Below are 53,892 nucleotides of genomic sequence, written 5' to 3' on the forward strand. Positions count from 1 at the left end.
AGACCGCATGGATCAACGACCCAGCCAAGCGCAGGGAACCCACACCACAAACCTCATAGCGTCACGACCGTCTCACTGGACTTGAAATCTTCCGACTACAAGGTCCCACTGCTTCTGCGGCCGGTAGTAGCCCGGCAGCTCCAGCCCCTGGGACTTGCTGACGCGGATGCTGCCGGGTGGGAAGCCTGCTTCGAGGAAGAACTTCGCCAGGAGAGTCGCGATCACGTCGAAGTGCTTGCCGCCGCGCACTGACCCGGCGGTGCCGGCGCCAACCGCAGCCTTGATCGCGGACTGCTCGTTTTGCAGCTGCTTGGCACCCCAGTACGCAGCTATGGCGTCCTCGAAGTCTTGGCGGGTGACCGTCAAGATCCGCTCCTCCTAGTCAGGCAGCTCGGCCAGTCCGTAGACGCGTAGGGCGGCCTCTGTGGCGGCCTTCACGTCGCGCTTGTCGAAAGCCTCCGCGAGGGCTGTGCGGTCGCTCGCGCTGATCGCTGCCGGGTCGGGCACGCGGATCTTGCGGAGGTACTGCGCCTGGAACCGGAGGGTTCCCCCGCGCATCTTGACCGCGTACGCCTCCACGAACGCTTCCGCGACCTTGGACAGCAGCAAACCACCGAGTACGCGCATGTCCCAGACATCCGAGACGATGAAGTAAAGGTTGTGGTGAGGGTACAACTGGCCTTCATCGAGGACCGGATGGATCGTCAGCTTCATGTCCGGAAACAGCAGCTTGGGCCGCCGGGTCAGGTGATGGTCCACCTTGTCGATCGTCTTGTACCAGCGCTGAGGCTGCTTGACCGCGACGTACCGCTTGCGGAGCGCGTCCCCGTGCTCCTCGAAATACGCGGCGAGCTGCGGGTACGCAGTGAGATCGACCAAGTCACCTTCGGCTGTCCACGGGTTGACCAGATGGGTGCCGTTCCAATTCAAGCTGCCGCTGGTTGTGTCACGGACCATGGCCATGGGCAGCAGGCGGTCTTTCTCGACCAAAGCGCCGTCGTCCGTGAGGAAGACCTTGTCGGCGCCGGTGGCGATGCCGATGCCGACGCGGGTCCCGGTCTGGGTGTCCTCCAGGAGCCGGAAGCGTTCGGTGAGTTCTTCGAGGAGAGCCAGCCTGGCCGGTGAGGCGGCTGGCCATGAATCCTCGTCGGGGAACCAGTGCGGCATGCGGGCAGCCTGGAAGGCTGCGGTGGTGATGGACTCCGCGTCCTTCGTGTACCAGGCGGCGAAGTCGTCGGCTTGGGCGCTGCCGAATGACCGAGTAGTGTCCGCGGCCACCGCTCCGCCCTGGGGCCGGTTCGAGATGAGAGTGATCGCTGGATAGGCCGAAACTTGATCCTCGAAGGCATCCACGTCGTGCATGACCAGGGCCAAGTCCATGCTGAAGTGGCCGGTCACCAGCTGTCGGAGGCGGCGGCCGTACTGGTTTCGCATCCAACGGTCGGCGCAGATGAAGCCGAGTCGCCCGCCAGGGTTGAGGCTTCGCAGCGCGACCTCGTAGAAGCCGATGTAGATGTCTGCCCTGCCCCCCATCGTGGAGCAGGCGCTGCGGTAGGCCGCCATCCGGTCGTCGGGGACGTCTTCAAGGCGGATGTATGGAGGATTGCCGACTACGAAGTCGGCTCGGTGGTCGGAATCCGGCTGTAGTAGGTAGTCACCTTGCTCGACCCAGGCGGCTGCCACCTGCCGGGCTTCCTCGGCTTGCCATCCTTCGCTCACCAGCTGCTTCTCGATGACCGTGCGGCTCTGCTGCACGTTGCGGTCCAGCAGGTCCAGAGCGCGCACAGCTGTACGCGCGTCCCCGAGGGGACGATTGCGCGTACGGCAGGAGGCGCTGATTCGTGACGCGACAGCGACTAGGAAGGCGCCTGAACCGCAGGCCGGCTCGACGAGCTTCACGTCGCAGAGGTCCTTGTCGGCCGTGTACCCGATGAGGTCGAGGATCAGGTCCACTACCCAGCGTCGCGTGAAGACCTCACCGTGCTCCACGGCCTCCGTGGGGAGGGCGGGAAGGTCGTGCCGGTCGATGTTGGAGAGCAGAGGAGTGGCCACGTCCATGACCCTACTAGGGACATTTCTGGCCACGGTCTCCTTCACCGAATGGGTGCCATTGGCGTCGAGCCACGATCCGGCTGCTTTGGCGCCGACCTTGAGTGGCTCGCCCGGCGAGCCAGTGAGCTCCGACCGGTCGCTACTGCGCGGCACGATGCCTGACGTGCGTGAGTCCGGCTCTCCAGCAGGGGACCCACACACGTCGGCGGGTGGATCAGCTGTACAGGCGTCGCAGGAACTCGTCTTCGTCGAGGACTTCGATGTCCTGTCCGGCTTCCAGCAGTGCTTGTGCCTTCTTGGCCTTGCCACTCAGGGTGTCGCCGGGCTTCAGTTGGGTCTGGGAGGCAGAGACGAGAACGGTGGTCTTCTTCGTGACGTTCTCCGCGGGCTGCGCGCCGACCTCGGCGAGCTTGTGAAATGCCTCGTCCCGGGTCATCGAAGTCAGCTTCCCGGTGAGGCACACCGTCATCCCGTAGAGCGCGCCGTCGGGATCGGCGTCGGGGTTGGCCCCGGGTAGGGGTGTACGAGGCCCGGTGCCGTGTCCGCGGTATTGGCTGCCCAGCCACTCACCGCTCGGTGCCATCCAGCCCCATCGGATCTGGTGACCGGCGAGTAGATCGTCGAGCGACGTGGTCTCTGCCGTCAGCATGGCCCCGAGCATGACCTCTGCAGCGGCGGTGGCATCCGCGCCTGCGTTGTGGTGGTCGTCGAAGACAATGCCGGCGGCGTCCGTGCAGTAGGGGAGCGAGTAGGTGAGGAGCTTCCAGGTGCGGCGGGCGACGACCTGGGAGCAGGTGTAGCGCAGTTCGGGCCACTTGATGCCCTCAGCGTCGCTGGCGGCCCGCATGACGCTCATGTCGAAGCCCGCGTTGTGTGCCACCAAGGGGAGCCCGTCAGCGAACGCCATGATGTCGTTGAGTACGGCCGCCCACCTGGGGGCCTGCGTCACGTCGGCTGCGGTGATGCCGTGGATGGCGACGTTGAACGGGTTGAAGTGGTGCAGCCCGGACGGAGGCTGGATCAGCGTGTCCCAGGTGTTGGCTATGCGGCCGTCGACAACCTTCGTCATACCGACCGCGCAGGGACTTCCCCTGTGCTCGTTGGCCGTCTCGAAGTCGATGGCCACCCATGAAGAAGACATGACGCCAGGCTTTCCGGCCGCTGTCCCTTGGGACAAGGGTCGAACGGCCCTTCGACCTGAACCACTTGTCGATCAGGCTCGAAACGGATGACAGCGGTGCCGCGAGCGCTGCTGGACCCTTCTGGCGACAACTGCAACCAAAACTGCAACCACGAACGTCGAAGGGCCCCACCGCGAACGGTGGGGCCCTTCGACATCGTGCCCGGTGAGGCACTGGCGGAGGATACGAGATTCGAACTCGTGAGGGGTTGCCCCCAACACGCTTTCCAAGCGTGCGCCCTAGGCCACTAGGCGAATCCTCCGCGGCAAACAATACAAGACGTTGAGGAGTGCTCGCGAACCCGTTCCCCTCAAGATCCGCTCGGGCCCGTCCGGGGTGGTTCGGGAAGGTGGGGCAGTGGACCGACAGGGGTGGGGATCGGCTAAGGTGGGCGTCAGCCCCTCACGTGGCGCTATCTGACTGAACTCCCCCAGGGCCGGAAGGCAGCAAGGGTAGGTTGGCTCTGGCGGGTGCGTGAGGGGCCCTTGTATTTCCGGGAGGGGTGCGGGGTGGGGCCTCGCCCTGTCCGGGGCCGCTTGTCAGTCCGCCCGGATAACCTCGTAGGTGTGTCGTCCCTTGCGCTGTACCGCCGCTATCGCCCCGAGTCGTTCGCCGAGGTCATTGGGCAGGAGCATGTCACTGACCCGCTGCAGCAGGCCCTGCGAAACAACCGGGTCAATCACGCGTACCTGTTCAGCGGTCCGCGCGGTTGCGGCAAGACGACCAGCGCGCGCATCCTCGCCCGTTGCCTGAACTGCGAGCAGGGCCCGACGCCGACACCGTGCGGGGAGTGCCAGTCCTGCCAGGACCTCGCGCGCAACGGGCCGGGATCGATCGATGTGATCGAGATCGACGCCGCATCGCACGGTGGCGTGGACGACGCCCGTGATCTGCGGGAGAAGGCGTTCTTCGGTCCCGCGTCGAGTCGTTACAAGATCTACATCATCGACGAGGCGCACATGGTCACGTCAGCGGGGTTCAACGCCCTGCTGAAGGTGGTCGAGGAGCCGCCCGAGCATCTCAAGTTCATCTTCGCGACCACCGAGCCCGAGAAGGTCATCGGCACCATCCGGTCGCGTACGCACCACTACCCGTTCCGTCTGGTCCCGCCGGGCACGCTGCGCGAGTACCTCGCGGAAGTCTGCGGCAAGGAGAACAGCCGGGTCGAGGACGGTGTGCTGCCGCTCGTCGTGCGGGCCGGGGCCGGTTCCGTGCGTGACTCGATGTCGGTGATGGACCAGCTGCTGGCCGGCGCGGGCGATGACGGTGTGACATATGCCATGGCGACCTCGCTGCTCGGTTATACGGACGGCTCGCTGCTGGACTCGATCGTGGACGCTTTCGCGGCGGGCGACGGGGCCGCGGCGTTCGAGGTCGTGGACCGGGTGATCGAGGGCGGAAACGACCCGCGCCGCTTTGTCGCCGACCTCCTGGAGCGCCTGCGTGACCTGGTGATCCTGGCCGCCGTGCCGGACGCCGGGGAGAAGGGGCTGATCGACGCACCCGCCGATGTCGTCGAGCGGATGCAGGCTCAGGCGTCCGTCTTCGGCGCCGCCGAGCTGAGCCGCGCCGCCGACCTGGTCAACGAGGGACTGACGGAGATGCGCGGGGCGACCTCGCCGCGCCTCCAGGTCGAGCTGATCTGTGCCCGGGTGCTGCTGCCCGCGGCCTTCGACGACGAGCGTTCGCTGCAGGCCCGGCTGGACCGGCTGGAGCGCGGCGCGTCCTTTGCGACCGCCGGTACGGGCCCCGCCATGGGGTATGTGCCGGGGCCGGAGTCACTGGCCCATGCCCCCGCCCCCGCGCATGCCCCCGCCCCCGCCCCTGTCGCACCGGCCGTGCAGCCCGGCGCCGGACCCGCTGCCGCGCGTGCGGCGGTACGGGGGGAGACACCCGCCCCCGTGGCGCCGCCCGCACCTGTCGCGGCGCCCACGGCGCCCGCGCAGCCCACGGCCCCCGCCGCTGCCGCCGCACCTCAGCCACCTGCCGGGGCCCCGGCCCCCGCGGGCGGCCAGCGTCCCGGTGCCTGGCCCACCGCCGCCGCGCCGGAGTCCGGCCGCCGTCCCGGTGGCTGGCCGACCGCTTCCGCCCCCGGCCGGTCGCCGGCCCCGCAGGCCGCACCCGCCCCCGCTCAGGCTCAGCAGCCGAGCGCCGCTCCGGCGCCCGCCGCCGAGCCGGGCCCGGGAATGACACAGGGCGCCGGCCAGGTACGGAACATGTGGCCGGACATCCTGGAGGCCGTGAAGAACCGCCGCCGGTTCACCTGGATCCTGCTCAGCCAGAACGCCCAGGTCACCGGCTTCGACGGCACCACCCTGCAGATCGGCTTCCTGAACGCGGGCGCCCGCGACAACTTCACGAGCAGCGGCAGCGAGGACGTGCTGAAGCAGGCCCTCGCCGAGCGGTTCAACGCACAGTGGAAGATCGAGGCGATCGTCGACCCGTCGGGCGGCGCCGGAGCACCCCCGCAGACCGGTGGCGGTCGTCCTGCCGCGGCGCCACCCGTCGCGCAGCGCCCGGCCCCCGCGCCTCAGCAGCAGTACGAACCGCGGCCCGCCCCCGCCCCGGCCCAGCAGTCGAGCTCCGCTCCCGCCGCGGAGCCCGCCCCGCCGTCGTACTCTGCGCCCGAGCCCCCGCGCCCGGTCGCCCCCGAGGACGACACCCCCGAGGCGGACGACCCCGACCTCGTCGACTCGGCACTCTCCGGGCACGACCTGATCGTCCGAGAGCTGGGCGCCACGGTCGTGGAGGAGTTCACCAACGAATAGCCGGGGCAACCGGACGCCGCCCCGGACGAGGTTCCCGGACGCCGCCCCGGACGAGGTTTCCGGACGCCGCCCCCGGACGAGGTTTCCGGACGCCCGGGGGGCGCAGACGCGCGATCGCGAGGCCGCGGTCGCGCACCTCGGGCGTCCACGGAGCGGCGTCCGTCAAGGCCGCCGGGCCTCGGCGGCTAGGCTGCACCTCGTGAAGGTCCTCGTCATCGGCGGCGGCGCCCGCGAACACGCCCTGTGCCGCTCTCTCTCCCTCGACCCCGACGTCACCGCTCTGTACTGCGCTCCCGGCAACGCCGGCATCGCGGAGGTGGCCGAACTGCACCCGGTCGACGCCCTCGACGGTGACGCCGTCGCGCGTCTCGCCGCCGACCTGGGCGCCGAGCTGGTGGTCGTCGGCCCGGAGGCGCCGCTCGTCGCCGGGGTCGCCGACGCCGTGCGCGCCGTGGGCATTCCCTGCTTCGGCCCCTCGGGCGAGGCGGCTCAGCTGGAGGGTTCCAAGGCGTTCGCCAAGGACGTGATGGCCGGGGCGGGCGTCCCGACCGCCCGCAGCTACGTCTGCACCACTCCCGCCGAGATCGACGCCGCCCTCGATGCCTTCGGCGCCCCGTACGTCGTCAAGGACGACGGGCTCGCCGCCGGAAAGGGCGTCGTCGTCACCGACGACGTCGAGGCGGCCCGCGCCCACGCCCTGGGCTGCGACCGTGTGGTCATCGAGGAGTTCCTCGACGGCCCCGAGGTCAGCCTCTTCGCGATCACGGACGGCACCACCGTGCTGCCGCTCCAGCCCGCGCAGGACTTCAAGCGCGCGCTGGACGACGACGAGGGACCGAACACCGGCGGCATGGGCGCGTACTCCCCGCTCCCGTGGGCCGACCCGAAGCTGGTCGACGAGGTCATGCAGTCGGTGCTCCAGCCGACCGTCGACGAGCTCCGCCGCCGTGGCACCCCGTTCTCCGGGCTGTTGTACGCGGGCCTCGCGATCACCTCGCGCGGCGTGCGGGTGATCGAGTTCAACGCCCGTTTCGGTGACCCCGAGACCCAGGTGGTCCTGGCCCGTCTGAAGACTCCACTGGCAGGTGTCCTGCTGGGCTCCGCCAACGGCACGCTCGACGAGCTGCCCCCGCTCAAGTGGCGTGACGAGGCCGCCGTCACCGTGGTCATCGCCTCGCACAACTACCCGGCCACGCCGCGGACGGGCGACCCGATCGAAGGGCTCGACGATGTGGCGGCGCAGGATGCCCCGGAGGCGTACGTCCTGCACGCCGGGACCGAGCGGGACGGCGACACGATCGTCAGCGCGGGCGGCCGCGTGCTGTCCGTGACCGCGACCGGAAAGGACCTCGCGGCCGCCCGTGAGCGCGCCTACACGGCGACGGCCCGGATCCGGCTCGACGGCTCGCAGTTCCGTACGGACATCGCCAAGAAGGCCGCGGAAGCCTGAGACCGGGCCGGGCCCGGCCCTGCCTTACCCGTCCGCCCCGGCCCTGCCTTCCCTGTCCGCCCCGGCCCGGCCTTGCCCGTCCGCCCCGGCCCGGCCTTGCCCGTGGGGCCGGGGCCGTACAGCCGGTTTCCGAGCCGCCCCCGTAGACCACCCCCGGACCTCGGCCGACACCCACCGACGCGCGCCGCTGCCCCAAGGACGGCGGCGCGTCAGCACCTTTGCCCAAAGCCATTCCATCGAGTGACGACTGAGCCATCCGGATGACGCCCGCCAAGGCCCCAACTAGGGTGCGGCGCAAGCATTCCGGCACATGGCTCACTGGCATTGCGATGTCAGTGACGGGTGCCACAGTGGGGGAGTGAACAACACCGCCGCGGGGGCAGAGGGGGTGACGTCCGGCCGTGTCCGGTACCGGTACAACTGAGGAGCTGGGTGCGCAGAGTGCGCGCGCCCGAGCTCTCGCCCTGCTGCGCATCCGCAGCAGGGCAACAGCCGCGGCCATCCTGCCGGCGGCGGTCGCCGTCGTGCTGCTCGTCGCGGGCGCCCAGGGGCATGCCGTCGGCACCGGCTGGGACGCGGCGCGCTGGGCCGTGACGGCCTGCGCGGTCGTCGTGCTCCTGCTCGCCACGGCGGTCGCTGTCGCGATCGTACGAGCGAGGCCGGCGGTCAGTCCGACCGTTCCGCTCGCGGAGGAAGCCGCCCCGGATCTCTACCGTCTGGTCAGGGACCTCGCCGAACGGCTCGGGGTGCCCGCGCCCTCGGCGATAGCGCTCACGCCCGACTGCGACAGCTGGCTGGAGGACCGCACCCATCCCACCGCGCAGCGGCTCATGACAGGCCCCGGAGCCGATCGGGCGGCGCGTTCCGCGGGCCGGGTCCACCGCCGGGTGAAGGCGGCTCCCGTGCTGGTCATCGGTTCGCCGTTCCTGTGGTGGATGCGGGTGGCGGAGCTACGCGCGGTGCTCGCCCCGGTCGTGGCGGGCACGGGGCCCTCCGCGCATCCCGACATAGCGGCGGCGCGTCGCTTCGTGCGGGGGCTGGACGGAGCGGTCGCCGACGCGGCCGTGCTCGTTCCGGGGCCGCTGTCCGGGGTGCGCAGAGTGCCGCGTCTCTTCGTCGGCTGGATCGCCCGGTTGCTGCTGCGCAGTTGTCGCAGCCATGCCGCTGAGATGGAGCGGGGTGTCGCCGCCGCCGCGTCGGTTCGCGCACAGGGTGTGGACCACGGTCTTCGGATCGTCGCCCAGGAACAGGTCGGCCTCGCCTACGCGGGCTGGGACCGGCTGCTCACCCGGGTCGCGCTGCCCGCCTGGCAGATGGGCCGCTGGCCGTCCCGGCTGGACGCGGGTGTCGTATCCGCGCTCACCGAGCTCTCCCGGCGCGACCGGCTCGCCGACGGCTTCACCTCCCGGCTCGGCGAGCGCCCCGCCTGTGACCTCCTGGAGGAGCCGGGCGCGGCCGACGAGGCGGCATCGCTGCTGGCGGCCCGGCTCTTCCACGGAGGTCCGGCGGAGTCCGGTCCCGACTGGTCGCCGGTCGACTGGCAGCAGTATCCGGATGAGGTGGTCGACCGGAAGTGGCGTACCGAGGCCGCCCGTCTGCATCGTGTCCTGGACTCGTTGGGGATGGCGCCCGCACCGGCCGCCGACGACTCCGGCCCGGGCCGTCCCGCATTTCCCCTCGATGCCGGGGTGCCCACGCTGGCCCGTGTCGTCGAGCATCTGGCCGGCGGGGGCGGAAGCGGCGAGGTGCTCGCGGCCGGAATCAGCGCCGCGCTGGCCCGCGAGGAGGCGGCGGCCCAGCGGCAGCCACCGGCCGGCGGCGCGTCGAGCCGGGCGGGTACCCCGAGCGCCGTCGGCGCGGGCGGGAACATCCTGGACATCTGGGGCCCGGACCCCCTCCCGCTCTTCCCGCTCCAGCCGCCCCGTACGGGTACGGAACTGCTCGCCGACCACGTCGCGGCGATGGTCTGCTGTGCCGCCGTCGACACGGCGGGCGCGGCCCCCGGCCTCGACTGGCTCGACGGCCCCGCGCTGCTGGTCGACGGCGAGCGCCGGGCGGATCTGGACAGTCCCGTCCTCAGTCTCGTCGAGGACGGGGACGCGGCTCCGCTGCGGTCGTGGCTCGCCTCGGTCGGCGTACGCACCGACAAACCCGTCCGTCTCGTCTGACCCACCGGCCTCCGGCGGCGGGCCCGCGCGAGGGCAGACCCGCTGGCCTCCGGCGGCGGGCCCGCGCGAGGGCAGACCCGCTGGCCTCCGGCGGCGGGCCCGCGCGACGGCAGACCCGCCGGCCCCCGGTGACGGGCCCGCACCACGACAGACCCACCTGTCTCAACCTCCTCACCGGAGACGCCGCCGGGGCTGTCGGCCCCCCCATACCCGGAAGAAAACGTTCCGTTCACGTCAATTAGCGACGAAGGGTGACGGGCCGCATGCGTTATGTGATGTGCTGGGGATCGACGCTGACAGTCGGAGCATCACTGTTGGCGCACCGATGACGCACGGCCGGATGCGGTCGGCGGCAACGGCCAACGGTCAAGACCGCCGTCGGCGATCGGCGTCCGTGAGCGGCGCCGGCGTCCGGCGTCGGCGTTCGGCACCCGCGTCCGGCGTCCGTGACCGGCGTCCGTGACGTCGATCAGCTGTTCCCGGGGGCCTGTGGGAGGGAAGCGGTATGGGGGCGGAGCAGATTCGTCGATGGGAGTCGGGTGCCCTCGCGCACGCCGTCTCCGACCCCTTCGGTCAGGGCCCCCTGCCCTGGCTGCGCGGCAGTGAGAACTACTTCGACGACACCGGACACGTCGTCCCCTGGTACGCCGACCCCACCCTGGCCCGGGGCGCCGACGGCGGCACCCGTACGGCCGACGACGTGCACCGCCAGATCAAGGGCTTCATCTCCACCGGCGCCGCCGCCCCGGGCGAGGCGATCGACTTCCACATCACCGTGGACCCGCCCCAGCAGTTCTCCGTGGACATCTACCGCATCGGTCACTACGGGGGCGACGGGGCCGCCCAGATCACCACGAGCCCCCGGCTCTCCGGCATCGTGCAGCCCGCCCCGCTCACCGCCGACCGCACGGTCTCCTGCCACCACTGGTGGCAGTCCTGGCGGCTGCAGATCCCCTCCTACTGGTCGATCGGCGCGTACGTCGCCGTGCTGACCACGGTCGACGGACACCGCTCCCACATCCCGTTCACGGTCCGCGACGATCACCCGGCCGATCTGCTGCTGGTGCTGCCGGACATCACCTGGCAGGCGTACAACCTCTACCCGGAGGACGGGCACACAGGTGCCAGCCTCTACCACGCCTGGGACGAGCGGGGCCGCCTCCTGGGCGAGGAGGACGCGGCGGTCACCGTCTCCTTCGACCGTCCGTACGCGGGTGCGGGGCTGCCGCTCCACGTCGGCCACGCCTACGACTTCATCCGCTGGGCCGAGCGGTACGGCTACGACATCGCGTACGCCGACACCCGTGATCTGCACGCGGGCCGGATCGACCCGGGCCGCTACCGGGGTCTGGTCTTCCCCGGCCACGACGAGTACTGGTCGGTGTCCATGCGCCGTACCGCCGAACGCGCCCGTGACGGCGGCACCTCGCTCGTCTTCCTCTCCGCCAACACCATGTACTGGCAGGTCAGCCTCTCCCCGTCGCCCTCCGGTGTCCCGGACCGCCTGCTCACCTGCCGCAAACGCCGCGGCCCGGGAAAGCCCGCGCTCTGGCGCGAGATCGACCGCCCGGAACAGCAGCTCCTCGGCATCCAGTACGCGGGCCGGGTCCCCGATCCGCACCCCCTGGTCGTGCGGAACGCCGAGCACTGGCTGTGGGACGCGACGGACGCCGGCGAGGGCGACGAGATCAACGGCCTGGTCGCGGGCGAGGCCGACCGCTACTTCCCGCGTACCGCGCTACCCGAGCACGAGAACCGCATCCTGCTCGCCCACTCCCCGTACCGGGACAACGACGGGGTCAAGCGCCATCAGGAGACCTCCCTGTACCGGGCCCCGTCCGGCGCGCTCGTCTTCGCCTCCGGCACCTTCGCCTGGTCTCCGGCCCTGGACCGCCCCGGCCATGTGGACCCGCGCATCCAGCGGGCCACCGCCAATCTCCTCGACCGCATCTGCAAACGCGACTGAGGAGACCGCGCCCGGCGCCACGGACGCCCCCGCTCCACCCCGCCGCACCCCGATACGGGAGAATCGGAACGACTCCTGGATCAACCTATGCGGAGGCAGCGTGTCCGGATTTGTAGAAAAGCCCGAGCCAGTGCAGGTCCCGGGGCTCACCCACCTTCACACCGGCAAGGTGCGCGACCTGTACCGGAACGAGGCGGGCGACCTCGTCATGGTCGCCAGCGACCGGATGTCCGCTTACGACTGGGTCCTGCCGACCGAGATCCCGGACAAGGGCCGGGTGCTCACCAGGCTCTCGCTGTGGTGGTTCGACCGGCTCAGCGATCTCGTGCCGAACCACGTGCTGTCCACGGAGCTCCCCGCCGGAGCCCCCGCCGACTGGGCCGGCCGCACGCTGATCTGCAGGTCGCTGCGGATGGTCCCGGTCGAGTGCGTCGCCCGCGGCTACCTCACCGGCTCCGGGCTCGTCGAGTACGACGCGTCCCGCACGGTCTGCGGCCTCGCGCTGCCCGAGGGCCTCGTCGACGGCTCCGAACTTCCGGCACCGATCTTCACCCCCGCCACCAAGGCGGCCGTCGGAGACCACGACGAGAACGTGAGCTACGAGGAAGTGGCCCGCCAGGTCGGCGCCGAGACCGCCGCCCAGCTGCGCCGCACCACGCTGGACGTGTACGGCAGGGCCCGTGACATCGCGCGCGAGCGCGGGATCATCCTCGCGGACACGAAGTTCGAGTTCGGTTTCGCTCCCACGGACGGTGGCGGCGAGGAACTGATCATCGCGGACGAGGTGCTGACCCCGGACTCCTCGCGCTTCTGGCCCGCCGCCGGCTGGGAGCCGGGCAGGGCCCAGCCCTCGTACGACAAGCAGTTCGTGCGCGACTGGCTGACCTCGCCGGCCTCCGGCTGGGACCGCGGGAGCGAGCAGCCGCCCCCGGCACTGCCTCAGGAGATCGTGGACGCGACCCGGGCGAAGTACCTGGAGGCGTACGAACTCCTCACCGGCACGCCCTGGCAGTAACGGCCTCGCCCGCGATTGTCAGCGGCGTCGCGGTATCCGGGACCTCCGCCTCCGGCGTTGTCGTCAGTCGCCGACGCTCCTTCCTCAAGCTCTCGGCTGCGTTCGAGCAGGGGAGGCCCCATCCGACTCCCTCCTCCGCCTTGGATTCGAAGGCCCCGGACACCGCTCCTTCTCCCACTGCCAATCGTGGGCGAGGCTAAGCGGTCCCCCGGACACGAAGCAGCAGGCAGTTCCCGGAACACGAAGAAGCCCCCGGCCGAAAGACCGGGGGCTTCTTGCTGAACCGAGCGGACGACCAGGTTCGAACTGGCGACCTCAACCTTGGCAAGGTTGCGCTCTACCAACTGAGCTACGTCCGCAAGCGCCGAAGCGCGAGGACCACTATACCCATCCGCGCTCCCGGGCGAGACGCACCGCCGCGTGGCGGTTCTCCGCCCCGAGCTTCGAGGCAGCCGCCGAGAGGTAGTTCCGTACGGTTCCCTGCGACAGCGACGCGCGCTCCGCGATCTCCGCGACCGGGGCCCCGTCCGCCGCCAGTTCCAGCACCTCGGCCTCGCGCGCGGTCAGCGGCGAGTCCCCGGCGGAGATTGCGTCGGCCGCCAACTCCGGGTCCACGTAACGGTTTCCGGCATGCACGGTACGGATGATCCCGGCCAGCTGCCGGGCGCTGACCGTCTTCGGCACGAAGGCCCGCACGCCCGCCGCCAGTGCCCGCTTCAGATGTCCCGGCCGGCCGTGACTCGTCACGATCATCGTCCGGCAGCCGGGCAGTTCGGCCCGCAGGGATGTGGCCACACTCACACCGTCGGCGCCCGGCATCTCCAGATCGAGGACGGCCACATCGGGACGGTGGGCCCGCGCCATGGCCAGTGCCTCCGGGCCGGTCGCCGCCTCCGCGACCACCACGAGATCGTCCTCCAGGGCGAGCAGCGCGGCCAGCGCGCCCCGGATCAGATGCTCGTCGTCGGCGAGCAGCACCCGTACAGCCGTCATCGTCGTTCCTCCACAAGTGCGGCAGCCGTGCGCGGCAGCGGGATCTCGGCCGTCAGCCTGAACCATCCGTTTCCGGCCGAGTCCGTCTCCAGCGAGCCGTCCAGTACGTCGAGCCGCTCCCGGAGGCCGGCCAGGCCCGAGCCGGGCGAGGCGCCGGGCGGCGCGGCGTCCGCCCGCGGCGCCCCGTCGTTCGCCACGTCCAGCACCACCGCGTCCGCCGAGGTACGGAGCCGGATCGTGCACTGCCGCGGATCGCCGTGGCGCAGCACATTGGTCGCCGCCTCCCGCACCACCCAGCCGAGCGCCGACTGGACGGGCGCGGGCAACGCGTCGCCGTCGTCGCCAGCCACCTCGCACTTGATTCCGGCCGCCCGCAACACGCTCTGCGCGCCCAGGAGTTCGGTACGCAGATCGGCCTCCCGGTATCCCCGTACGACATCGCGCACCTCCTGCTGGGAGGTGCGGGCGATGCGCATCACCTCGACCATCTGGTCCACGGCCGCCGGATTCCCCCGTTGGGCCAGCTCCACCGCCAGCTCGCCCTTCAGTGCGATCACGGCGAGATTCCGGCCCAAGACGTCGTGCATGTCCCGGCCGAACCGCAGCCGCTCCTCGGCGACGGCCAGCCGCGTCTCCATGTCCTTCGCCTCACGGAGCTTCCACATCACACTCAGCGTCCAGGCGGACGTGCGCGTGGCTACCGCCATCGCCCCGCCGCCGAACGCCGGCGCGAGAAAGGTGGCGGCCACCAGCGCACCGCCGCCGCCGAGCAGTCCCACCGCGGTGGACATCGCGGCCGAGACGGCGGCCTGCTGCAGCATCGACACCCAGCCCGGCACGATGAGCACGAACGCGCAGGAGAACGGCACCACACAGGCGCTGAACACATATCCCGGGTCGGGGAACTCACGCATGCCCGTGCAGTCGGCGAGGGCCAGCACCGCCGCCGTGTTCGCCACCAGCGACACGGCCGCGACGGCGACCAGCCGCCGGTCCGTGGTCCCCCGGCCCAGATACGTCGCCAGCCCCCTGGCGGTCAGAGCCGTCCCGCAGATCCCCTGGGCGACCGCGAGCAGGATCGACAGGGCGATCAACGCGGCGGGGGCCGCACCGCGCACAGGCCGGGTCACGGACATCAGGACCTGGATCAGCACCGCGATCCACACCAGGCTGTACAGCATGCCGCGCGTATACAGGTCGACCTTGTCGAACCCGGTGCGGCCGCGCCAGCCCCACGTTCGCCACCGCACCCACACGGCGCACTCCCCTCAGCGTCGAGGTTCCCAGCGGAACCACCGCTGTACAGCAAACACGGCGAGCACCGTCCAGGCCAGCGCGGTCAGTCCGGCCCCGAGCAGGTCGTGCCCGTCGGCCCCGCCGAGCCAGCCCGCCCGTACGAGCGTCATCACCCCGGTCACCGGCAGCAGCTCGCACGCGGATGCCACCCGGTCCGGCAGGACCTCCAGCGGCACGAAGAGCCCGGAGCCCATCATCGAGACGAGGAACAACGGCAGCGTGGTGATCTGCGCCGTCTGTACGGTCCTGGTCACCGCGGAGGTGACGGCGGCCAGCGCCGCCAGCAGCACCACACCCAACAGCAGTCCCGCGACAAGCAGTTCGGGCCGCTCCGGCGCGCCGAGGCCGAAGAAGGCCGTACCGGCCAGGACCACCAGCACCGTCTGCGCCAGCGCCAGCGCGACCGACGGCAGCGCGGTCCCGGCGAGGATCTCCCGGTCGGTGATCTCGCCGGTGCGCAGTCGCTTCAGGACCAGCTCCTCGCGCCGCGCCACATACGCGGCGACCAGGTTCATGTACACGACCTGCATCAGCACCATGCCGATGCCACCACTGAGCGCCGCCCCGGCCACGGTCAGCCCGGTTCCTTCCAGACCGATCTGATCCAGTGTCGACTTCATCGCCACGACCATCGCCACGGGCACCAGAAGTGCGACGAAGACGGCCGTCCTGTTGCGGGCGAGCAGGGTCAGCTCGGCGCGTCCCAGAGCGCTCAGCCGCCCGGACATCGTTGTACTGGTCATGCGGCGGCTGCCTTCCGTGTCTGAGCCTCCGACGCGCTCTGCGCGATATCGAGAAATGCCTCTTCGAGCGAGGCCGACCGGGCATCGAGCCCGAGCAGCCGTACGTCCGACTGCTCTGCCCAGAGCAGCAGTTCACCCAGCGACTCCTGCAGCCGGTGGGTACGGATCTCGACCCTGCGCCCCTCGGCCGCCGCCCTCAGCTGCAACGGAAGCCGTGCCGCCGGCACTCCTTCGGGCAGCTCGAACCGGATGCGGGCGGGGCGGGCCGCCGTCACCTCGGCGGGGGTGCCCGCCGTCACGATCCGCCCCCGGTGCATGATCGCCAGCCGGTCGGCGAGCACCTCGGCCTCCTCCAGGTAGTGCGTGGTGAGCAGGACGGTGGTGCCGCCGTCGCGCAGTATCCGGACCAACTCCCAGGTGTCGCGCCGTCCCTCGGCGTCGAGCCCGGTGGTCGGCTCGTCCAGGAACAGAACCTCGGGCCGGCCGAGCAGGGCCAGCGCCAGGTCGAGTCGGCGCCGCTCACCGCCGGAGAGCTGCTTGACGCGCACCCGCGAACGATGGGCGAGCCCGACCAGGTCCAGCACCTCCCCCGCCGGCCGGGCGCCGCTGGTGCAGCCCGCCCACATCCTCACGGTCTCGGTGACCGTCAGCTCGGACGGGAAGCCGCCCTCCTGGAGCATCACCCCGATCCGCGGCCGGACGGCGGCGCGTTCGCGGTACGGGTCGTGGCCGAGCACCCGCACGGATCCGCCGTCGGGCAGGGCCAGGCCCTCCAGCAGCTCGACGGTGGAGGTCTTTCCGGCGCCGTTCGTACCGAGCAGGGCGAAGAGCTCACCGCGCGCCACCGTGAAGGAGACGCCGGTCACTGCCTCGAAGCCGCCGTCATAGCGGCGCCGCACACCGCTCGCCTCGATCACCGGGTCGGCGACGGAGCCGGAAGCGGAGGCGGCTGTGGCGCATGCCACAGGTCTGTCCGCACGGTCCTTGGGAATGTCGTCGCTGGTCATGCCTACAGATTTCCGCCGGATCGGCGCCGCGAGCAGTGCGAGCTGTCACCACTGCTCATGACAAACGTCATGGAGCAATGGGCCCCTGGGCGGCGAGGGGCGGGAAGCGGCTGAGAAGTACGACGAAGACCCTGGTCGATATCGACCAGGGCCTTGCGTTCGATCAAGAGCGGACGACGAGATTCGAACTCGCGACCCTCACCTTGGCAAGGTGATGCTCTACCAACTGAGCCACGTCCGCATTGCTGCCGCTCATTGTACTCCTGATAGGGAGTTTCATCGGGCGGTGCGAGCACTACTCTACCCGATCCAACGGAGTGGACGGTAAGAGCGATGCAGAGCGGGTGACAGGAATTGCACACTGCGCCTTCCCCCTGGAAGGGGGATGTTCTACTACTGAACTACACCCGCACGCTGCGTGAGGTTCGGCTTTGCGGCCTTGCCCTTCGGCGTGCTCCAGACTTTAGCCGACCAGCGGGGGTGTAGCGCAAGTCGGTGGCCACGGGGTGTCGTCGGGGGGTGCGCCGGAGCGTTCGCGGCGCGTCCCGGCGAGGGCCCCGGCGGCCCTCCGGCGGGCCGGAATCTCAACTGGCTTCGCGGAACGCCTCGTAGACCTTCTTGGGGATCCGGCCGCGGGCCGGCACCTCCATCCGGTGGGAGCGGGCCCAGGCGCGCACGGCCGCCGGGTCGGGTGCCAGTGAGGTGTGCCGGTACGACACCGGGGTCTTGCCGCGCTTGCCGGTATTTGTCTGCTTTCGGCCGGCCGCCATGTACGGCGCCAGGGCCTTGCGCAGTTTCTTTGCATTGGACGGATTGAGGTCGATCTCGTACGACTTCCCGTCCAGGGCGAAGGTGACCGTTTCCGCCGCTGCTCCCCCGTCGATGTCGTCGAAGAGCGTGACCACTACGCGCTGAGCCACGGATATCGGTCCTTTCCTACGGTATCGGCGCGCCTGACTTGCGCCGATGCCGGCCTTCCGGCTGTTAGGCGGATGCGGGTCGACCGGTGTCGACCGTTTAGGGGCAATGCTGCATTCCCCGGTAATCATTTGTACAGCGATGGGTGCCGCATTGTGAAGCCCGCCCAATTACTTCCGCGTGTCTGCCTTCTATGTGTGTTGCTGGTGGGGATTTTTTTCGCAGGACTTTCCCCCTGTGTTGTCACGGCCGATATCTGGGCGCGATCTTGATCGGGGTGATCCAGTATCTACCCGCGTAGAATTTCTGGCCAGGTAGGCTGAGGGAACCTGCGGGGGTCTGGGGAGCCCCCCGGAGAAACAGCCGCACCACACCACCACCGGGAGTGCCAGTGGCACGCGTCGTAGTCGACGTCATGCTCAAGCCCGAGATCCTCGACCCGCAGGGACAGGCGGTGCAGCGCGCACTGCCCCGTCTCGGCTTCGAGGGAATCGCGGACGTACGTCAGGGAAAGCGTTTCGAGCTGGAGGTCGAGGGGCCGGTCGACGACGCCGCCCTCAGCCGCATTCACGAGATGGCCGAGACTTTCCTTGCCAACACCGTCATCGAGGACTTCACCGTGAAGGTGGAGAAGGCCGAGGAGTCGAAGTGACTTCGCGTATCGGAGTCGTCACCTTTCCCGGCACGCTCGACGACAAGGACAGCCTGCGGGCCGTACGGGTCGCGGGCGCCGAACCCGTATCGCTGTGGCACCGCGACAAGGACCTGCACCAGGTCGACGCGGTCATCCTGGCGGGCGGCTTCTCCTACGGCGACTATCTGCGGGCCGGGGCCATCTCCCGCTTCTCGCCGGTCATGGAGACGATCATCGAGAACGCGCGGGCGGGGATGCCGGTCCTCGGCATCTGCAACGGCTTCCAGATCCTGACCGAGGCGCACCTGCTGCCCGGCGCGATGCTGCGCAACAACCACCTGCACTTCATCTGCCGCGACCAGAAGCTGCGCGTCGAGAACGCGGACACCGCCTGGACCTCGGACTACTCCGCGGGCCAGGAGATCTCCGTACCGCTCAAGAACATGGACGGGCGTTACGTCGCCGACGAGCGCGTGCTCGACGAGCTGGAGGCGGAGGGCCGAGTGGCCTTCCGCTACCTGGACACGAACCCCAACGGCTCGCTGCGCGACATCGCCGGCATCACCAACGCCGCGGGCAATGTCGTCGGCCTGATGCCGCACCCGGAGCACGCCGTCGAGCCGCTGATCGGAACCGGTCGCACCGACGGTCTCGGTTTCTTCACCTCGATCATCAAGAAGCTGGTCAACGCATGAGCCTGGATACGGTCAAGCACGCGGCCGAGACCCCGGACGTCGAGCAGCCCTGGAAGGAGCTCGGCCTCAAGGAGGACGAGTACGCCCGGATCCGCGAGATCCTGGGCCGCCGGCCCACCGGCGCCGAGCTCGCCATGTACTCCGTGATGTGGTCCGAGCACTGCTCGTACAAGAGCAGCAAGGTCCACCTCAAGCAGTTCGGCGAGAAGGTCCCCGTCAACGACGCGATGCTCGTCGGCATCGGCGAGAACGCCGGTGTGGTCGACGTCGGTCAGGGGTACGCGGTCACCTTCAAGGTCGAGTCGCACAACCACCCCTCGTACATCGAGCCCTACCAGGGCGCGGCGACCGGCGTCGGCGGCATCGTGCGCGACATCCTCGCCATGGGTGCCCGGCCGGTCGCGGTCGTCGACCCGCTGCGTTTCGGCGCGGCCGACCACCCCGACACCAAGCGCGTCCTGCCGGGCGTCGTCGCGGGCATCGGCGGCTACGGGAACTGCCTGGGGCTGCCGAACATCGGCGGCGAGGTCGTCTTCGACGCCTGCTATCAGGGCAACCCGCTGGTCAACGCCGGCTGCATCGGCGTGATGAAGCACGAGGACATCCACCTGGCCAAGGCCTCGGGCCCCGGCAACAAGGTGATCCTGTACGGCGCCCGCACCGGCGGCGACGGCATCGGCGGCGTCTCGGTGCTGGCCTCGGAGACCTTCGAGTCGACCGGCCCCGCGAAGCGTCCGGCCGTCCAGGTGGGTGACCCGTTCCAGGAGAAGCTCCTCATCGAGTGCACCCTGGAGATCTTCAAGGCGAAGCTGGTCGCGGGCATCCAGGACCTCGGCGGTGCGGGCCTGTCCTGCGCCACGAGCGAGCTGGCCTCCGCCGGATCCGGCGGCATGCGCGTCGAGCTGGACACCGTGCCGCTGCGCGACTCCTCCCTCTCGCCCGAGGAAATCCTCATGAGCGAGTCGCAGGAGCGCATGTGCGCGATCGTCGAGCCGCAGCACGTCGAGCGCTTCCTGGAGATCTGCGAGAAGTGGGACGTCATCGCCACCGTCATCGGTGAGGTGACCGAGGGCTCCCAGCTGGAGATCTTCTGGCACGGCGAGCAGATCGTGGACGTGCCGCCGCGGTCCGTGGCCCACGAGGGTCCGACGTACCACCGTCCGTTCGCCCGCCCGTCCTGGCAGGACGCGCTGCAGGCCGACGACGCGGGCAAGCTCGCCCGCCCGGCGAACGGTGCCGAGCTGCGCGAGCAGGTCCTCAGGCTGGTCGCGTCGCCGAACCAGGCGTCGAAGTCCTGGATCACGGACCAGTACGACCGGTTCGTGCAGGGCAACACCGTGCTCGCGATGCCCGAGGACGCCGGCATGGTCAGGATCGACGAGGAGTCGAACCTGGGCGTGGCCATGGCGACCGACGGCAACGGCCGGTACGCCAAGCTCGACCCGTACACCGGTGCGCAGCTCGCGCTGGCGGAGTCGTACCGCAATGTCGCCGCCTCCGGTGCCAAGCCGCTGGCCATCTCGGACTGCCTGAACTTCGGTTCGCCCGAGGACCCGGACGTCATGTGGCAGTTCGCCGAGGCCACCCGTGGTCTCGCGGACGGCTGCCTGGAGCTGGGCACGCCGGTCACCGGCGGCAACGTGTCGCTGTACAACCAGACCGGTGAGACGGCGATCCACCCGACGCCGGTCGTGGCCGTGCTCGGCGTGATCGACGATGTCAACCGGCGTACGCCGGTCGCCTTCGCGGAAGAGGGCCAGCTCCTCTACCTGCTGGGCGACACGCGCGAGGAGTTCGGCGGCTCGGCCTGGTCCGAGGTCGTCCACAACCACCTCGGCGGAATGCCGCCCGCGGTCGACCTCGGCCGGGAGAAGCTGCTCGGCGAGATCCTGATCTCGGCCTCCCGCGACGGCATGATCGACGCGGCGCACGACCTCTCCGACGGCGGTCTGATCCAGGCGGTCACCGAGTCCTGCCTGCGCGGCGGGAAGGGGGCCCGGCTGGTCGTGCCGGACGGGCTGGACGCGTTCACCTTCCTCCTCTCCGAGTCTGCGGGGCGCGCGGTCGTCTCCGTTCCGCGCAGCGAGGAGCTCCGCTTCAACGACATGTGCGGGGCGCGGGGCCTGCCCGTCACCCGGATCGGTGTCGTGGACGGCGATGAGGTCGAGGTCCAGGGCGAGTTCAGCATCCCGCTGAGCGAGCTGCGCACGGCGCACGAGGAGACCATCCCGGGTCTGCTCGCCTGACGCGCCTGTCGCTGTGGAGGACGGCCCCGCCCAGGTCTCAGGTTCTTGGGCGGGGCCGTCCTCGTGGCGTCGTATCGGCCGCCGGGCCGCGGATACGGTTCAGCCGGGCCGTGGATACGGTTCGTTCGAGCGGGGGATACGGTTCGTTCCGGCCCGGTGGAGCCGATTCGGTCGGCCGTGAATCCGGTTCGCGCCGGCGCGCGGACCTGGCGCTTCGGGAATTCCACCGGGCGGTATGCGCAATTCCGGCCGATGTCCCGATCGAGGCGCGGACGCGAGCGGCCGTGGAATTGTGTCCGGTTCGCCGGGCGGCGGTGTTCCGGTGAATGGCGGACATTCGCTTTGGGCGGTACGGGCAGTACGCGGGCCAGGGCCACCGGCGGTGCGGGCGGCCCTGTTCCCGAGTCGCCCGGCCCGGTGCCGCCGCGGCATCTCACCCCGCCATGAAAATATACCGAGTCAAAGTTTAATCCAGGCTTAATCTTTATCCTGGTACAGTGATGCCATGACTGAGGGGATGAGCCTGCGCGAGCGCAAGAAGCTCCAGACGCGGCACCGTCTGCTGGCGGCGGCCACCGAGCTCTTCGCCGCACGTGGCTTCGACAAGGTCTCGGTCGCCGAGATCGCCGAGGCGGCCGACGTCTCGAAGATGACAGTCTTCAACTACTTCGCCGGCAAGGAGGACTTGGTCCTCGCTCCCATGGAGGAGCACATCGGCGATGTCGCCCGGGTGGTACGGGAACGGGCCCCCGGAGAGTCCGCGGTGACCGCAGTGCGGCGTCAGTTCCTGGCCGCCGTCGACGCCCGTGACCCCTCGGTCGGGATGAGCGACTCACCCGTCGTGCTCGGGGTGCGCCGGCTGATCCAGGAGACACCGGCGCTGCTGATCCGGGCGCACGCGTCCTCCATGCGGTCCTACGCCCTGCTCGCCGAAGCGCTGGCCGAGGAGGGGGAGGAACCCTCCCTCGCCCGGATCGCGGCCGCCCAGCTGATCGGCACCCGCAACGCCCTCATCACCGCGAACCAGTTGCGGCTGCTGGCGGGGGAGTCGGCCGACGCGGTCGCGCCGGATGCCGTCGCGCTCGCCGAACGCGGCTTCGACCTGCTCGACAAGGGACTGGGCGACTTCGCGACCCGGTCCTGAGGCCGCCGCTCCCACCCCCCCCCATGTGCCGGTCGGCCTTAGACCGACCGGCACATGGGGGGCGGCGTCGCGAGGCTGGGCACGCGCATCTGCCGCGTTGTCGTCAATCACCATGGCTCCGCCATGCCTCAATCCTCCGCCTTGCAACTGCACGCACCCAGCCCCGCTCCTTCTTCCACCCCCCCATGTGCCGGTCGGCCTTAGGCTCCTGAACCATGCCGACGTCCCAGAAACGAGCCCGCCGCTACGACCCGGTCAGGACCCGCGCCGCCGTCCTGGCCCAGTTCGCCCATGTCCGGGAAGCCGTCCGCACCCTGACGCCCGAACAGCTCACGCTGCCGACCCGGCTCGGGGACTGGACCGTGCGCGAACTGGCCATCCATCTGACCATGGCGCTCTCAAGCGTCACCCGTGGTCTTGAGCTGCCCGAACCCGCCTCGCCCAAGCCCGAAATGACGCTCCTCGAATGGCCGTTCTCGACCGCTGACCGGGCCGCCCGCATCGCCGAGGACACCACGGCCACGGCCGCGGACCATCCGGACCTGGACGCGCTGTACGGGGAGGTCGCCGGGCGGTTCGAGGCGCTGGTGCCCGGCGACCTCGGGGAGCGGCTGCTGCCGACCCGGGTCGGCAGGATGCGGCTGGCCGATTTCCTGGTCACCCGTACCGTCGAACTCGTCGTGCACACCGACGATCTGAACGAGGCGGCCGGCCTCGCCATCCCGTACGACCGGCAGGCCCTCGCCGCCTGCACCCGGCTGCTCGCCGACGCCCTCGCGGAGAAGGCGCCGGGCGGTTCGGTCGAGGTGCGCGTTCCGCCGTTCGCCGTCGTCCAGTGCGTCCAGGGCCCCAAACACACCCGCGGTACACCGCCCAATGTCGTCGAGACCGATCCGCTCACCTGGATCCGGCTCGCCACCGGGCGTACGGAGTGGGCGCGGGCGCTCGACGCGGCGAAGGTCAGCGCCGGCGGGGAGCGGGCCGACCTCGCCGCCCTGCTGCCGCTGATGAGGTGAGGGGGAACCGGACAGGGGCCCGGCCCGTCCCAGGGCCATGCGGAGACAACGTATGGCCCTCGGTGTCCTGGTGTCCCTTCTCGCCCTCACCTCCTGCGGTACGGAGACGGGGACCGGTTCCCGGTCCGGGGCCGGTTCCGGCGGTGCCGTGCGGACCGAACTGCCGGTCATCGGCATCCGCTGGGGCGTCGACTCGGTGACGGTCGACGGGAAACGGACCGCCGCCCCGGCCGACGCCCATGTCGAGATCGACGCCAAGGGCCGCGCCTCCGGGAACTACGGCTGCAATCTCTTCACCGCCGATGTCCGCGTCGACGGGGAGACAGTCACCGTCGGCCCGGCCACGCGTACCGAAAGGGGCTGCGAGAAGGATGCCCAGCGGTTCGAGACGGTCATGTCCCGCGCGTTCAGCGGTGAACTCACCGCCGCCGTGGCGGACCGGAGACTGACCCTGACCTCCGCCGACGGCGTCTCGATCGCGCTCACCTCGCAACCTCCCGCGCCGCTCACCGGCACCACCTGGACGGTCACCACGCTGGTCTCCGGCTCCGTCGCCACCTCCCTGCCGGCGGGCGCGGAGGGCAAGGCACGGATCGTCCTCGGCAAGGACGGCTCCGTGCGCGGCAGCCTCGGCTGCAACGGCTTCCGCGGCCGGGCGACGGTCTCCGCCTCCACCATCACGTTCGACAGCATCGACAGCACCAAGATGATGTGCCCGGACCCCCGGATGAAGCTGGAGCGGGCCGTGCAGGCGGTCCTGGACGGGAGGACGACGTACCGGATCGACCACCGCAGCCTGTCCCTCACCGCGGAGAACGGCGAGGGACTCGGCGCGTCGGCCACGGAGAAGACCCGGACCGGGGAGACGACGGAGACGAGGTAGGCGGTGGGCTGACTCAGGAACGCGTCGGGTACGGCAGCAGCCCGGCGTCCGTCCGCTCCCAGGACGCCCGCAGCTCGGCCAGCAGCTCCGGCTCCGCAGCGGACCGGTCGGCCTGTTCCCTCTGGTCGTGGGCGAGTCGGAAGAGCTGGTCCTGCCCGCTGCCGCCCCGGTAGTACTTCCAGTCGCCCCGCCGCAGCGCCCGCTCCCCGCGCACGCGCCAGAACAGATCCCGCTCCCGCGGCTTCTCGCCCCGCAACAGGTACCCGGCGAGGGTGATGCCGTCCAGCGGATACGCCGGGTCCGGCCGGGCGCCGCCGAGCTCCAGCAGCGTCGCCGTCCAGTCGGGCGAGAACACCGGCAGACCGCTCACCTGGTGCGGATCGATCCTGGCGGGCCAGCGCAGCACCGCCGGAACCCGGATGCCGCCCTCAAGGAGCGTGCTCTTGTTGCCGGAGAGCGGCCACTGGTACGAAAAGCGCTCGCCGCCGTTGTCGCTGGCGAAGAAGACCAGTGTGTCGTCCTCCTGGCCGGACCGCTTCAGCGCCTTCAGCACCTCGCCGACCGAGCGGTCCAGGTCCTCGACCATCTGTTTGTACTTCTCGATCGAGCCGCCGTCCGCGTGGAACAGGCCCGAGAGCCCCCCGGCCTCGATCCTGCGGACGATCTCGGCGCTCTCGGCCGTGTCGCCCTCCGCGATCCACGGCCAGTGCGGGGTGGTGAAGTTGAGATTGAGCAGCCACGGCCTGTCGTGGTCGCGCTGTACGTACTCGCTCGCCCGCTCGGTGAGGATCCGGGTGTAGTACCGCAGATCCTTGTACTGGGCGTCGCCCTCGTACAGGTCGTACTCGCCGCCCAGGCCGAGCTTGGAGTAGTACTCCAGCGCCCCGCCGAAGTTCCCGAAGAACTCGTCCCAGCCGGACTTGGTGGGGCTGTAGTCGGGCAGGTAGCCGCAGTGCCACTTGCCGATCAGCGCGGTGGCGTACCCGGCGCCGCGCAACAGCGAGGCGAGCGTGGGATGGGTGGGTTCGAGCCCGACCGACCGGTCCGCGATGGGCTCGGCGAGCCCGCCCCTCGTCCGGCCCGGATAGCGCCCGGTGTAGAGGCTGAACCGGGTGGGGGAGCAGGTGGCGGAGCCGGAGTAGGCGTCCGTGAACCGGACGCCCTGCCGCCCGAGCCGGTCCAGGTTGGGTGTGTGGATGTGCGGCGAGCCGTACGAGGACAGGTCGGCCCAGCCGAGGTCGTCGCCGAGGATGTAAAGGATGTTGGGCCGCCGGGCGTGCTTGCCGCGGGCCGCACGGAAGGGCCGCTCCCGGATGTCGTCGGCCACGGGGGCCGCCGTGGCGGGGGAGGCGGCCGGGAGCCCGACGGCGGCGGTGGCGGCCGTGGCACCGACGGCGGTCCCGAAACCGCGCCGGGTCAGGGAATTGTCTGAACGGTTGTTCGAGTCGCGAGAAGGCATGACTGCTCCAGGGCGGGGCTCGGCCGCGCGGCGGCGAAGGCGGCCGGCCCTCGTCGGTCAGGGCTCGGACGCGGATGCGCGAACGCGCACGGCTGGGTACGGGCGAGAGGGTGCGGTGCGGGCGGAGCCGGCGCGCGGCGGGGAAACGGAAGCGGCGTCGGCCGCGAGAGAGGAAGACGCGGCGGCGGGAAGCAGGGGGAGCGGAGGCAGCCGAGGGCGCGCCGGCGGAATCAGGCGCGGCGACAGATGGCGCTCGCGACACGTCCCAGATCGACGTGGCGACGCTCCACGAGGGTGACCGAACGGCCACCGAGAGGCTGCATGGAGCAGGAGCCTGCCCAATCGGGCATGCGCCTGTCAACGGCGGTCTCGCACTACGGACTCGGCCGCGCGGGGGCCCGCAACTCCCCGGGCTCCCGCACCACGTCCGCGGCCCCCTACCGCCGCACCCGCGGACCCCGCCACGTCCGCGGCCCCCACCGCACCCGCGGACCCCACCGCCTCGTCCGCGCCCCCGAGATACCGCATACCGGGCTCGTCGATGTGAGGCTCACCACGAAACAGGCGTTCGGCCGGACTCCGCGCCGGAGCGTCGGCCGGTTCACCGAGTGCCACCATCCGGCCTGCGGGCCTCCGGGCCCCGAGTGGCCGGATTCAGCCCCTAACCGGCCGCTGGTCCGGAGGACGCCGCCCTGAGGTCGACCCGTATCCCGGCCCGAACCTCACCGCACCCCGGAAATGATCACTCCGTGTGATCGCCCGAACCGGCCTCCGAACAGTCTCTGGGAGCGCTCCCCCGGTGCTCCGGCCCGGTATCCCGAATTCGGAACAGTGGTCGATCTCGCCTACACTCGGTGGCGTGCCCCGTGGTGATGGACGACTCAACCACGACCTGCTCCCCGGAGAGAAAGGCCCCCAGGACGCTTGCGGCGTCTTCGGTGTCTGGGCTCCGGGTGAAGAGGTCGCCAAGCTCACCTATTTCGGACTGTATGCCCTGCAGCACCGTGGACAGGAGTCCGCGGGCATTGCAGTGAGCAACGGGTCCCAGATCCTGGTCTTCAAGGACATGGGACTGGTCTCGCAGGTCTTCGACGAAACGTCTCTGGGATCCCTCCAGGGCCATATCGCGGTCGGTCATGCCCGCTACTCGACCACCGGTGCCTCGGTGTGGGAGAACGCGCAGCCGACATTCCGTGCGACCGCGCACGGCTCGATCGCCCTGGGTCACAACGGCAACCTGGTCAATACGGCCCAGCTCGCCGAGATGGTCGCCGACCTTCCCCGCAAGGACGGCCGCGCCACCCAGGTCGCCGCGACGAACGACACCGATCTGGTGACCGCGCTGCTCGCCGGCCAGACCGACGAGGACGGCAAGCCGCTCACCATCGAGGAGGCCGCCGCGAAGGTGCTCCCCGACGTGAAGGGCGCCTTCTCCCTCGTCTTCATGGACGAGCACACCCTCTACGCCGCCCGTGACCCGCAGGGCATCCGCCCGCTGGTTCTCGGCCGTCTCGAACGCGGCTGGGTGGTGGCCTCCGAGTCCGCCGCCCTGGACATCTGCGGTGCCAGCTTCGTCCGCGAGATCGAGCCGGGCGAGCTCGTCGCCATCGACGAGAACGGCCTGCGCACCTCGCGCTTCGCGGAAGCGAAGCCCAAGGGCTGTGTCTTCGAGTACGTGTACCTGGCCCGGCCCGACACCGACATCGCCGGACGCAACGTCTACCTCTCCCGGGTGGAGATGGGACGCAAGCTGGCCGTCGAGGCCCCCGTCGAGGCCGATCTGGTCATAGCGACCCCGGAGTCCGGCACTCCCGCCGCCATCGGTTACGCGGAGGCCAGCGGCATTCCGTTCGGCGCCGGACTGGTGAAGAACGCCTACGTCGGCCGGACCTTCATCCAGCCGTCCCAGACCATTCGCCAGCTGGGCATCCGCCTCAAGCTGAACCCGCTCAAGGAAGTCATCAAGGGCAAGCGCCTGGTGGTCGTCGACGACTCGATCGTCCGCGGCAACACCCAGCGCGCGCTGGTCCGGATGCTCCGTGAGGCGGGCGCCGCCGAGATCCACATCCGGATCTCGTCCCCGCCGGTGAAGTGGCCCTGTTTCTTCGGCATCGACTTCGCGACCCGCGCCGAGCTGATCGCCAACGGCATGACGGTCGACGAGATCTGCACGTCGATGGGCGCCGACTCGCTCGCGTACATCTCGCTCGACGCGATGGTCGAGGCGACGACGATCGCCAAGCCGAACCTGTGCCGCGCCTGCTTCGACGGTGAGTACCCGATGGAGCTGCCGGACCCGGAGCTGCTCGGCAAGCAGCTGCTGGAGACCGAGCTGGCGGCAGGCCCCGCGGCGACCGCCGCGTCCGACGCACTGCGTCGTCCGTGACGGTCCAGCCGTATCCCTCTGGCCACCAGCCCCGTATTTCCACACGAAAGATCCCAGGCAATGTCTGAGACAACAGGTGCTTCCTACGCGGCAGCGGGCGTCGACATCGAGGCCGGCGACCGCGCCGTCGAGCTGATGAAGGAGTGGGTGAAGAAGACGCGCCGCCCCGAGGTCCTCGGCGGCCTCGGCGGTTTCGCCGGCCTCTTCGACGCCTCGGCCCTCAAGCGTTACGAGCGTCCGCTGCTCGCCTCCGCCACCGACGGCGTCGGCACGAAGGTCGACCTCGCCCGCAAGATGGGCGTCTACGACACCATCGGCCACGACCTCGTCGGCATGGTCGTCGACGACCTGGTCGTCTGCGGCGCCGAGCCGCTCTTCATGACCGACTACATCTGCGTCGGCAAGGTGCACCCCGAGCGAGTCGCGGCCATCGTCAAGGGCATCGCCGAAGGCTGCGTCCTCGCGGGCTGCGCCCTGGTCGGCGGCGAGACCGCCGAGCATCCGGGCCTCCTCGGTCCGGACGACTTCGATGTCGCGGGCGCCGGTACGGGCGTGGTCGAGGCCGAGCACCTGCTCGGCCCGGAACGTATCCGTAAGGGTGACGCGGTGATCGCCATGGCGTCCTCCGGTCTTCACTCCAACGGGTACTCGCTCGTCCGGCACGTGGTCTTCGACCGGGCCGGCTGGGAGCTGGACCGCCAGGTCGAGGAGTTCGGCCGGACGCTCGGCGAGGAGCTCCTGGAGCCCACCAAGATCTACTCGCTGGACTGCCTGGCTCTCACCCGTACGACCGAGGTGCACGGCTTCAGCCATGTCACCGGCGGCGGCCTCGCCAACAACCTGGCCCGGGTCATCCCGGACGGGCTGCACGCCAGGGTCGACCGTTCCACTTGGACGCCCGGCGCGATCTTCGACCTGGTCGGCAAGGCCGGTCAGGTCGAGCAGCTGGAGCTGGAGAAGACGCTGAACATGGGCGTCGGCATGATCGCGATCGTCCCGGCCGAGTCCGTGGACGTCGCCCTGACGACGCTGGCCGACCGCGGGGTCGAGTCCTGGGTCGCGGGCGAGATCACGGAACGCGGCGAGCACACCTCGGGTGCGGAGCTCGTCGGCGGGTACGCGCGATAGGCACGGAGGCGGGTGCACCGGGAACGCCCGGTGCCGCTTCGTCCTCGACCGCCGGCCGGGCCGGGGCCCGTCGCCCGGTGTGCGACGGAATGCGGTCCGCCCGGCAGTCGAGAGCATCGCCGAGGACGACGGAGTCCGCACGGCGAACGGACCGTGTCGGGGTAGCACAGAACCCGGTCCGGGACGGGCCCGGACCGGGTTGATGTGTCAGCGCGAGGTCAAGCGCCGCGGCGCTGTGACGACGGACCGGACTTGCCGTCCTCGTCCTCGTCCTCGTCGTCGTTGTACAGATCCGCGTACTGTGCGTACGGGTCATCTTCCTCGTCATCGTCCTCGAACGGCTCTGCGTTCGGTGGCTGACTCGAAGGCGATGCGCCCAGCTCATTGGCCAGACGCGACAGGTCAGTCCCGCCGCTGCTGTACTTCAGCTGGCGGGCGACCTTTGTCTGCTTGGCCTTTGCCCGGCCGCGCCCCATGGCTCGACCCCCTCGGTGACGGGGCTCGACGGCCCCAGAGTCTTGACACGCGTTCATGTTTCAGGACGGACTCTCGGCAGAGAGACCGTGCCCGTAGGGCTTTAACGGTACCTGCTTCCGCGACCATACGGTACGCCGCCCGCGTCACACGCCCCGGAAGAGGACCGGCGAGACGCCCCGTCCTCGCTGGTCAACTGCGATTTTAACCTCTTCTTGGCATGCGACCCGCCGACCGGCGTGAGTCTTGTCTCGCCGGTCGGCGGGTCGGTGGACCATGCGCGGTGAAGGCGTCCGGTGACGCCCCGCGAGCGTCAGCCGCGGCGGGCTTCGGCCATCCGCTGCTCGGCGATCCGGTCGGCCGCGGCAGCCGGCGGGATGCCGTCTTCCTTCGCACGTGCGAATATGGCCAGCGTGGTGTCGAAGATCTTCGAGGCCTTGGCCTTGCTCCGGTCGAAGTCGAAACCGTGCAGCTCGTCGGCGACCTGGATGACACCGCCCGCGTTCACCACGTAGTCGGGTGCGTAGAGGATCGACCGGTCCGCGAGGTCCTTCTCGACGCCGGGGTGCGCGAGCTGGTTGTTGGCCGCGCCGCACACCACCTTGGCGGTGAGCGCCGGAACGGTGTCGTCGTTCAGCGCGCCGCCGAGCGCGCACGGGGCGTAGATGTCGAGCCCCTCGGTGCGGATCAGCGTCCCGGTGTCCTCGGCGACGGCGACCGCCGGGTGCTTCTCGGTGATGCGGCGGACGGATTCCTCGCGCACATCCGTGATCACGACCTCCGCGCCGTCCGAGAGCAGATGCTCGACCAGGTGGTGACCCACCTTCCCGACTCCGGCGACCGCCACTTTTCGGCCACGAAGGGTCGGGTCGCCCCAGAGGTGCTGGGCGGAGGCCCGCATGCCCTGGAAGACGCCGAACGCGGTGAGGACCGAGGAGTCGCCGGCGCCACCGTTCTCGGGGGAGCGGCCGGTGGTCCAGCGGCACTCGCGGGCGACCACGTCCATGTCGGCTACGTAGGTGCCGACGTCGCACGCCGTCACGTAGCGGCCGCCGAGCGAGGCCACGAACCGGCCGTAGGCCAGGAGCAGTGCCGTCCGCCGGGGGCCCTGGATCTGCGCGGAGTCCCCGATGATCACGGCCTTGCCGCCGCCGTGGTCGAGACCGGCCATGGCGTTCTTGTACGACATACCGCGCGACAGGTTCAGCGCGTCCGCGACGGCCTCCTCCTCGGAGGCGTACGGATAGAAGCGGGTGCCGCCGAGGGCCGGGCCCAGGGCGGTGGAGTGGATGGCGATGACGGCCTTGAGGCCGCTGGCACGGTCCTGGCAGAGCACGACTTGCTCGTGGCCCCCCTGATCCGAGCGGAACAGGGTGTGCAGTACATCGCCAGGCGCGCCGGTCACATCGGTCACTGTGGTGACTCCCAAGTACGAAGCGGCGGGAGACCCTCCTGAAGGTGGGGAGGGCCGTGGACCGGCCGGCACGGCCGGTCCGACGGCAAGAGCGTAAGTCCTACGCGGACGTAGATCTGTTGCAGTGCCGAGGATCACCCCCCGGCGGAGTACGGGCATGACACGATTTGCTGCATGTCGGTGGTGTCTTCAGTGCTCGTCCCTTACGCGTCCTACCTCCGGGTGTACGAGCCGCTGGCAGCCTTCCCGGAGCCCGAACGCGCCCACTGGGCCCGTTACGCGGGCCGCTCCCGCATCCCCACGGCCCAGGACGAACTGCGCCGTTCGCTGGCCGACTTGGCGGCCACACCGCCGGTCGGCGTGCCGGTGCACGAGAGCGGGGACGCGTTCGTCGCCGAGGTGGACGGCGTGGTGTGCGTCTGCCCGTGGCGGACCAGGCTGCGCGGCTGGCTGGCGCTGGCCGAGCTGACGGAGATGTTCCCCGGGCCGGTGCTCGACGCGGTGCTGCCGCCGGTGGTGCGCGGGCAGGCGGTCGCGGACCACGAGCGGTGGGCGGAGCGCAATCCCGACGCCAGGCCCTGGATCCTCAGCTCGGTGTGGCAGGTCCCGGTGCGCTGGTTCGTGCTCTTCTCGGACGAGGAGAGGGAGTACGCGAAGGCGGGCGAGGACGGTGAGCCGCCCGTGCTGCGCTACCGGACGCCGATGGTCGAGGCCCGGCGCCGGCTGGCCCGGACGCTGAAGACGCTGCGCGAGACCGTGGACGAGGGGCCGCTGACCGAGGGGCTCGTGGACGTAGGGCGCTGGCTGGAGGAGTTCCACCCGCGGGCACTGGTCGAACTGGACTACGCGGGGCTGGTGCACGCGCTGCCGGCGGAGCAGCTCGCCGGGGACCGCTCGGCCGCCGATGTGGCCGAGGGCGTCGCGGCGCTGCGGGCCGGTGACACCGAAGGGGCGAGTGAGGCGTACGGGCGGCTGGCGGAGCGCTGGAAGGCGGTGAGGGACCGTCAGTTCGCCAACTGACGGGAGCCTGTCCGCGCCCGCCCCTGTGTCCTGTGTGACGCGTGAGGATGAAGAGGCGGAAGCGTACTGCATACGACCTCGGGACCTACGTCCCGAACCGGGCCTTTGCCTCAAGCGTGATGGATAGCACTAACTGGGCCCTTGCGTCCTTCCCTACTCCTCGTGCCAAAATAGGACAAGGAGCCCGGGGAGGGCTCCATCCGTCCAACTAAGGGCGGATTGCTCAGCATTGCACGCTATGGGGGGTCTGGTGACTCCTGATCGCTCTGTGACTGATCGTCACGGTGGTGTGACTGTCCGCTATGGCATGGTCCATCGGCTTCCGTCGCTGATGAACACCTGGGAGGGCAATTCCATCGGTTTGGCCGACGTGGCTGGACGGATGGTGTAGTTGTAGTGCCGAGGACAAGCCGTTCGTCCTATAACCGACTCGGCCCGCGTCCGCCATTTCGGGCAACGCGGGTCAAGGTGCAGAATTTAGAGGAAAGAACCGAGATGGTTCGGTTCTCCCGAGGAGGCCGCTCATGACCGCTCGCACCCCTGATGCCGAGCCGCTGCTGACCCCGGCTGAGGTCGCCACGATGTTCCGCGTGGACCCGAAGACGGTTACCCGCTGGGCCAAGGCCGGCAAGCTCACGTCCATCCGCACGCTCGGTGGACACCGCCGGTACCGCGAGGCAGAGGTCCGCGCACTGCTTGCGGGTATTCCGCAGCAGCGCAGCGAGGCCTGACACACCCCTGTCGCCGCGCCACAACAGGGCTCCCGGGTCCCCCAACCCGTACAGGCCCACCCATAGCTCCACATGACGGGCGCCCGCCCCAACGGGCGCCATACCTGTGTCATACGGGCACGTCATTCGATCGCGCTGGACTCCGCCGGGTCCAGCGCGATCTTTTTTGTGCTCTCGCGGCACCTGGAGGGCTTCCCGCGCGTGCCGCTCGCGACCGCGCCGACGTCTCGGGAAACCGGGCGTCCGGTTGGCTCCGGGCGGAGTGGCGTGCGGGCTTGCGCGGGTCTGTGCGGGACTGTTCCCGACCCTCCCGCGGAAGCCGGGCCGTGACGGTTCGGAAGGTCCCGCGCGACTCCCGTGCGGGTGGTGCAATTGCACATATTAAATTCGCCAGTTGTAGGAAGGGTGTAAAGTGCCCCCTTCTCAAAACTCATTCAGTGACTCCCGTCACACTGCATGAGTCTTGCCAGGTACGAGCCTGCCACCTTCGTGAAGCGGAACGGCTCGCCATTGGTCACCCGGGCGGGGGACTTTCGTCCCGGGTCCCGGAGGGCCCTTCAGGCGCCCCGCGCGCACGCTCGGCGCTTCCGGCGGAGGACGGGCTCGGGGAGGCCGTCACGGGCTCCATGACGGGCCCTGGGCCGGTGGTCGGCGGGTGGGTGGCGAGTGAGCCGGCGGAAGCCGGACGCGACGGCCGGACAGGCATGCCGGAGCGCGTCGGTCCCGTGTCCGATGAGTGTCGCCCCGCGCACCACCTCCCGGTGGGCCACCGTCATGCGTGCCGCCTCCCGGTGGACCGCCGCCCCAGGCGGAAGAACAGGAGCGGCTCCTGCTGTCTGAGTACTCGTCGGCGGTTGCCGGAGTCAAGACGCGCGAAAGCCCGGATCCAGAGGATCCGGGCTTTCGTTACTGCGGTCCTGACGGGATTTGAACCCGCGGCCTCCACCTTGACAGGGTGGCGAGCACTCCAAACTGCTCCACAGGACCAGGTTTTCGCTGCTGCCTTGCGGCTGGCTGCGAAGACAGACTGTACAGCAGGTCAGAGGGTTCGGTCGACCTCACCCAAGGTGGTGGCTCCGTCACGGTGCCGATCGAGTCCGTCTCACGGGGCCGCCGCGTCGATCGCCTTCACGATCCGCTTGTCGGAGACGGGATAGGCCGTCCCCAGCGCGTGCGCGAAATAGCTGACCCGGAGCTCCTCGATCATCCAGCGGATGTCCAGGACCTCCTGCGGAACGGGCCTGCCCCGTGGCATCTGTTCGAGCAGCCAGGCGTACTCGTCCTGCATCTCGTGGACCTTCTCCATGCGCGTGGTGTCGCGCTGGACGGCCGTCGGCATCTGCTGGAGCCGGCGGTCCACGGCGACCAGATAACGCATCAGGTCGGGCAGCCTGCGCAGTCCGGTCGCGGTGACGAAGCCCGGCGGCACCAGGGCCGCGAGCTGGTCCCGTGCGTCGGTGACGTTGTTGACCAGGACGAGGCTGTTGGTTGCCTTCAGGCGCCGCTCGCAGGCCTGCCAGGCGGCCAGCACCTGCTGCACCTGCTTGACCGTGTGCTCGGTCAGCGCGACGAGGTCGGCGCGCACCTTGTCGAACAGCTTCCGGAACGACTCCTCGTCCCAGGCCGGGCCGCCTTGCGCGCCGATCAGCCGGTCGGCGGCCGCCGTCGCGCAGTCCTCGAAGAGCGCCTGGATGGAGCCGTGCGGATTGCGGGACAGGGCCAGCTTCTGCTGGTTCGTCAGCTTGTCCGAGGCGAACTTCGCCGGGTTCACCGGGATGTTCAGCAGGATCAGCTTCCGGGTGCCGAGCCACATCGCCTGCTGCTGCTCGGCCTCGGTGTCGAAGAGCCGTACGGCGACGCTCCCGCCCTGGTCGACGAGGGCCGGGTACGCCTTGACCGGCTGGCCGGCCCGGCGGGTCTCGAAGACGCGGTTCAGCGTGCCGATCGTCCAGTCCGTGAGGCCCGAGCGCTCGATGGACTCGCCCGAGGGCCCCGCGGTGGCCGCGGCGGCCTTGGAGAGGGCCTGACGGGCCTTGGGGCGCAGCTGGAGCTTCAGCGCCTCCAGGTCCTTGTCCTCGGCCACCTTGCGGCGCCGCTCGTCGACGATCCGGAAAGTGATCTTCAGGTGGTCGGGCACCCGGGTCAGATCGAAGTCGTCGCCCGTGACCGGGACGCCGACCATCCGCTGGAGCTCCCGGGCCAGCGTGACCGGCAGCGGCTCCTGGAGGGGGACCGCCCGGTCCAGGAACGTGCCCGCGTAGTTCGGCGCGGGCACGTAGTGCCGGCGGATCGGCTTGGGCAGCGAGCGGATCAGCTCGGTGACCACTTCCTCGCGCAGCCCCGGGATCTGCCAGTCGAAGCCCTCGGGGGTGACCTGGTTGAGCACCTGGAGCGGGACGTGGACGGTCACACCGTCGGCGTCCGCGCCGGGCTCGAACTGGTACGTCACCCGGAACTTGAGCTTCCCCTGCCGCCAGGAGTCGGGGTAGTCGTCCTTGGTGACGGCCCCGGCCTTCTCGTTGATGAGCATCGAGCGCTCGAAGTCCAGCGCGTCCGGCTCGTCCCGGCACTTGTGCTTCCACCAGGAGTCGAAGTGCGCCCCGGAGACCACGTGCTCGGGGATGCGCCGGTCGTAGAAGTCGAAGAGCGTCTCGTCGTCCACGAGGATGTCGCGGCGCCGGGCGCGGTGCTCCAGCTCCTCGACCTCGCCGAGGAGTTTGCGGTTGTCGTGGAAGAACTGGTGGTGCGTCCGCCAGTCGCCCTCGACCAGGGCGTTGCGGATGAACAGATCGCGGGACGTCTCCGCGTCGATACGGCCGAAATTGATCTTGCGCTGGGCGACGATCGGCACCCCGTACAGCGTGACCCGCTCGTAGGCCATCACCGCGGCCTGGTCCTTCTCCCAGTGCGGCTCGCTGTAGGTGCGCTTCAGCAGGTGCTGGGCCAGCGGCTCGATCCACTCAGGCTCGACCTTGGCGTTGACCCGCGCCCACAGCCGGGACGTCTCGACCAGTTCGGCCGACATCACGAACCGCGGCTGCTTCTTGAAGAGCGCCGATCCGGGGAAGACCGCGAACTTGGCACTGCGGGCGCCCAGGTACTCGTTCTTCTCGGTGTCCTTCAGCCCGATGTGCGAGAGCAGCCCGGCCAGCAGCGAGACGTGCACCGACTGCTCCGGCGCGTCCTCCTCGTTGAGGTGGATTCCCATCTGCTTGGCGACCGTGCGCAGCTGCGCGTAGATGTCCTGCCATTCGCGGATGCGCAGGAAGTTCAGATACTCCTGCTTGCACATCCGGCGGAAGCTGGACGAGCCGCGCTCCTTCTGCTGCTCACGGATGTACCGCCACAGATTCAGGAACGCCAGGAAGTCGGAGGTCTCGTCCTTGAAGCGGGCGTGCTGCTGATCGGCCTGCGTCTGCTTGTCCGAGGGCCGCTCGCGCGGGTCCTGGATGGAGAGTGCCGAGGCGATCACCATGACCTCGCGGACGCAGCCGTTGCGCTCGGCCTCGATGACCATCCGGGCCAGACGCGGGTCGACGGGCAGCTGGGAGAGCTTCCGGCCGAGCTGGGTGAGCCGCTGCCCCTTCTTCCCCTCCTGGGGGGACTTCTCCTCCAGGTCGAGCGCGCCGAGCTCCTGCAGGAGCTGGATGCCGTCACGGATGTTGCGGTGGTCCGGCGGGTCGATGAAGGGGAACTTCTCGATGTCGCCGAGGCCGGCCGCGGTCATCTGGAGGATGACGGAGGCGAGGTTCGTACGCAGGATCTCGGGGTCGGTGAACTCCGGACGGGTCAGGAAGTCGTCCTCGGAGTACAGCCGGATGCAGATGCCGTCCGACGTACGGCCGCAGCGGCCCTTGCGCTGGTTGGCGCTGGCCTGCGAGATCCGCTCGATCGGCAGCCGCTGGACCTTGGTGCGGTGGCTGTAGCGGGAGATCCGGGCGTTGCCCGGGTCGATCACGTACTTGATGCCGGGGACGGTCAGCGAGGTCTCGGCGACGTTGGTCGCCAGCACGATCCTGCGCCCCGTATGACGCTGGAAGACACGGTGCTGCTCGGCGTGCGAGAGACGGGCGTAGAGCGGGAGCACCTCGGTGTGGCGGAGGTTCCTCTTGTTCAGCGCGTCCGCGGTGTCACGGATCTCGCGCTCGCCGGAGAGGAAGACCAGGACATCGCCCGGCCCCTCCGACTGGAGCTCGTCCACGGCGTCGCAGATCGCGGTGATCTGGTCCCGGTCGGCGTCGTCGCCGTCCTCCTCAAGGAGGGGCCGATAACGCACCTCGACCGGGTACGTACGCCCGCTGACCTCGACGATCGGCGCCTGGCCGAAGTGGCGCGCGAACCGCTCGGGGTCGATCGTCGCCGACGTGATGACGACCTTCAGATCCGGGCGCTTGGGCAGCAGCCTGGCCAGATAGCCGAGCAGGAAGTCGATGTTCAGCGACCGCTCGTGGGCCTCGTCGATGATGATCGTGTCGTACGCGCGCAGCTCGCGGTCCGTCTGGATCTCGGCGAGCAGGATGCCGTCCGTCATCAGCTTGACGAACGTCGCGTCGGGGTTCACCTGGTCGGTGAAGCGGACCTTCCAGCCGACCGCCTCGCCCAGCGGGGTCTTCAGCTCGTCGGCGACGCGCTCGGCGACCGTACGGGCCGCGATCCGGCGCGGCTGGGTGTGCCCGATCATGCCCCGGACACCGCGCCCCAGCTCCATGCAGATCTTCGGGATCTGCGTGGTCTTGCCGGAGCCGGTCTCCCCGGCGACGATCACGACCTGGTGGTCGCGTATCGCCTCCAGGATCTCGTCCTTCTTCTGACTGACCGGGAGTTGTTCCGGGTAGGAGACGGCGGGCAGCCGCCCGGCACGCAGCGCGAGCCGCTCGGCTGCCTTTCCGGCCTCGGCGGCGATCTCGTCCAGCACGGACTGCCGGGCCTCGGGCTTGCGGATGCGGCGCGCCCCTTCGAGACGGCGGCCGAGCCGGTGCGCATCGCGGAGCGAGAGCTGTTCGAACCGGTTCTGGAGATCAGCGAAGGAAGTAGACATACGGGTCCCAGGATCTCACCCGGGCCCGCGGAACGGCGAACTTATTTCGTGCGGCCCCGGTCACCACCTCGGCACTGCGCGGAGCCGCGGGATCACAGCACGTACCATTTCGGGCAGCTGCCCCCCGTTGCCCCCGTCCGGAAAGGCCGGTCGCCGTGTCCCGTACGCAGTGGTGCTGCCTGATGGCGGTGCTCGCGATCGCGCTGGGGCTGTTCTGCGGGCCGGGGAAGGCTGCTCCGGGCGACGGAGGACGTGCCGCCGCCCCGGCGGTCGCGGCTGCTGGGGCCGACGCCGCAATGGCGGCCTCCTCGGCGCGTCCCGGCCCGGACACCACTTCGGTGGACCCCGGCCCGGTGGCCGGCCGAGGCGTCCCGGGCCCGGACACCGCTTCGGTGGACGGTGACCAGGACACCGCGTTTGCCGGTGCGGCCGTCGTGTCGGCCGTGGACGCGCACCAGGTGCCGGGGTGCGGCAAGAGCAGGAAGCACGAGGACGGCGAGCCCGCCCTGCCGGGCCGGGCCCGCGCGGCGCACGACCAGGCGCCCGGACTCGCCGGGTGGGGCCTGCCCGCCGCCACCGGGCAGGGACCGTTCGGCCCGCCCGTCCGGATAAGGCCGCGTGGCCCCGGCCCCGCCGCGCCCACTCCCGTCGAGCTCTCCGTACTGAGGGTGTAGAAGGCCGCTTCCCCGGCCGTCCCTCTTCCCTTCCGTATCACCAGCACGGAGTCCCGCATGCCCAAGTCCACGTCCTCACGTACGCCGGCGTCCAAGAAGCCGCTGATCTACGGTGCCGGAGTCGTCCTCGCCGCCGCGGCGCTCGGCTTCGTCTCCTACCGGGCCACCGCCCCCGACCACTCGGGTTCTTCCTCTTCCTCCTCCTCGGTCGCCGATGTCACCTCGGAACCGGACGCCGGCGTCTATCCGGAGCTGGCGAAGCTCGCCCGGCGCGACGCCGGTGACAAGCTCGCGCAGGGACGGGTGGACGCGCCCGTCGTCCTCATCGAGTACGCCGACTTCAAGTGCGGCTACTGCGGCAAATTCGCCCGCGACACCGAACCCGCCCTGGTGAAGAAATACGTCGAGAACGGCACCCTGCGCATCGAATGGCGCAACTTCCCGATCTTCGGTGCCGAGTCCGAGGCAGCCGCCCGCGCCGCCTGGGCCGCCGGGCAGCAGGGCCGCTTCTGGCAGTTCCACCGTGCCGCGTACGCCGAGGGGGCCAAGGAGAAGGGGTTCGGAAAGGACCGGCTGAAGGCGCTCGCCCAGCAGGCCGGGGTCGCGGACCTGGACCGGTTCGCGCGCGACGCGGACAGCTCCGCCGCCTCCGCCGCGGTGGGCAAGGACCAGGAACAGGGGTACGGCATCGGCGCGACCTCCACCCCGTCGTTCCTGATCAACGGCCGCCCGATCGCCGGAGCCCAGTCGCTGGAGACCTTCACCCAGGTCATCGACGCGGCGGCCGAGAAGGCCCAGGACACCGAGAACGCCAAGAGCGGGGAGCACGACCGGGGCGCCGAGGGCGGCGCGAAGTGACGGCCGACATCGGCTACTTCGCGGCCTTCCTCGGTGGGCTGCTCGCCCTGGTCAGCCCGTGCAGCGCGCTGCTGCTGCCCGCCTTCTTCGCCTACTCCATCGACTCCGCCTCGCGGCTGCTGGCCCGTACCGGCATCTTCTACGCGGGTCTCGCCACCACCCTGGTCCCGCTCGGCGCCGCGGGCTCGTACGCCGGACGGCTCTTCTACAGTCACCGCGACGCGCTCGTGCTCGGCGCCGGGTGGCTGATCATCGTGCTCGGTATCGCGCAGATCGTGGGTCTGGGCTTCGCCTCGCGCCGGATCGCCGCCCTCAGCGGCCGGATCCGTCCGACCACCGCCCTATCGGTCTACGCGCTGGGCGCCGTATACGGACTGGCCGGTTTCTGCGCGGGTCCGATCCTGGGCAGCGTCCTCACCGTGGCGGCGGTCAGCGGCAGCCCGGTCTACGGCGGACTGCTGCTCGCCGTCTACGCCCTGGGCATGGCGGTACCGCTCTTTCTGCTCGCCCTGCTCTGGGAACGCTTCGACCTGGGCCGCCGGGCCTGGCTGCGCGGTCGCACCTTCCGGATCGGCCGCTTCGAGCTGCACACGACGACGCTGCTGTCGGGGCTGTTCTTCATCGGCCTCGGCGCGCTGTTCCTCGCGTACGACGGGACGACCGCGCTTCCCGGGCTGCTGGACGTCGACGATTCGTTCGCCGTCGAGCAGTGGGCCCAGCGCATCGGCGAGCACGTGCCGGACGCCATGGCACTGGTGGCCGTGGTCGCGGTGGTGCTGCTGGTTCTGGCGGTACGGGCGTGGCGTGGCCGGGGGGTGAACTCGGCGGACCGGGAAGAGGCCTGACACGGCGAAGGCCCCGTCCGGGGGACGGGGCCTTCGGGTGGTGGCTGGGGCCGGGATCGAACCGGCGACCTATCGCTTTTCAGGCGATCGCTCGTACCAACTGAGCTACCCAGCCACGCAGCCCATAAGGGCTGCAGCGGTCCTGACGGGATTTGAACCCGCGGCCTCCACCTTGACAGGGTGGCGAGCACTCCAAACTGCTCCACAGGACCAAGCTTTTGTGCGACTAAGTGTCGCACAAGGTGGTGCGTGCCCCCAACGGGATTCGAACCCGTGCTACCGCCTTGAAAGGGCGGCGTCCTGGGCCACTAGACGATGAGGGCAGAACTGCTGATGCTGCTGCTTCTGCGTCTGTCGCCCGAGGGGACTGAGAAGCATGTGACTTCGCTTTCCCCCGAGAGGTTCCGCTTCTCCTTCAACCTCTGGGGTCTCAGAACGGTCAAGTCCTGACCGGCGCCCTTGGGCACGTCGGAGACTGTACTACGGCGTTTCGGCGTCAGCCAAACCGAATAGGCGAAGGGGTCGCTCCGGCCGGGTTCTCCTCCGGCAGATGGCGGCTGACCTCGGCCGTCGTCGGGCCAGGACCGCCCGGGGCGGTATCGGCCCGGCCTGCGAGCGGCGGCGACCAGGCCCGGCGCGTGGCCGTACGGGACAATGGCGGGGTGCTGGAGATGACGCGCGAAGAGTTCGAAGAACTGGTCGCCGAGGCGCTGGACCGGATCCCGCCGGAGCTGACGCGGCTGATGGACAACGTCGCGGTGTTCGTCGAGGACGAACCCGACCCGGGCGATCCGGAGCTGCTCGGGCTCTACGAGGGGACGCCGCTGACCGATCGCGGCGAGTGGTACGCGGGGGTGCTGCCGGACCGGATCACCATCTACCGCGGGCCGACGCTGCGGATGTGCGAGTCGCGCGAGGACGTCGTCGCCGAGACCGAGATCACGGTCGTCCATGAGATCGCCCACCACTTCGGCATCGATGACGCGAGGCTGCACGCGCTCGGCTACGGATGAGCGTGCGAGCGCCGTTCGGGTGAGGCGCGGGGCGTGTCCCCGGCGGGGCGGCGGGAGTTGGGCAGGGAGCCCCCCCCGCTTCCCGTACTGTCCGCTCGCTCTTCGTACTCCCGGAGGTGCCTTCCGTGCGCCAGTTCTCCGCTCCCGTCCGATGGGCGGCCGTCGTCGCCGTGACGGTCGCCGCGTCCACAGGCTGCATGAGCGTCGGCGACGACGACAGGAAACCGGCGCCGTCGCCGACGTCCGAGCCGAAGGAGAGCGCGGCCGGGCCGGACGGTGGCACCGTGGCGGGCACGGGTCGCGTCCGCACCGGTGGTGGCCGTGCCGAGGCGCACTCCGAACGGGAGGCGGCCGAATCGCCGGAACCGCGCGGCTCCGCCGCCCCTTCGGGTTCGCCCGGCGGCAAGCGACCCGGCGCGGAGCCGGGTGACCGGGGTGATCCGGGACCGGCGCGGGGCGGCGGGCTGCCGGCGCCCTCGGCCTCGCGGCCGGGGCCCGGAGTGCCGCAGCAGCCCGAGTCCCCGCCGCCTTCGCCGCCGGCCACGCCCGAGCCACCCGCCTCACCGGAGCCCGAGCCGGAGCCCTCGGAGCCGTCGCCGCAGCCGTCGGCCTCTTCGGCGGCTCAGCTCCGCACCGACGCGATGAGCACGCCGGGGGAGCCGTGGCCGCTGCGGACGCCCGAGGTGTCGCCGCAGGTCAGCCCGGTGTAGCCGGGGGGTGGGGGAGGGCAGTTTGCGCGATGTGGGGGGGAGTGCGTATGGTGGTAGATCGTTTGATCCCATTGCCCGGCGCCGAAACAGAAGCGCGCCGTGTGGCGCGTACTCTCCCTTGCCGTGGCTGGACCGCATTGAGGCGGTCGAAATTGCGAATCACGGAGTTACGGGCGCGTGCCGAGACTCCGGAAGGTTTCGCATTTCGCATGTCAATTTCCAGTTCTGACCACACCGTCATGCCCGAGAGCGTCGAGAACGACGAGCTCGTCGAGGTCGCACAGGCCGTCGTCGCCGAGTCCGCCGACTCCGTCGAGGTCGACGCCCCTCTGGCCGACGCCCCCCTGGCCGACGCGGACGCCGCCGACACGAACGCCGCCGACGCGGACGCCGAGCCGACCATCACCTTCGCCGACCTGGGCCTGCCCGAGGGCATCGTCCGCAAGCTCGCGCAGAACGGTGTGACCGCGCCCTTCCCGATCCAGGCCGCGACCATTCCGGACGCCCTGGCCGGAAAGGACATCCTGGGCCGCGGCCGTACCGGCTCCGGCAAGACCCTCTCCTTCGGTCTGCCGACCCTGGCCGCGCTGGCCGGCGGCCACACCGAGAAGAAGAAGCCCCGCGCGATCATCCTCACCCCGACCCGTGAGCTCGCGATGCAGGTCGCGGACGCGCTGCAGCCCTACGGCGACGTGCTCGGCCTGAAGATGAAGGTCGTCTGCGGCGGTACGTCGATGGGCAACCAGATCTACGCGCTGGAGCGCGGTGTCGACGTCCTCGTCGCCACCCCGGGCCGGCTGCGCGACATCATCAACCGGGGCGCCTGCTCCCTGGAGAACGTCCAGGTCGCCGTCCTCGACGAGGCCGACCAGATGTCCGACCTGGGCTTCCTGCCCGAGGTCACCGAGCTGCTCGACCAGATCCCCGGTGGCGGCCAGCGGATGCTCTTCTCCGCCACGATGGAGAACGAGATCGGCACGCTGGTCAAGCGCTACCTGAGCAACCCGGTCACCCACGAGGTCGACTCCGCCCAGGGCAACGTCTCGACCATGTCGCACCACGTCCTCGTCGTGAAGCCGAAGGACAAGGCGCCGGTCACCTCCGCCATCGCCGCCCGCAAGGGCCGCACGATCATCTTCGTCCGCACCCAGCTGGGTGCGGACCGCATCGCCGAGCAGCTCGTCGAGGCGGGCGTCAAGGCGGACGCGCTGCACGGCGGCATGACCCAGGGCGCCCGTACCCGCGTTCTTGAGGACTTCAAGAAGGGTTACGTGAACGCGCTGGTCGCGACCGACGTCGCGGCCCGCGGTATCCACGTCGACGGCATCGACCTGGTCCTGAACGTGGACCCGGCCGGTGACCACAAGGACTACCTGCACCGCTCGGGCCGTACCGCCCGTGCCGGCAAGTCCGGTGTCGTCGTCTCGCTGGCGCTGCCGCACCAGCGCCGTCAGATCTTCCGCCTCATGGAGGACGCGGGCGTCGACGCCTCGCGCCACATCGTGCAGGGCGCGGGCGTCTTCGAGCCGGAGGTCGCCGAGATCACCGGCGCCCGTTCGCTCACCGAGGTCCAGGCCGACTCCGCGAACAACGCCGCCAAGCAGGCCGAGCGCGAGGCCGCCGACCTCACCAAGCAGCTGGAGCGCGTCCAGCGCCGTGCCGTCGAGCTGCGCGAGGAGGCCGACCGTCTGGTCGCCCGTGCCGCACGCGAGCGGGGTGACGACCCGGAGGCGGCGGTGGCCGAGGTCGCTGCCGAGGCCGAGGCCGCGCTCGTCGCAGCCGTGTCCGTCCCCGAGCAGCCGGCCGCGCGCGACGACCGTCGCGACGACCGGGGCAGCTACGGTCGCCGTGACGACCGCGGTGGTGACCGCCGTGACGACCGTGGCGGCGACCGCGGTGGATACCGCGGGAGCAACGACCGTGTCGGCGAGCGCAGTGGCCGTCCCTCCGGCGGGTCCGGCTACCGCGGAAGCAACGACCGTCCGTCCTTCCGCGGAAGCAACGACCGTCCGTCCGGTGGTTTCCGTTCCGGTGGTGGCGACCGTCGGGACGACCGTGGTGGCCGTTCGTTCGAGCGTCGTGACAACGACCGTCCGTCGTTCAACCGCGATCGTCGTGACGACCGTCCCTCGGGTGGTTTCCGCTCTGGTGGAGGTGACCGTCGGGACGACCGTGGTGGCCGTTCGTTCGAGCGTCGTGACAACGACCGTCCGTCGTTCAACCGCGACCGTCGTGACGACCGCCCCTCCGGTGGCTTCCGCTCCGGCGGCAGCGACCGTCCGTTCAACCGCGATCGTCGTGACGACCGTCCCTCGGGCGGCTTCCGCTCCGGCGGCGGCGACCGCCCGACCGGCCGTCGTGACGATCACCGCGGTGGCACCGGCACGGGTACCGGCACCGGCACCTTCGGCCGCCGCGACGACAAGCCGCGCTGGAAGCGCAACGGCTGAACCCGGTGAGGACCTGCTGAAGGTCCGCTGAAGGTCCATGGAAAGCGGGCCCGCTCTTTACGAGTGGGCCCGCTTTTCTTTTCGCTTCCCTCACATGAGCAACCGCTGTTAATACCCGGCCACTTGCACAGGGGCACGGCCGGGGGGCTTTGCGCGATTCTTTTGCGGCGGGCCGCCGCTGATCACCTGTGCCCTTCATGCCCTTCCTGTTGCGGTGCGGTGTGCCGCAGGGCATGTTTCCCGGTGGTGTTTTCCCAGTCGTGACCACGGCGACCGCATGTGTTCTCCGGAGCGGGGGCATCGCTGGGGGCATGACAACAGACACCGGCGAGGACAGGCCGCCCACGGGCGTCTCCGACGAGGAGCGTCTCGCGCAGCTCGGGTACACACAGACGCTGGCCCGGCGCATGTCGGCGTTCTCCAACTACGCCGTCTCGTTCACGATCATCTCGGTTCTCTCCGGCTGCCTCACGCTGTATCTCTTCGGCATGAACACGGGCGGCCCCGCGGTCATCACCTGGGGCTGGGTGGGCGTCGGCCTGATGACGCTTTTCGTCGGCCTGGCGATGGCCGAGATCTGTTCGGCGTACCCGACCTCCGCCGGTCTCTACTTCTGGGCCCACCGGCTGGCCCCGCCGCGCTCGGCGGCGGCCTGGGCCTGGTTCACGGGCTGGTTCAACGTCCTCGGCCAGGTGGCCGTGACGGCCGGGATCGACTTCGGGGCGGCGTCCTTCCTGGGCGCGTACCTGAACCTCCAGTTCGGCTTCGTGGTCACCCCCACCCGTACGATCCTGCTCTTCGCCGCGATCCTGCTGCTGCACGGACTGCTCAACACCTTCGGCGTGGGGATCGTCGCGATCCTGAACAGCGTGAGCGTGTGGTGGCACGTGGTCGGCGTCGCGGTCATCGTCGGCGCCCTGACGTTCGTACCGGACTCGCACCAGTCGGCGTCGTTCGTGTTCACCGAGTTCGTGAACAACACCGGGTGGGGCAGCGGCTTCTACGTCGTGATGATCGGTCTGCTGATGGCCCAGTACACGTTCACCGGCTACGACGCGTCCGCCCATATGACGGAGGAGACCCGCGACGCGGCCACGGCGGGCCCGCGCGGCATCGTCCGGTCGATCTGGACCTCCTGGATCGCCGGCTTCGCCCTGCTCCTCGGCTTCACGTTCGCCATCCAGTCGTACGACGGGGCGTTGGGCTCCCCGACCGGCGCCCCGCCGGCCCAGATCCTCCTGGATGCCCTCGGCGCCACCACCGGCAAGCTCCTGCTGCTCATCGTGATCGGCGCCCAGCTCTTCTGCGGCATGGCGTCCGTCACCGCGAACAGCCGCATGATCTACGCCTTCTCCCGGGACGGGGCCCTGCCCTTCTCCCGCGTCTGGCACACGGTCAGCCCCCGTACCCGCACCCCCGTCGCGGCGGTCTGGCTCGCCGCCCTCGGTGCCCTGGCCCTGGGGCTCCCGTATCTGATCAACGTCACGGCGTACGCGGCGGTGACCTCGATCGCCGTGATCGGCCTGTACATCGCCTATGTGATCCCCACCCTGCTGCGCCTGATCCGGGGCGACGACTTCGCCCCGGGGCCCTGGCACCTGGGCCGCTGGTCCCGCCCGATCGGTGTCGTCGCGGTGACCTGGGTCGTGATCATCACGGTGCTCTTCATGCTGCCGCAGGTCTCGCCGGTCACCTGGGAGACGTTCAACTACGCCCCGATCGCGGTCCTGGTGGTTCTGGGCTTCGCCGCGACGTGGTGGCTGGCCTCGGCCCGCCACTGGTTCCTCAACCCGGATCACCACCGCGCGACCACACCGCAGGCCCTCACCCGCACCCCGTGATCCCGGCGCCGATCCCCATGCCCGTCACCGCTCGTTCCACGCTGATTCCCCTCGCGACGGGGCCCGACAACCGATACCCGATCGGCGGCCGGGCCCCGGCGGGCTATGCTCAGGGGTGATGTGCCGAGGGCCGTTAGCTCAATTGGCAGAGCAGCGGACTTTTAATCCGTTGGTTGTGGGTTCGAGTCCCACACGGCCTACGCGAAGCAGGGTGGGGAAACCCCTTCTGACCTGCTACTTAGCGCCCCGACTGGCTTCGGCCGGCCGGGGCGCTTCGTCTTTCTCGGCGTCTTGCGTGAGCGATGCGTGAGCGGACGGTCCGACAGCTGGGGCTACGGAGGAAGCCTTACGGGCACGCGGCACCAGGGCGGCGGCGGCTTCGGCGGCAGCCTTGTCGACCTCGGGCAGCAGGCTCGTGTACGTGTCAGAGGTCAGCGTGATCGTGGAGTGGCGCAGCGTCTCCTTGATCGTGTGCAGATCGCCGCCCCCGCCATGAGTGAGAGTGGCCGCGACGTGGCGTAGATCGCGCAGGGTGATGGGCGGCAGATCCGTGGTGGCGAGGATGCGCCTGAACGTCTCGGAGGCCGTCTCCGGGTGCAGCCAGGAGCCGTCCTCGCGGGTGAACACCTTGCCGGTCTCGTTCCAGGCGTCGCCCCACTTCTCCCGGGCGCTCAGCATCGCCTTGTGGTGCTCGCGCAGTAGAGCGACGTTGACGCTGTCCAACGCGATCGTGCTGGCGCTGCCGTCGGTCTTGGGGGCGGACTCGTAGGTGTCCCAGCCGTCGACGACGATTTCCTTGGCCGGGGTGATGAGGCCGGCGTTCAGGTCGACGTCGGTCCAGCTCTGGCCAACGGCCTCGGGCATCGGTCACCGCACCTCTCCGGGCCGCCGGAATACCAGCAGAGCCAGCAGAACCCGGCGGGCTCACCGAGCTACCGGTCGCCGTGTCCGATGGGTCTCCGGAACCTCCTGCCGACGTTGCGGAGACCAAGTCCCGGGGTGGCCGTCCGCCCGGCGCCCCGCTCGGGGATCTCGTGGAGATCGGCAGGGCTGCCTGTGCTGAGCAGGGAAAGCTCACCCGGGCCACTGTCCGGAAGGCAGTTGAGGACAAGGGCCTTCCGATTTCCAGTGAGCGGCTGACCGAGGTGACGAACGTCCTCCGGAACGAACGCACAGCCTCCGCCGAAAGCGGTCCAGCCAACGGCTGACCAGGAACCTGCCGGGTGACCGGAACCCATTCCGGTCACCCGGCCAAGCCGGTCACTACTGGCTCATCACACCTATGGACGGGTCCGTGTGACCGCTCGCAGCTCACGGGCCCTCCCGAGAGCCCGCCTCACCCCCTCGTCTGGAGAACCGTTCATGACGCACGATCCACACCACCCCAAGGAACAAATACCGTTGACGACGTCGCCTGTGCTGACGGAACGTGTGCGGCAGGCATTCGGACGGGCTGCTTCCGACGGAGCAAGTTGTCGGGTAAGGAGTCCTTACCCGGCCTCCGCCCCTCGGGGGTCGGAGGCATCCGGCGCCGAGGCGGCACCGGAGTCGGCCGGCCCGGGGGAGCCGACCGGGACAGGAGGCGCCGAGCCATCCTCGATCGTGCCGCAGCAGCCAGCGCCGCGTCGCCGTCTGCGTGACAAGCAGTTGCGCGAGCACCGCGTCCACCCCCGCTACAACGACCACGAGTTCGCCCTCGTCAGGAACGCCGCCACTCTGAGTGGCATGGCGACCGGTGGCTACGTGGCCGAGTGCTCGCTTGCCGCCTCCCGTGCCAGCGACCCCACCGCAGCTGTCGCCGACTACCGCGCCATGGTGAAGACGCTCATGGCCGCCAACGGACAGCTCGGCAAGATCGGCAGCAACCTCAACCAGCTCACCCATCACCTCAACAAGGACGGCGCCTGGCCCCACCCCGCCACCGTCCAAAGGCTGCTGGCCCGCGTCGAGGCGTCCATCGACGAACTGGACACCGCCATCGCCCAGGTCGCTGAGGCCCGGTGAGCCAGTGATACCCAAAATCATCCTCGGCGCGGGCCCGAAAGCCACGCGACGCACCATCGCGTACCTCTTCGGCAAGGGGCGGGCCAACGAGCACACCGACCCACACCTGGTGGCGTCCTGGAACGGCTTCGCCCCAGATCCCGGCCGCAGCCCCCACCGCGACCCGAAGGACGTGGAGGCCCAGCTCGTCGCACAACTCGACCAGCCCGTGAAGATGCTGGGCGACAAGGCACCCAGGGACACCGTGTGGCACTGCCCCGTCCGGGCCGCGCCCGAAGACCCGATCCTCAGCGACGCTCAGTGGGCGGACATCGCCCGCCGGATGGTGGCCGCCGCCGGCATAGCCCCCGACGGGGATGAGGAAGCCTGCCGCTGGGTGGCCGTCCGTCACGCCGATGACCACATCCACATCGCTGCCACCCTCGTACGCCACGACGGCCGTCGGCCCGAGCGCGGCTACGACCAGCGCGCAGTCCAGCGTGAGGCCCGCTCAATCGAAGCCGACTACGGGCTTCGGCGGTTGAAGCCGGGCGATGGTACCGGCGCCAAGCGACTCACCAGCAAGGAGCACTTCAAAGCCAAGCGCCTAGGCCAGGACTCCGCCGCCCGTGACGTCCTGCGTCTGCGGGTACGCCGCGCGGTTGCCGCCGCGTCCGACGAGGCCGAGTTCTTCGCACTGCTGGAGAGCACAGGAGTGGCTGTGCGCTTCAAGCCCGGCCCCTCCGGTGATGCGCTCGGCTGCAACTTCGCTTTGCCCTACGACACCAACGACAAGGGCGAGCCAGTCTTCTACGCGGGCTCCACCCTCGCCCCCGACCTGTCTCTGCCCAAGATCCGCAAGAGCCTCGCCACCACCAGCCCCGAACCAGTCACCGCCCGGCCGGGCAACCCATGGCACCAAGCCACCGCCGCCGCGGACCGCATCCCCCACCACCTCACCCACGGCGACGACCAGACCGCCCAAGGCCAACTGGTGCTACTCGGCGCGACGCTGGATCTGCTGCCGATCAACGCACCGACCGCGGCGAAGGCCGAACTGGAACGAGCCGCTGTCGCCTTCGAGCGCGCCACCCGCTCACGCATCGCGGCCGACCTCGCCAGCACCCACGCTCTGCGTCGCGGAATCCAAACGATCTGGCGCGACCGGCCCTCGGACGGCGACGGGTCCGGAATCGCCATGCTGCTGGACACCGTGCTCACGGCAGTGGTGCTCGCCATGCACTGGCACCGGACCCACCAGCACGCCCAGCAGGAAGCGGCAGCAGAACAGGCGCTCGTACACCTTCAGGTCGCGTACGCCCAGGTCGCCGAGCCGGTATTGGCCGGCCTCGCGCAGCGCGCCCCCAGCCCCCAGATGAAGCACCGCTACGCCCACCACCTCCAGCAGGCCGTGCCGGAGCACGCCGAGCGCATCCTCAACGACCCTGCCTGGGACGCACTCACCGCCGTACTCGCCGAGGCAGAGGCCGCCGGGCACAACGCGACGGCCGTCCTCGTCCAGGCCCTCGGCCAGCGCACCCTGGACGACGCCCACAGCCCCGCCCGCGCGCTGACCTGGCGCATCCGCCGCCTCGGTGACCGTCACGCCCCTGGTCCACGCGCTCAGGCGGCCAAGGCGCGCGGCACCACGCAACGTGGTGCCGCCCCTATCCACCGGGCAGCAGCGCCTCCGCCGCCGCAGGCACCGCCAGCACGGCGGCGCTGATCAGGCCGGTGCGGACAGCTTGGGAGTAAGCAGCTCCAGCGCCTCTTCCCAGCGGTACTGGTCCGCCCCACCGCCGGCCTTCGGCTTGTGGGGCTTGTACGAACCGATCAGGACGCCCATCTCGCGCAGCCGCTCCAGGCTCCGGCTGTATGCGGGATGTGCGGCCTGCGCCGAGTTCAGGTAGGGCATGACGGCAGTAGGAATGCCGAAGCCGTACGCCTCGCACAGGATGCCCAGCGCCAGGGTGTCCGCGATTCCGGCAGCCCATTTGTTGATCGTGTTGAAGGTGGCCGGGGCCACCGCGATGGCGTCGGCGGGTGGGAGCGGGCGTGGGTCGCCGGGCGAGCGCCAGGCCGAGCGGATCGGGTAGCCGGTCTGTGTCTCGACCGCCTCGGCGTCTATGAAGCCGAGGGCCTGCGGGGTGGCGACGACGCCCACATCCCAGTTCGCCTCCTGGGCCGCGGTGATCAGGATGCCGACGTCGCCGGCGATGCCGGAGGCGCACACGACGACGTAGAGGAAGGGCTTCTTGGTCTGCCGGTCCGGCTGATCACTCATGCGGGGACTCCCAGTTGACGGCTGAAGCGGTGCAGTTCAGGCAGCGTACGTCGGCGGTCGCGGGCGGCCATGTCGGCCACCAGCTCACGGACGGCCGGGCGACGGATGTCCTGGGCCGCGCAGCTCTCGGCGATGCGAAGGGCCTGGTATCCGTCCGCCAGGCGTCCCTGCTGGCTGTAGGCGCGGCCAGCCTCAATCCACAGTGCGGCACGACGCTCGGGAACGGGGATGTGACGGCGCATGAGAGGCCGGGCGGTGTCCAGGGCGACGCCGGCGTCGCCGAAGACGACGGCCGCGCTGAGTCCGTGCAGGGCGACGTTGGTCGGGCTGAAGTTGGCCCAGGCGTCGGGGCTGTCGAGTGCCACGTAGCGGGCGACTTCCTTCGCCTCGGTGAGGAAGTCCCGGGTGGCGGACCGGTCGCCGCCGCTGCTGGCGGCGGTGACCCCGCGCAGAAGCAGCAGTCCGAGCGCCGCGAGGTACTTCGGGGAGCGCTGGTCGTACGAGCCCGTGAGCTGGTCGGCGGTGTGCCGGACGAGAGTGATGGCTTGAGCGGTGTGGCTGTCACGAGCCAGGGCGTGGGCGTGAACGCGGACGCTGGAGGCGAGGACGACGGGATCGCCGGATCGTTCTGCCTCGGACATGGCGCGTCCGACCGCGAGCCAGGCATTGCCCTGGTCGCTCTGCTTGAGGAGCAGGCTCGCCGATGTCTGATACGCCGTGGCGAGGAGCCCGGACAGGTCGCTCGATCCGGGGCTGTCGCTGATGGCCTGACGTAACTGTCCGATCAGTACGGGCAGCATGCCTTCCAGCTTTGTGTAATCGCAGGTGCAGAACAGGCGTCGCACACCTGCGACTTGATCTCGCATGGTTTGGAGATCCGGCACCGGTTCGGCAGTCACACGGGCTGTTCCAGGCAACAGGGACTGGACCAGGTCCTGATGGGCGGTGCTGGGGAGGGTCGGCGCCGCGAGCGCGGCGATGCCGGCGGCGAGAACGGCACGGCGGTGCATGTCCTCTGTCTCGGGTTCGGAGTGGTTGATGTCCGAGGTGGCGGCGAGGCCGAGACGGTGCGGCGGAATGGCCAACACGCGCGAGACCTCGCGCAGCATGCGGATGTCGTCCGTGCCGCTGCCGCCTTCCAGACGGCTCACCTTGGACTGGTGATAGCCCAGGGCGGAGGCGACGTCCTTCTGCGAACGCCGCTGTAATACGCGGGCCTGCCGGATCACTTCACCGATCCGTCTCGCTTCGCTGTGCGCTTCGGCCATCTGTGCCACGGCTCCTCCTGCCGTCGCCGATCCTGCCTTCCCAACCGAGCGTAAGGGACCGGCAGTGCACCGTGATGCAGCTTCTGCATAGACGATGCAGCACCCGCACACGTCCTGGTCCGAGGGGCCCGTCCGGCGGTTACGTGGAGTGGCCGAACCAATCAGGAGGCCGCTCATGGAAGCGCACCACATCCGGATTCCCGTCTCCGGCACATCTGCCGGCGCCGCGTCGGCGCGCCGGCAGATCGCCGAGGAGATACGGGAATGGGGTGCCGCTCTCGGACCTGCACTCCTGGATGCGGCTGTGTTGGTGGCCTCGGAGCTGATCACCAACGCGGTACGGCACGCACACAAAGGACCGATCACAGCTGGCGCCTACCTCAGCGACGAGGCGCTACGGATCGCCGTGATCGACACCAGCTTCGACATCCCGGAAGTCGGCCTGCCGAATGCGGAGGAGGAAGGCGGACGCGGCCTGTTTCTTGTCGCCGCACTCGCCGATCGCCACGGATTCGACCCGCTGCCTTCCGGTAAGCGCTGCTGGGCCGAGCTCGATCTCAGCGCTTCGCTTCCGATCATCGCAACACACGTGCCCCAGATGAGGAGCTGACTGTTGCCAGCCGTACGAATTCCCCCAGTGGCCGCTGAAGTGGTCGCCGTGCGCCCGAGCGTTCCGCTCGCCGGGGCCGTGACCGTAGACGGGTCGAAGAACGCGGCCCTGCCCCTGCTGGCCGCCGCCGCGGCCATGCACCGCCCGGTGCACCTGAGCAACGTCCCGGCCAACACGGATGTCGGAACGATGCTCACCCTCCTCCAGCAGACCGGCTGGCACGCGGCCCGCCCGGTCAACGATCCGCACACCACGGTGATTCTGCCGAGCGACAAGCAGCGGTCGGATCCCGATCCCGAGGTCGCTGCGCGTATCAGAGCTTCGTACTACCTGGTCCCGGCGCTTCTTGGCGCCTATGGGCGGGCCCGTTTGCCGTGGCCGGGCGGCTGCGCCATCGGGAGTCGTGGGATGGAGCAGCACTTCAAGGTGTACGAGCGGTTCGGTGACCGCTCGACTGTTGATGACCGCGGCTACCTCGTGGAAGCAGCCACTGGCGGACGCGGGACGGTGTCGATCATGCTCCCCTTCCGGTCCCGCGGAGCGACCATCGCGGCTGTCCTGCGTACGGTCGTCGCCGGACGGCCGCTGCGCTTGGGCCAACCGAATCTGTCGCCCGAAGTGCTCAGTGTTGTGGAGGCGTTGAGGGTCTCCGGGTGGGAGATTCGGGTCAGCGAGGCTGTCCTCACCCTTCAGCCGCCTCGATCCATCTCCGGCGGGGAGATCCGGTGGCGGGTGCCTGGCGACAAGATCGAAGCGGGCACGCTGGCCTGCGCAGTCGCGGTGACGGGCGGCAACGCGCGCATCCTCGGCGTACGCCGCGACGACATCACGCCCCTGATCACCGCGCTGCGCTGGCTCGGCGTTCCCGCCGACGCCGAGGACGGCGCCCTCACCATGCAGGCCGAGGACGCTCAGCCCACCGGCCGACCGCTGCGAGCCGTTGCCTCTCTGTCCCCCGGCGGCCTGGACGCGGACTTCGAGCCCGCGCTGCTGGCCCTGGCCCTCACCCTGCCCGGCACCCACCTGTTCGCCGACGACATCAATCCCGGCCGCCACCGCAACCTGCTGCCCCAGCTCGTCCGCCTCGGAGCCACGATCGACGAGCTGTCGCCCACACAGTGCCGCTTCGCCGGTCCGCAGCAGCTGACCGGTGCCGGAGTGGAGGCCACCGACATCCGCACAGGCTCCGCCCTGCTCATCGCCGGCCTCACCGCTCGCGGCGTGACCACCCTCGGCGGCCTCGAACAGCTCCGGCGCGGCCACGCCGACCTGCCCGTCAAGCTGCACGCCCTCGGAGCCGACATCTGCGAGGTGATCCCGTGAACCGGCAACTGCGACAGATCATCGCGACGACCGACGTCCACTCCGCCTTCGACTCGGCCGCTCCGATGCTTGCCCACCTCCACGCTGCGAGGCCCGACAGCCTGATCGTGGACTCGGAAGATTTCAAGTCCAGTGAGACGGTCGTGACGCTATGAGGTTTGTGGTGTGGGTTCCCTGCGCTTGGCTGGGTCGTTGATCCATGCGGTCT

At 70.0% G+C, this 53,892-nt stretch carries 41 protein-coding genes, 9 tRNA genes, 1 other RNA gene and 2 pseudogenes; 29 read left to right on the top strand and 24 right to left on the bottom strand.

Features of this window, described 5'->3' with window-relative positions; translation table 11 throughout:
* Positions 1–72 precede the first annotated feature (72 nt).
* The 4 genes from ACZ68L_RS39035 to ACZ68L_RS39050 form a co-directional block, all read right to left on the bottom strand.
* A complete protein-coding gene (locus ACZ68L_RS39035) occupies positions 73–366 on the bottom strand; it encodes a PaeR7I family type II restriction endonuclease (protein WP_469587473.1) in 294 nt (97 codons plus the stop codon).
* A 12-nt stretch (positions 367–378) separates the two neighbouring features.
* Positions 379–2,205 (bottom strand): Eco57I restriction-modification methylase domain-containing protein, encoded by a 1,827-nt coding sequence (locus tag ACZ68L_RS39040; RefSeq protein ID WP_469587475.1) that lies wholly within the window; start codon positions 2,203–2,205, stop codon positions 379–381.
* Between the two features lie 61 nt (positions 2,206–2,266).
* Positions 2,267–3,193, bottom strand: a complete 927-nt coding sequence (locus tag ACZ68L_RS39045; protein ID WP_469587478.1) for an exonuclease domain-containing protein — start codon at positions 3,191–3,193, stop codon at positions 2,267–2,269.
* A 214-nt stretch (positions 3,194–3,407) separates the two neighbouring features.
* A tRNA-Ser gene (locus ACZ68L_RS39050) sits at positions 3,408–3,495 on the bottom strand.
* A 131-nt stretch (positions 3,496–3,626) separates the two neighbouring features.
* On the opposite strand from ACZ68L_RS39050, the gene ffs reads away from it, so the two are divergent.
* From ffs to ACZ68L_RS39080, 6 genes are all read left to right on the top strand, one after another.
* Positions 3,627–3,723: signal recognition particle sRNA small type (ffs, locus tag ACZ68L_RS39055), an RNA gene on the top strand.
* A 76-nt stretch (positions 3,724–3,799) separates the two neighbouring features.
* Positions 3,800–6,001 (top strand): DNA polymerase III subunit gamma and tau, encoded by a 2,202-nt coding sequence (locus ACZ68L_RS39060; RefSeq protein ID WP_469587480.1) that lies wholly within the window; start codon positions 3,800–3,802, stop codon positions 5,999–6,001.
* A 199-nt stretch (positions 6,002–6,200) separates the two neighbouring features.
* Complete coding sequence (purD, locus tag ACZ68L_RS39065; RefSeq protein WP_469587483.1) at positions 6,201–7,451, top strand: phosphoribosylamine--glycine ligase; 1,251 nt, start codon at positions 6,201–6,203, stop codon at positions 7,449–7,451.
* Between the two features lie 401 nt (positions 7,452–7,852).
* On the top strand, positions 7,853–9,619 hold the full coding sequence (locus tag ACZ68L_RS39070; RefSeq protein WP_469587485.1) for a M48 family metalloprotease: 1,767 nt from the start codon (positions 7,853–7,855) through the stop codon (positions 9,617–9,619).
* Positions 9,620–10,124: 505 nt separating this feature from the next.
* Entirely contained in the window at positions 10,125–11,585 is a 1,461-nt protein-coding gene (locus ACZ68L_RS39075) for a N,N-dimethylformamidase beta subunit family domain-containing protein (protein WP_469587487.1), read from the top strand.
* Between the two features lie 100 nt (positions 11,586–11,685).
* Positions 11,686–12,600: a phosphoribosylaminoimidazolesuccinocarboxamide synthase gene (locus ACZ68L_RS39080; RefSeq protein WP_469587489.1), complete on the top strand. Its 915-nt coding sequence runs from the start codon at positions 11,686–11,688 to the stop codon at positions 12,598–12,600.
* A gap of 286 nt (positions 12,601–12,886) precedes the next feature.
* Here ACZ68L_RS39080 and ACZ68L_RS39085 read toward each other — a convergent pair.
* The 8 genes from ACZ68L_RS39085 to ACZ68L_RS39120 form a co-directional block, all read right to left on the bottom strand.
* Positions 12,887–12,959: transfer RNA gene (locus ACZ68L_RS39085), tRNA-Gly, on the bottom strand.
* Between the two features lie 22 nt (positions 12,960–12,981).
* Entirely contained in the window at positions 12,982–13,593 is a 612-nt protein-coding gene (locus tag ACZ68L_RS39090; protein ID WP_383966148.1) for a response regulator, read from the bottom strand.
* Positions 13,590–14,843 carry a sensor histidine kinase gene (locus tag ACZ68L_RS39095; protein ID WP_469587492.1) on the bottom strand — a complete coding sequence of 418 codons (1,254 nt, stop codon included), beginning with the start codon at positions 14,841–14,843 and terminating at the stop codon, positions 13,590–13,592. The genes ACZ68L_RS39090 and ACZ68L_RS39095 overlap by 4 nt, the downstream gene beginning before the upstream one ends.
* 18 nt (positions 14,844–14,861) lie before the next feature.
* Positions 14,862–15,632 carry an ABC transporter permease gene (locus ACZ68L_RS39100; RefSeq protein WP_469587495.1) on the bottom strand — a complete coding sequence of 257 codons (771 nt, stop codon included), beginning with the start codon at positions 15,630–15,632 and terminating at the stop codon, positions 14,862–14,864.
* Positions 15,629–16,639 carry an ABC transporter ATP-binding protein gene (locus ACZ68L_RS39105; RefSeq protein ID WP_469587497.1) on the bottom strand — a complete coding sequence of 337 codons (1,011 nt, stop codon included), beginning with the start codon at positions 16,637–16,639 and terminating at the stop codon, positions 15,629–15,631. The genes ACZ68L_RS39100 and ACZ68L_RS39105 overlap by 4 nt, the downstream gene beginning before the upstream one ends.
* Before the next feature lie 168 nt (positions 16,640–16,807).
* Positions 16,808–16,880, bottom strand: a tRNA-Gly gene (locus tag ACZ68L_RS39110).
* 98 nt (positions 16,881–16,978) lie between these two features.
* Positions 16,979–17,050 (bottom strand) — tRNA-Gly (locus ACZ68L_RS39115).
* A gap of 173 nt (positions 17,051–17,223) precedes the next feature.
* Entirely contained in the window at positions 17,224–17,559 is a 336-nt protein-coding gene (locus ACZ68L_RS39120; protein ID WP_469587500.1) for a histone-like nucleoid-structuring protein Lsr2, read from the bottom strand.
* Between the two features lie 389 nt (positions 17,560–17,948).
* Here ACZ68L_RS39120 and purS point away from each other — a divergent pair, with 389 nt between their 5' ends.
* The 6 genes from purS (at position 17,949) to ACZ68L_RS39150 (ending at position 24,175) form a co-directional block, all read left to right on the top strand.
* Complete coding sequence (purS, locus tag ACZ68L_RS39125) at positions 17,949–18,209, top strand: phosphoribosylformylglycinamidine synthase subunit PurS (protein ID WP_176729353.1); 261 nt, start codon at positions 17,949–17,951, stop codon at positions 18,207–18,209.
* Complete coding sequence (purQ, locus tag ACZ68L_RS39130; protein WP_469587503.1) at positions 18,206–18,886, top strand: phosphoribosylformylglycinamidine synthase subunit PurQ; 681 nt, start codon at positions 18,206–18,208, stop codon at positions 18,884–18,886. The genes purS and purQ overlap by 4 nt, the downstream gene beginning before the upstream one ends.
* On the top strand, positions 18,883–21,132 hold the full coding sequence (gene purL / locus ACZ68L_RS39135) for a phosphoribosylformylglycinamidine synthase subunit PurL (RefSeq protein WP_469587506.1): 2,250 nt from the start codon (positions 18,883–18,885) through the stop codon (positions 21,130–21,132). Before purQ ends, purL begins: the two co-directional genes overlap by 4 nt.
* A gap of 505 nt (positions 21,133–21,637) precedes the next feature.
* Positions 21,638–22,276 (top strand): TetR/AcrR family transcriptional regulator, encoded by a 639-nt coding sequence (locus ACZ68L_RS39140; RefSeq protein WP_469587508.1) that lies wholly within the window; start codon positions 21,638–21,640, stop codon positions 22,274–22,276.
* A gap of 215 nt (positions 22,277–22,491) precedes the next feature.
* The gene (locus ACZ68L_RS39145; protein WP_469587511.1) at positions 22,492–23,292 is read left to right on the top strand and encodes a maleylpyruvate isomerase family mycothiol-dependent enzyme; all 801 of its coding nucleotides are present in this window, start codon (positions 22,492–22,494) and stop codon (positions 23,290–23,292) included.
* A 52-nt stretch (positions 23,293–23,344) separates the two neighbouring features.
* Positions 23,345–24,175 (top strand): META domain-containing protein, encoded by an 831-nt coding sequence (locus ACZ68L_RS39150; protein ID WP_469587514.1) that lies wholly within the window; start codon positions 23,345–23,347, stop codon positions 24,173–24,175.
* Positions 24,176–24,188: 13 nt separating this feature from the next.
* Here the strand turns inward: ACZ68L_RS39150 and ACZ68L_RS39155 are convergent, their stop codons facing one another.
* Together ACZ68L_RS39155 and ACZ68L_RS39160 are read right to left on the bottom strand one after the other, a co-directional pair.
* Entirely contained in the window at positions 24,189–25,634 is a 1,446-nt protein-coding gene (locus tag ACZ68L_RS39155; protein ID WP_469587516.1) for a sulfatase family protein, read from the bottom strand.
* 230 nt (positions 25,635–25,864) lie between these two features.
* On the bottom strand, positions 25,865–25,984 hold the full coding sequence (locus tag ACZ68L_RS39160) for a putative leader peptide (protein WP_469587518.1): 120 nt from the start codon (positions 25,982–25,984) through the stop codon (positions 25,865–25,867).
* 509 nt (positions 25,985–26,493) lie between these two features.
* Here ACZ68L_RS39160 and purF point away from each other — a divergent pair.
* The gene (gene purF, locus ACZ68L_RS39165; protein WP_469587520.1) at positions 26,494–28,020 is read left to right on the top strand and encodes an amidophosphoribosyltransferase; all 1,527 of its coding nucleotides are present in this window, start codon (positions 26,494–26,496) and stop codon (positions 28,018–28,020) included.
* Between the two features lie 60 nt (positions 28,021–28,080).
* Positions 28,081–29,148 carry a phosphoribosylformylglycinamidine cyclo-ligase gene (gene purM, locus ACZ68L_RS39170; RefSeq protein WP_469587522.1) on the top strand — a complete coding sequence of 356 codons (1,068 nt, stop codon included), beginning with the start codon at positions 28,081–28,083 and terminating at the stop codon, positions 29,146–29,148.
* A 218-nt stretch (positions 29,149–29,366) separates the two neighbouring features.
* Here purM and ACZ68L_RS39175 read toward each other — a convergent pair whose 3' ends face one another.
* Positions 29,367–29,624: a DUF3073 domain-containing protein gene (locus ACZ68L_RS39175; RefSeq protein WP_351076855.1), complete on the bottom strand. Its 258-nt coding sequence runs from the start codon at positions 29,622–29,624 to the stop codon at positions 29,367–29,369.
* 311 nt (positions 29,625–29,935) lie between these two features.
* Positions 29,936–31,036 carry a Leu/Phe/Val dehydrogenase gene (locus ACZ68L_RS39180; RefSeq protein WP_469587524.1) on the bottom strand — a complete coding sequence of 367 codons (1,101 nt, stop codon included), beginning with the start codon at positions 31,034–31,036 and terminating at the stop codon, positions 29,936–29,938.
* 174 nt (positions 31,037–31,210) lie between these two features.
* Here ACZ68L_RS39180 and ACZ68L_RS39185 point away from each other — a divergent pair, with 174 nt between their 5' ends.
* On the top strand, positions 31,211–32,056 hold the full coding sequence (locus ACZ68L_RS39185; RefSeq protein ID WP_469587527.1) for a DUF8083 family protein: 846 nt from the start codon (positions 31,211–31,213) through the stop codon (positions 32,054–32,056).
* A gap of 524 nt (positions 32,057–32,580) precedes the next feature.
* Positions 32,581–32,787 carry a developmental transcriptional regulator BldC gene (bldC, locus tag ACZ68L_RS39190; RefSeq protein ID WP_003949541.1) on the top strand — a complete coding sequence of 69 codons (207 nt, stop codon included), beginning with the start codon at positions 32,581–32,583 and terminating at the stop codon, positions 32,785–32,787.
* 912 nt (positions 32,788–33,699) lie between these two features.
* On the opposite strand, the gene ACZ68L_RS39195 is transcribed toward bldC, so the two are convergent.
* Positions 33,700–33,774, bottom strand: a tRNA-Asp gene (locus tag ACZ68L_RS39195).
* A gap of 115 nt (positions 33,775–33,889) precedes the next feature.
* Positions 33,890–37,825: an ATP-dependent RNA helicase HrpA gene (gene hrpA, locus ACZ68L_RS39200; RefSeq protein ID WP_469587529.1), complete on the bottom strand. Its 3,936-nt coding sequence runs from the start codon at positions 37,823–37,825 to the stop codon at positions 33,890–33,892.
* 155 nt (positions 37,826–37,980) lie between these two features.
* On the opposite strand from hrpA, the gene ACZ68L_RS39205 reads away from it, so the two are divergent.
* The 3 genes from ACZ68L_RS39205 to ACZ68L_RS39215 are packed head-to-tail and all read left to right on the top strand — an operon-like array spanning position 37,981 to position 40,202.
* Positions 37,981–38,499, top strand: coding sequence for a hypothetical protein (locus ACZ68L_RS39205; protein WP_469587532.1), 519 nt, complete (start codon positions 37,981–37,983; stop codon positions 38,497–38,499).
* Positions 38,500–38,556: 57 nt separating this feature from the next.
* Positions 38,557–39,357: a DsbA family protein gene (locus ACZ68L_RS39210; protein ID WP_469587535.1), complete on the top strand. Its 801-nt coding sequence runs from the start codon at positions 38,557–38,559 to the stop codon at positions 39,355–39,357.
* Positions 39,354–40,202, top strand: a complete 849-nt coding sequence (locus tag ACZ68L_RS39215) for a cytochrome c biogenesis CcdA family protein (protein WP_469587537.1) — start codon at positions 39,354–39,356, stop codon at positions 40,200–40,202. The genes ACZ68L_RS39210 and ACZ68L_RS39215 overlap by 4 nt, the downstream gene beginning before the upstream one ends.
* Positions 40,203–40,240: 38 nt before the next feature.
* Here the strand turns inward: ACZ68L_RS39215 and ACZ68L_RS39220 are convergent.
* From ACZ68L_RS39220 to ACZ68L_RS39230, 3 genes are all read right to left on the bottom strand, one after another.
* Positions 40,241–40,317: transfer RNA gene (locus tag ACZ68L_RS39220), tRNA-Phe, on the bottom strand.
* Positions 40,318–40,339: 22 nt separating this feature from the next.
* Positions 40,340–40,414 (bottom strand) — tRNA-Asp (locus ACZ68L_RS39225).
* A gap of 38 nt (positions 40,415–40,452) precedes the next feature.
* A tRNA-Glu gene (locus ACZ68L_RS39230) sits at positions 40,453–40,525 on the bottom strand.
* Positions 40,526–40,864: 339 nt separating this feature from the next.
* Between ACZ68L_RS39230 and ACZ68L_RS39235 the strand changes: the two genes are divergently transcribed.
* The 5 genes from ACZ68L_RS39235 (at position 40,865) to ACZ68L_RS39255 (ending at position 46,416) form a co-directional block, all read left to right on the top strand.
* The gene (locus ACZ68L_RS39235) at positions 40,865–41,215 is read left to right on the top strand and encodes a metallopeptidase family protein (protein ID WP_206433537.1); all 351 of its coding nucleotides are present in this window, start codon (positions 40,865–40,867) and stop codon (positions 41,213–41,215) included.
* A gap of 125 nt (positions 41,216–41,340) precedes the next feature.
* The gene (locus tag ACZ68L_RS39240) at positions 41,341–41,925 is read left to right on the top strand and encodes a hypothetical protein (RefSeq protein ID WP_469587540.1); all 585 of its coding nucleotides are present in this window, start codon (positions 41,341–41,343) and stop codon (positions 41,923–41,925) included.
* A gap of 209 nt (positions 41,926–42,134) precedes the next feature.
* Positions 42,135–44,375, top strand: a complete 2,241-nt coding sequence (locus ACZ68L_RS39245) for a DEAD/DEAH box helicase (RefSeq protein WP_469587542.1) — start codon at positions 42,135–42,137, stop codon at positions 44,373–44,375.
* A 311-nt stretch (positions 44,376–44,686) separates the two neighbouring features.
* On the top strand, positions 44,687–46,216 hold the full coding sequence (locus ACZ68L_RS39250; protein ID WP_469587544.1) for an amino acid permease: 1,530 nt from the start codon (positions 44,687–44,689) through the stop codon (positions 46,214–46,216).
* Positions 46,217–46,343: 127 nt separating this feature from the next.
* Positions 46,344–46,416 (top strand) — tRNA-Lys (locus ACZ68L_RS39255).
* Positions 46,417–46,450: 34 nt separating this feature from the next.
* On the opposite strand, the pseudogene ACZ68L_RS39260 reads toward ACZ68L_RS39255, so the two are convergent.
* Positions 46,451–47,074, bottom strand: a pseudogene (locus ACZ68L_RS39260) (tyrosine-type recombinase/integrase); the annotation flags it as partial.
* Between the two features lie 744 nt (positions 47,075–47,818).
* Here ACZ68L_RS39260 and ACZ68L_RS39265 point away from each other — a divergent pair.
* Together ACZ68L_RS39265 and ACZ68L_RS39270 are read left to right on the top strand one after the other, a co-directional pair.
* On the top strand, positions 47,819–48,220 hold the full coding sequence (locus tag ACZ68L_RS39265) for a plasmid mobilization protein (protein WP_469587546.1): 402 nt from the start codon (positions 47,819–47,821) through the stop codon (positions 48,218–48,220).
* A 4-nt stretch (positions 48,221–48,224) separates the two neighbouring features.
* The gene (locus tag ACZ68L_RS39270; protein ID WP_469587549.1) at positions 48,225–49,925 is read left to right on the top strand and encodes a relaxase family protein; all 1,701 of its coding nucleotides are present in this window, start codon (positions 48,225–48,227) and stop codon (positions 49,923–49,925) included.
* Here the strand turns inward: ACZ68L_RS39270 and ACZ68L_RS39275 are convergent, their stop codons facing one another.
* Positions 49,926–50,483, bottom strand: coding sequence for a flavoprotein (locus ACZ68L_RS39275; protein ID WP_469587552.1), 558 nt, complete (start codon positions 50,481–50,483; stop codon positions 49,926–49,928). It lies immediately after the preceding gene.
* Positions 50,480–51,751 (bottom strand): helix-turn-helix domain-containing protein, encoded by a 1,272-nt coding sequence (locus ACZ68L_RS39280; RefSeq protein WP_469587557.1) that lies wholly within the window; start codon positions 51,749–51,751, stop codon positions 50,480–50,482. Before ACZ68L_RS39280 ends, ACZ68L_RS39275 begins: the two co-directional genes overlap by 4 nt.
* A gap of 175 nt (positions 51,752–51,926) precedes the next feature.
* Here ACZ68L_RS39280 and ACZ68L_RS39285 point away from each other — a divergent pair, with 175 nt between their 5' ends.
* From ACZ68L_RS39285 to ACZ68L_RS39295, 3 genes and pseudogenes are all read left to right on the top strand, one after another.
* Positions 51,927–52,361, top strand: coding sequence for an ATP-binding protein (locus tag ACZ68L_RS39285; protein WP_469587555.1), 435 nt, complete (start codon positions 51,927–51,929; stop codon positions 52,359–52,361).
* Positions 52,362–52,400: 39 nt separating this feature from the next.
* A complete protein-coding gene (locus ACZ68L_RS39290; RefSeq protein ID WP_469587560.1) occupies positions 52,401–53,684 on the top strand; it encodes a UDP-N-acetylglucosamine 1-carboxyvinyltransferase in 1,284 nt (427 codons plus the stop codon).
* Positions 53,681–53,809: pseudogene (locus tag ACZ68L_RS39295) on the top strand (bifunctional metallophosphatase/5'-nucleotidase); the annotation flags it as partial. The gene ACZ68L_RS39290 and the pseudogene ACZ68L_RS39295, both read left to right, overlap by 4 nt.
* Positions 53,810–53,892 lie beyond the last annotated feature (83 nt).

The organism is Streptomyces sp. NPDC104309 (genome assembly GCF_055584025.1).

What these genes read in the sequence shown, in the direction of transcription:
- ACZ68L_RS39075 (WP_469587487.1), top strand. Translation starts at nt 10,125, where the DNA reads ATGGGGGCGGAGCAGATTCGTCGATGGGAGTCGGGTGCCCTCGCGCAC.
- ACZ68L_RS39275 (WP_469587552.1), bottom strand. Translation starts at nt 50,483, where the DNA reads ATGAGTGATCAGCCGGACCGGCAGACCAAGAAGCCCTTCCTCTACGTC.
- ACZ68L_RS39250 (WP_469587544.1), top strand. Translation starts at nt 44,687, where the DNA reads ATGACAACAGACACCGGCGAGGACAGGCCGCCCACGGGCGTCTCCGAC.
- ACZ68L_RS39280 (WP_469587557.1), bottom strand. Translation starts at nt 51,751, where the DNA reads ATGGCCGAAGCGCACAGCGAAGCGAGACGGATCGGTGAAGTGATCCGG.
- ACZ68L_RS39100 (WP_469587495.1), bottom strand. Translation starts at nt 15,632, where the DNA reads ATGACCAGTACAACGATGTCCGGGCGGCTGAGCGCTCTGGGACGCGCC.
- ACZ68L_RS39245 (WP_469587542.1), top strand. Translation starts at nt 42,135, where the DNA reads ATGTCAATTTCCAGTTCTGACCACACCGTCATGCCCGAGAGCGTCGAG.
- ACZ68L_RS39145 (WP_469587511.1), top strand. Translation starts at nt 22,492, where the DNA reads ATGCCGACGTCCCAGAAACGAGCCCGCCGCTACGACCCGGTCAGGACC.
- ACZ68L_RS39175 (WP_351076855.1), bottom strand. Translation starts at nt 29,624, where the DNA reads ATGGGGCGCGGCCGGGCAAAGGCCAAGCAGACAAAGGTCGCCCGCCAG.
- ACZ68L_RS39185 (WP_469587527.1), top strand. Translation starts at nt 31,211, where the DNA reads ATGTCGGTGGTGTCTTCAGTGCTCGTCCCTTACGCGTCCTACCTCCGG.
- ACZ68L_RS39090 (WP_383966148.1), bottom strand. Translation starts at nt 13,593, where the DNA reads ATGACGGCTGTACGGGTGCTGCTCGCCGACGACGAGCATCTGATCCGG.
- ACZ68L_RS39155 (WP_469587516.1), bottom strand. Translation starts at nt 25,634, where the DNA reads ATGCCTTCTCGCGACTCGAACAACCGTTCAGACAATTCCCTGACCCGG.
- ACZ68L_RS39150 (WP_469587514.1), top strand. Translation starts at nt 23,345, where the DNA reads ATGGCCCTCGGTGTCCTGGTGTCCCTTCTCGCCCTCACCTCCTGCGGT.
- ACZ68L_RS39105 (WP_469587497.1), bottom strand. Translation starts at nt 16,639, where the DNA reads ATGACCAGCGACGACATTCCCAAGGACCGTGCGGACAGACCTGTGGCA.
- purM (WP_469587522.1), top strand. Translation starts at nt 28,081, where the DNA reads ATGTCTGAGACAACAGGTGCTTCCTACGCGGCAGCGGGCGTCGACATC.
- purL (WP_469587506.1), top strand. Translation starts at nt 18,883, where the DNA reads ATGAGCCTGGATACGGTCAAGCACGCGGCCGAGACCCCGGACGTCGAG.
- bldC (WP_003949541.1), top strand. Translation starts at nt 32,581, where the DNA reads ATGACCGCTCGCACCCCTGATGCCGAGCCGCTGCTGACCCCGGCTGAG.
- ACZ68L_RS39210 (WP_469587535.1), top strand. Translation starts at nt 38,557, where the DNA reads ATGCCCAAGTCCACGTCCTCACGTACGCCGGCGTCCAAGAAGCCGCTG.
- ACZ68L_RS39045 (WP_469587478.1), bottom strand. Translation starts at nt 3,193, where the DNA reads ATGTCTTCTTCATGGGTGGCCATCGACTTCGAGACGGCCAACGAGCAC.
- ACZ68L_RS39285 (WP_469587555.1), top strand. Translation starts at nt 51,927, where the DNA reads ATGGAAGCGCACCACATCCGGATTCCCGTCTCCGGCACATCTGCCGGC.
- hrpA (WP_469587529.1), bottom strand. Translation starts at nt 37,825, where the DNA reads ATGTCTACTTCCTTCGCTGATCTCCAGAACCGGTTCGAACAGCTCTCG.
- ACZ68L_RS39160 (WP_469587518.1), bottom strand. Translation starts at nt 25,984, where the DNA reads ATGCCCGATTGGGCAGGCTCCTGCTCCATGCAGCCTCTCGGTGGCCGT.
- ACZ68L_RS39140 (WP_469587508.1), top strand. Translation starts at nt 21,638, where the DNA reads ATGACTGAGGGGATGAGCCTGCGCGAGCGCAAGAAGCTCCAGACGCGG.